This is a genomic window from Bacillus sp. KICET-3 (assembly GCF_033261025.1).
Lineage (GTDB): Bacteria > Bacillota > Bacilli > Bacillales > Bacillaceae > Bacillus > Bacillus sonorensis.
The window spans coordinates 3274474-3332144 of the sequence record NZ_CP137345.1 but is presented as its reverse complement, the minus strand read 5'-3'; the positions used below and the strand labels follow the sequence as shown (position 1 = coordinate 3332144).

The following is a 57671-nucleotide window of genomic DNA, read 5'->3' as shown; positions in this document are numbered from 1 at the left end:
TCGGAGCGTATTTTTATGCGGAAGATCTCAGTGATTCCAATATAACTAAGTACATACCTTAATAAAGAAAAGCCTCATCACATTCTATTAATCAGGAGATAAAATGACAGAGAAATAGCCCTTATAATGGTAAGAGCATGAAGTTCATTACGTCCTGCCCAGACGATACACGATTCCGTTTCAAATATTTACTGTGAATGGATCGAAGATAAGAATATCGTCAGTTTTATTGCGAAGAGCCGGGATGAATACAGGATATAGCCGCGAGCGAAAATGCTCCCTGGAACTCCGTGAACTGGTCCTCGAACTTCCTGCCAAAATCGCCGGGAACCCTTGAAAGTCAGGAGCTCCCGCTTTTTGGCGTATTCAGCTTTTCGACGCCAGCCGCTTCGCTTTCTGTGTATTCGCAAAGTGAAGTTTCGTGAAATGGCCGAGCGCTGCTTCGCCGTGTTTCCTGATCAGACTTGCCGCGGCTTCATCGACGAGCGGCCCTGCTCCTTTCGGAAGCGTCATGCCGGCTTCTTTTGAAAGCTTGTTCATTTCCATTAAAAATGAATAGCGCGCGATGATCGAAGCGGCGGCGACGGCCAGGTGGATGCCTTCCGCTTTAGTGCTGAAATATGTACGCTCTTTAACGGCATTTCTGCCGGCGAGGTGTTTAAAATAAACGGCCGGTTCTGCGAACTGGTCGATTAAAATCGCTTCAGGCCGGGTTCCGTCCAATTTTTTGAGCAGGTGTGTGATCGCCTGGTTGTGCAGGAGGGCTTTCATTTTTCCCTGGCTCATGCCTTTTTTTTGCAGTTCATTGTATTTGTCATTTTTTAAGACGAGCAGGCTGTAGGGCACCGTCTTGATCAGGTCGCGGGCGATTTGGACGATTTGCGGGTCCTTCAGGTGCTTGGAATCCTTGACGCCGAGCTCTTGCAAAAGCGGATGCTTCGCCTTGTCGGCGTAAACGCATGCGACGGTCATCGGGCCGAAATAATCGCCGGTGCCGACTTCATCGGAGCCGATGACAGACATGGAGCCGATACCTTCCGGCGGCTGATAGGCGGAAGGGGTGCGCGGCTTTGCGGCGGTTTTTTTGTCGGCCGGGGCTTCGGCCGATGCTGTCCAGCGTTCAGCTTCCTTTGCGGCGTTTTTTCCCTGGAACAAAACCTTTCCGGATTGATATGCTGTAATCGTGCAGCCTTCGGGCTTAGCCTGAAAAACCGCTCCCTGGACTGAAAGAGAGGTGATGTCGGACCGGTAATAGCTTTTCATGCGTTCAATAACAGATTGGGGAACTTTTAAAACGGAATGTGACACGGTTTAATCTCCTTTTTTAGCTGATAAAAACAGGCGTTTTCGATGTTTTTATAAGTGTATCATAACAGCCGAGGGCTCGTCTTTCCATTCAATCTCTAAACATGTTATGATAGAGTCTAGGATTCTCGCGGAAGGAATGGAGGAGAAACGTTGTCTGATGGTCGCAAAACGAAAACAACAGTTGACATCTACGGTCAGCAATTTACAATCGTCGGCGATGAAACGAAAAGCCATATGAGGCACGTTGCTTCAATTGTCGACGATAAGATGAGAGAAATCAATGAAAAAAATCCGTATCTTGACATAAATAAACTCGCCGTATTAACGGCGGTGAATGTGGTGCATGATTATTTGAAGCTGAAGGAAGAATTTGAAAGATTGAAAGGACAAATTAAAGAAAAGGATTGAACATCACGATGCTAGATATCATCATTATCATTTTGCTTTTGTCCGGTCTGTTCATCGGTCTGAAAAGAGGATTTATCCGCCAGTTTATCCGCTTGGTGACATTTATTGCGGCGATTGCTGTGGCGGGGGCCTATTGTCGCGACCTCGCGCCTAAGCTGAGCTGGATTCCGTCCCCTGACTTTACGGGCGGTCAGACGGCTCTGACATTTGTCAGCGGAAGCATTGAAAATGCCTATTATAATATGATTGCGTTTCTGATTCTATTTTTCCTGACGATTATCCTTTTGAGGATTGCAGCGTCATTTTTGGATGCTGTCGCACAAATCCCGATTTTGAAACAAATCAACCAAATTCTCGGAGCTGTGCTCGGTTTTGCGGAAATTTACCTGTTCGTGTTCATCGTCCTGTTCGTCGGGTCGCTTCTGCCGATCGACGTTCTGCAAAACATGATGGCCCACTCTGCACTGGCGGATGTCATTGTCAATAAAACCCCGTATTTATCAAACTTGTTAAACAATCTGCCGCTTCAGCACGGATCTTTTTAAAACTTCTCTGTTCTTGGAGAAGTTTTTTTTCCGGCTGAATGTGCCTCTCGCTTGTCGAAAGATTGTAGGATCAGCCAAAAATTTGTATGATGGAAACAGGGTGAACACGGGGAAACAAGAGGTGAAAAAGTTGCATAAAAAAGATATTATCAGATTGCTTGAAACGATTGCGATTTATATGGAACTAAAAGGGGACAACCCGTTTAAAATATCCGCTTTCAGAAAAGCCGCCGCGGCACTTGAACAAGATGACCGCAGCCTCTCCGAAATCGACGATATGATGTCTCTTTCCGGAATCGGCAAAGGGACGTACGCCGTCATTAAGGAATATATGGACCATGGTGCATCCAGCACGCTGGAGCGTTTAAAAGAGGAGGTTCCGGAAGGGCTTGTTCCGCTTCTGAAGCTGCCGGGGCTCGGCGGCAAAAAAATAGCCAAACTGTATCAGGAATTGGGTGTTACGGACGCGGAATCGTTAAAAGAAGCGTGTGAACAGCAAAAGGTTCAGGGGCTCGCCGGATTCGGCAAAAAAACGGAAGAAAAAATCCTCCAGGCTCTGGGGGAAGCCGGAAAGCGTCCTGAACGGTATCCGATCGCTGTGGCTCTTGCCGTCGCCGATGTCATTGAAGAACAGCTTGCGGGGCTGCCGGGCCTTATCAAGTTTTCACGCGCGGGAAGCCTCAGACGTGCCAAAGAAACAGTGAAAGATCTTGACTATATTATGGCTGTCACAGACCCTGCTCTTGTCCGCGAAGGGCTTCTGAAGCTTTCAAATATAAAAGAGGTCATTGCCAGCGGAGATACGAAAGTATCGCTGACATTTGCGTTTGAATACGAAATCAGCGCCGATTTCAGGCTTGTGACCGAAGAGCAGTTTCCGACGACGCTGCATCATTTTACCGGGTCAAAAGATCACAATATAAAGATGCGCCAGCTTGCGAAAGAAAGAGGCGAAAGAATCAGCGAGTACGGAGTCGAGACGATCGAAACAGGGGACATCCAAACCTTCTCAAGCGAGAAGGAGTTTTTCGCCCATTTTGGCCTTCCTTTTATCCCGCCCGAGCTGAGGGAAACGGGGAAAGAAGTCGAACAGTACAGCGACGATATCGGGCTGATTTCCGAGCAAGATATTAAAGGAGATCTCCATATGCACTCGACATGGAGCGACGGTGCGTTTTCGATCAGGGAAATGGCTGAGGCCTGCATGGCAAAAGGGTATCAGTATATGGCGATCACCGATCACTCGCAATATTTAAAAGTCGCAGGCGGCTTAACGCCGGAAAGGCTTCGTATGCAGGCGAAAGAAATTGATGAATTGAACAAGGAATTTACCGATTTTCACATATTTAAAGGCGTTGAGATGGATATACTGCCTGACGGCTCTCTCGACTATGACGATGAGCTGCTGGCGGAAATGGATCTTGTCATTGCATCTATCCATTCAAGCTTTTCACAGCCCGAGCACGTCATTATGAAGCGGCTCGAAAACGCGCTCAACAATCAGCACGTTGATATTATCGCCCACCCAACCGGCCGGCTCATCGGCAGAAGGTCTGGGTATGAAGTGGATATCGACCGGCTGATCGAGCTGGCGAAAAAAACGAATACAGCGTTGGAGCTGAATGCCAATCCTGCTCGGCTCGATCTCAGAATGGAGCATCTGCTCAAAGCAAATGCCGCCGGGGTCACGCTTGTCATTAATACGGACGCCCACAGCACCGCGATGCTTGAAGATATGAAAACGGGCGTGACGGCAGCGAGAAAAGGATGGACCGGAAAAGCGAACGTATTGAATGCCCGTTCTCTTGACGAAGTCCGTGCATTTTTGTCTCGCCGCCGATCTTAAGGAGGTTTAATTGATTTTGCAGCAAAAAGCGCTATCAGCACTTGAATTTCATAAAGTAAAAGAGCAGCTTGCAGAGCATGCGGCATCTTCATTAGGGAAGGAGATGCTCTTTGACCTTAAGCCTTCCCGTTCATTGGAGGAGGTCAAAAAGCTGCAGGAAGAAGTCGATGAGGCGGGGACTGTCCTGCGCCTAAAAGGCAGCGCCCCTTTTGGCGGCCTGTCAGACATCAGAAAAGCGTTAAAACGTGCCGAAATCGGCAGTCTGTTAAGCCCGGCTGAGTTTACGGAAATATCGGGCCTGTTATATGCTGCCAAACAGATGAAGCATTTTCTTGAGGGCCTGTTTGAAGACGGCGTTGAGATCCCGTTTCTCCATCAATATGCGGAAAAGCTGATTCCGCTGTCAGACTTGGAAAAAGACATTAACTCATGCATCGATGACCATGGAGAAGTGCTTGACCATGCATCAGAGAGCTTAAGGGGGATCAGGACGCAGCTGAGGACGCTTGAATCAAGAATCAGGGACAGGCTGGAAGCGATGCTGCGCTCCTCTTCCGCGCAGAAAATGCTTTCAGACACGATCATTACGATTCGAAACGACCGTTTCGTCATTCCTGTTAAACAGGAATACAGGTCAAGCTACGGGGGAATTGTGCATGATCAGTCATCTTCGGGGGCGACGCTGTTTATCGAGCCTCAGGTGATTGTGGATATGAACAATTCGCTTCGCCAGGCAAAAGTAAATGAAAAGCAGGAAATCGAACGGATTTTGCGCATGCTGACAGACAAGACGGCAGAGCATACAGATGAGCTTTTTCACAATGTCAAGGTCCTGCAGACCCTTGACTTTATATTCGCAAAAGCGAAATACGCGAAGGCGACAAAGGCGGTTAAGCCGATCGTCAATGCGGACGGCTATGTCCGCCTCATTCAAGCCCGCCATCCGCTTTTGCCCGCCGATCAGGTCGTTCCGAATGATATTGAGCTCGGCGGGGAATATACCACGATTGTCATCACCGGTCCGAATACGGGCGGAAAAACGGTTACGCTGAAAACACTCGGCCTGCTGACCCTGATGGCGCAGTCCGGACTTCACGTTCCGGCCGGGGAAGGTTCGGAAACCGCTGTATTTGACCAGGTTTTTGCAGATATCGGGGATGAACAGTCGATTGAACAAAGCTTGAGTACGTTCTCGTCACACATGGTGAATATCGTCGATATTTTAAAGGACATGACGGAAAACAGCCTTGTGCTGTTTGATGAGCTCGGGGCCGGTACTGATCCCCAGGAAGGAGCGGCCCTTGCCATCAGCATCCTTGACGAAGTGTACCAGACCGGCGCCCGCGTCATTGCGACGACCCATTATCCGGAGCTGAAAGCCTACGGCTACAACCGCGACAATGTCATCAATGCGAGCGTCGAATTTGACATCGAAACCTTATCTCCGACGTATAAGCTGTTAATCGGGGTGCCGGGGCGAAGCAATGCGTTTGAAATTTCAAAGCGCCTCGGTTTGCCTGATCATTTGATCGGCCGCGCGAAAGCTGAAATGACGGCCGAACACAATGAAGTCGACACGATGATCGCGTCGCTGGAAGACAGCAAGAAACGCGCGGAAACAGAGCTTGCCGAAACAGAAGCGATCCGGGCGGAAGCCGAAACCCTTCACCGCGACCTGAAAAGGCAAATCAGCGAGTGGCAGGAGAAAAAAGACAGGCTCTATGAAGAAGCCGAACAAAAAGCGGCCGAAAAAGTCAGGGAAGCCGTGAAAGAAGCAGATGAAATCATCCAGTCGCTGAGAATGATAAAAGAAGATCATAAAGCGTTTAAAGACCACGAATTGATTGACGCTAAGAAACGTCTTGAAGAAGCGGTGCCTTCGTTTGAAAAAACAAAAAAGCCCGTTCAGAAAAAAATGGACAAGCGCGCACTAAAACCGGGTGATGAAGTAAAGGTCCTGACCTTTGGCCAAAAAGGAACGCTGCTTGAAAAAACGGACGCAAATGAATGGAATGTGCAAATCGGCATCTTGAAGATGAAAGTGAAAGAAAAGGATCTTGAATTCTTGAAATCAGCGCCAGAACCCGAAAAACAACAATCGATCGCCAAAGTCAAAGGCAAGGATTATCACGTCTCACTGGAACTCGACCTCAGGGGAGAGCGCTATGAAAACGCGCTTCACCGGGTTGAAAAGTATTTGGATGACGCGGTGCTTGCAGGATATCCACGGGTATCGATCATTCACGGAAAAGGAACCGGCGCTCTTAGGAAGGGTGTTCAAGATCTCTTGAAATCCCACCGCAATGTGAAAAACTCCCGGTTCGGCGAAGCGGGAGAGGGAGGATCAGGAGTTACGATTGTCGAACTAAAATAAAAAGGGAGTCTGGAAACATGAAAGAGTTTTGGGAAAACGACCTTGTGGAGATCGCCGCCTATTACAGCGTTTCTATTCTTTGTCTGGTGATATTCTTGAGCATTTTTGAGCTCGTCACCTCGTACAAAAACTGGGAGGAAATTCAAAAAGGAAATGTGGCGGTGGCAATGGCCACAGGCGGAAAAATTTTAGGCATCGCCAACGTGCTCCAAAAATCGATCAGCCAGCATAATTCACTGCTGCAAATGATGGGCTGGGGACTATTCGGTTTCGCACTGCTGTTGATCGGCTATTTCATTTTTGAATTTCTGACGCCGCGGTTCAAAATCGACAAGGAAATTGAAAACGACAACCGCGCCGTCGGCTTCATTTCATTTGTGATCTCCGTCGGCCTGTCATTCGTCGTGGCCTCCGGAATCTAAAGGGGACAACCATGGAGAAATTAGCGAAAATCCTGTTCTGTGCTGCCGGAATATTTGTGATCATCGGACTTATTTATATTGTGTTTTACACTTAAGAAAGGAGGCGCCTGAAGGGGCGTCTTCTTTCTTTACATAAAAAATTATTACTTTCTGAATATTGTTTTGATATACTGAAATCGAGACTATTTTGTTAAGGGGGGGTCTTATGCCGACAGAAAAGCCGTGGCTGCGTCATTATCCCGAGCAAATTCCTCATGATCTTCACTTTGAAGACAAAACACTGCAATCCATCCTGCAACAATCCGCCCAACAGTTTTCTGAAAAACCAGCGATTTATTTTCTCGGAAAGAAACGAACATATCGGCAAGTATATGAAGAAGCTTTAAAAATGGCAGATTATTTATTGTCTCTCGGCATGAAAAAAGGAGACAGGGTTTCGATTATGCTGCCGAACTGCCCTCAGGCTGTCATTGCGTATTACGGCGTTCTTTTCTCCGGAGGAATCGTCGTGCAGACAAATCCTCTCTACACGGAAAGGGAGCTTGAACATTTGCTGAAAGACAGCGGAGCCGAAATCATCATCACCCTTGATATGCTATACCCGGCGGCTTTTAAAATGAAAGCGTTAACAAATGTAAGGCATATCATTGTTACGAGCATAAAAGAATACCTTCCTTTTCCTAAAAATCTGCTCTATCCGATTGTCCAAAAAAAACAGCAGCAGTTTTCCATTGAAATAACGGAAAATGAAACGACACATCTATTCCGGACGATCATGAAGCGGCCCGTCCCGGCTCAACCGCCGGAAATCGCCGCTGACCCCGCTCATGATATAGCGGTGCTGCAATATACCGGAGGCACGACAGGCACACCGAAAGGCGTCATGCTTTCCCATCGGAATATTTTGGCCAATATGGAAATGTGTGCGGCATGGTTTTACCGTTTGAAAAAAGGAAATGAAAAAGTGCTTGGAATCGTCCCGTTTTTTCATGTATACGGGATGACGTCCGTATTAAATTTTACGATCAGGCAGGGGTATGAAATGATCCTGCTGCCGAGGTTTGACGCGGGCATGGCTCTGAAAACGATCGATAAAGAAAAACCGACCATTTTTCCGGGCGCGCCCACCATCTATATCGGTCTGCTGAACCACCCTGATGTGCACCGCTATGACCTCTCATCCATCAAAAGCTGTCTAAGCGGATCGGCCGCACTGCCTGTCGAAGTCAAGCAGCAGTTCGAAAAGGCCACCGGCGGAAAGCTGGTCGAAGGATACGGACTGTCTGAGGCGTCACCGGTCACACATGCCAATTTTATTTGGGATCAAAATAAAGCGGGAAGCATCGGCTGTCCGTGGCCGGGAACAGACGCCGCCATCTATTCTGAAGAAACCGGCGGTTTTCTCGGACCTTATGAGCATGGAGAAATCATTGTGAAAGGTCCGCAGGTCATGAAGGGCTACTGGAACAATGATGAAGAAACCGCAGCCGTTCTCCGGGATGGCTGGCTTTTTACAGGAGATATCGGCTACATGGATAAGGACGGCTTCTTTTATATCGTCGACCGGAAGAAAGATCTGATCATCGCCGGCGGGTACAATATTTATCCCCGTGAAATCGAAGAGGTGCTCTATGAACATGAAGCTGTGCAGGAGGCTGTCGTAGCGGGAATTCCCGACGAATACAGAGGAGAAACTGTTAAGGCCTTTGTCGTTTTAAAGGATCATGTTACAATTACAGAAAAGGAATTGGACGAATATGCCAGATCGCGTCTGGCTTCATACAAAGTGCCGAAAGTATACGAGTTCAGGGATGAGCTTCCAAAAACGGCGGTGGGGAAGATTTTAAGAAGAGCGCTTGTCCACGGGGAAAAAGCGAACATATGAGATCCGACGTCTGCCGCCTGCAGTTGGCGGCGGATGAGGACGAAGTTCTTTATATCGCTTGACAAAGCGCATTTATTTATTTACGATTAACTTATGAATGAATACTCATTCATTAAGCGGAAAGGAACGAAGCCAATTGAAACAAAAGAGACCGAAGTATATGCAGATTATCGACGCAGCTGTTATTGTGATTGCAGAAAACGGATACCATCAGGCACAGGTTTCAAAGATTGCCAAGCAGGCCGGCGTGGCGGACGGAACCATCTATCTTTATTTTAAGAATAAAGAGGATATTCTTATTTCGCTGTTCAAAGTAAAAATGGGCCAATTTATTGAACAAATGAACGAGGAAATGAAAACAAAGCACTCGGCCACTGAGAAGCTCGCGTTGTTCATCAGAAAGCACTTTGAGCTGCTCAGCGGAGACAGGCATCTGGCGATTGTGACCCAGCTTGAATTAAGACAGTCGCATCGGGAGCTCCGCCTGAAAATCAACGAAATCCTGAAGGGCTATTTAACGATTTTAGAGGACATCATCACCGAAGGAATCGAGGCGGGGGAATTCAAAAGCACGCTCGATGTACGGCTGGCGAAACAGATGATTTTCGGAACCGTCGATGAGACCGTGACAACCTGGGTGATGAACGACCAAAAATATGATCTGCCGCAGCTGGCAGACAGCATTCACGAATTGCTGATCCACGGTTTCAGCCATGGGAACAAGGAGGAGAAATAATCATGGGTACATTATCATTGACAAAAGGCGGCCATGTTGCCGTCATAACGATTCAGCATCCGCCGGCAAATGCGCTTTCTACAAAAGTGCTCGACGACCTTTCAGCAAGTCTTGACCAGCTTGCCGAGGACCGGAATATAAGAAGCATCATCATACACGGAGAAGGAAGATTTTTCTCGGCGGGTGCCGATATTAAAGAATTTACTTCATTGATGGACGGATCTGATTATTCGGCTCTTGCCGATAAAGGACAGCAGATGTTTGAAAAGGTGGAGTCGTTTCCAAAGCCGATCATCGCCGCCATTCACGGGGCTGCTCTCGGCGGCGGTCTTGAGCTGGCGATGGCCTGCCACATCCGGATTGCCACAGAGGATGCAAAGCTCGGCCTTCCGGAATTGAACCTGGGAATTATTCCGGGATTTGCGGGGACACAGCGGCTTCCGAAGTATGTTGGCACGGCCAAGGCGCTTGAAATGATCGGAACATCTGAGCCGATTTCCGGAAAAGAAGCGTTTGCCTACGGACTCGTCACCATTTTGGCGAAAGACGAGGCAGAAGTCCTTCAGAAAGCGAAAGAGCTGGCCGGGAAATTTGCCGAAAAAAGCCCGCAGACGCTTGCTTATGTGATCGAGCTTCTCTATTCAAGCAAGGTTTATTCCTATGAAGGAAGCCTGAAGCTTGAAGGAAAGCACTTTGGCGAAGCGTTCCGTTCAGAAGACGCAAAAGAAGGGATTCAAGCCTTTCTGGAGAAGCGCAAGCCGCATTTCAAAGGGGAGTAACAAACGGAAAAACAAGGGGGATAAAGTGAATATGAACATTTACGTCTTAATGAAGCGCACGTTTGACACGGAAGAAAAAATTCAGATTGAACAAGGGGAAATCAGTCAGGACGGAGCGGAGTTCATCATCAACCCGTACGACGAATACGCGATTGAAGAAGCGCTCCAATTAAAGGAGAAGCACGGCGGCGAGATTACGGTCGTCACCGTCGGTGAAGAGGAAGCTGAAAAAGAGCTTAGAACAGCCCTTGCGATGGGGTGCGACAAAGCCGTTTTGATCAATATTGAAGACGACCTGGAAGACGCCGACCAATATACAGCATCAGTCATCCTTTATCATTATTTGAAAGACAGGGAATACGACATCATTCTCGGCGGAAATGTGGCGATTGACGGCGGATCGGGCCAGGTTGCGCCGCGGTTGGCCGAGCTGCTTGGCATTCCGTGCGTCACAACGATCACAAAGCTGACGGTAAACGGCAGCGATGTTGAAGCGGAACGCGATGCAGAGGGGGATCTTGAAGTGGTTCAGACGTCACTTCCGCTTGTCGCAACCGCCCAGCAGGGCTTAAATGAACCGCGCTATCCTTCGCTTCCGGGGATTATGAAAGCGAAGAAAAAGCCTCTTGATGAACTTGAGCTTGACGACCTCGATATTGACGAAGAAGATGTTGCCGCGAAAACAAAGACGATCGAACGCTTTCTGCCTCCGCAAAAAGAAGCCGGCAAAATCCTTGCGGGAGAACCGGAGCAGCAGGCGGCAGACCTTGTGTCGCTGCTGAGAAGCGAAGCCAAAGTGATTTGAGGCGAAAAAGGGAAAGCCAAAACACGGTCATCAAAATACAGGGGGAAATGGGTATGAGCAAAAAAGTTATCGTATTGGGAGAATGCCGGGACGGCTCATTAAGAAATGTCACCTTTGAAGCGATCGCCGCGGGGAAAACGATTGCCGAAGGAGGAGAGGTGATCGGGGTTCTGATCGGTGAAAGCGTTTCACAATATGCGTCCGAACTGATTCAGCACGGCGCTGATAAGGTGCTGACGGCCGAGGATCAGATGCTCAAGCATTACACATCGGACGGCTATGCGCAAGCATTTTTGCCGATCCTCGAAAAAGAAAACCCTGATGCCATCATCGCCGGACATACATCAATGGGAAAAGACTTTACTCCGAAGCTTGCGGCCCGCTTAGGGACGGGGCTGATCTCAGATGCCATCGACGTCAGCGTGGCTGGGGGGAATGTCGTCTTTACGAGGCCGATCTATTCAGGGAAAGCGTTTGAAAAGATCATTTCTGAAGACGAAACGATTTTCGCGACGATCAGGCCGAACAACATTGCACCGCTCGCTCAGGACGAAAGCCGGACGGGCGCGGTCGAAAGCATGCCGGTCAATATAACAGACATCAGAACGATCATTAAAGACGTGGTGAAAAAAACATCCGAAGGCGTCGATTTATCCGAAGCGAAAATCATCGTCGCCGGCGGACGCGGGGTGAAAAGCGCTGACGGCTTCAAGCCGCTGCAGGAACTGGCGGATGTGCTCGGGGGTGCAGTCGGGGCTTCAAGGGGGGCGTGTGATGCAGATTACTGCGATTATTCCCTGCAAATCGGCCAAACCGGGAAAGTCGTGACACCGGATCTTTATATCGCCTGCGGGATCTCGGGAGCGATTCAGCATCTCGCCGGGATGTCAAACAGCAAAATCATCGTCGCCATCAACAAAGATCCTGAAGCTGATATTTTCAAGATTGCAGACTACGGCATTGTCGGAGATTTGTTTGAAATCGTCCCTCTTTTGACTGAAGAATTTAAAAAGCTGAGCGTCAGCACTTGAAAAAACCGGCCGGCAAGGCCGGTTTTTTGTTAGGCACATTCACCATCAGCCGGAAATAAAATGGGGTATCCCGCATTTTTGCCAGCAGCTGAAAATCAGTATGTCTAAAACTCTGCGGATAGGGAAACGTATACTCAAGCATTATGTTAGCGTGAACCAAAGGGAGATGCTATACTAAAAAGCATAATTTCACAATTGGAGGAATGAAAGAATGGCTATCGTAAAAGCAACTGATCAAACATTTTCATCTGAAACAAGTGAAGGCGTCGTTCTCGCCGATTTTTGGGCTCCTTGGTGCGGACCATGCAAAATGATCGCTCCTGTACTTGAAGAGCTGGATCAGGAAATGGGCGACAAACTGAAAATCGTAAAAATCGATGTTGACGAAAACCAGGAAACAGCCGGCAAATACGGTGTGATGAGCATCCCGACTCTTCTCATATTCAAGGACGGCGAAGTTGTTGAAACATCCGTCGGCTTTAAGCCAAAAGAAGCGCTTGAAGAGCTTGTCAACAAACATTTGTAAGATATAAACGGAGAAAAAGGCGATTCCAGAGGGATCGCTTTTTTCATATGGATATGCCGATTTTCTCCCAGGTGAGGCCTCCAATTGTGGAGAACATGTGGTCGGTCATGATAAACTGAAAGTATGAAAAACGCCGAAACAAGGAAGGATTTTTGATGAATAAAACAATCAAAGAAAAGCTTGCCCTTCTTCCCGATCAGCCGGGCTGCTATCTAATGAAAGACAGGCAGCAGACCGTGATCTACGTGGGGAAAGCAAAAATATTAAAAAACAGGGTCCGCTCCTATTTCAGCGGCTCCCACGATGCGAAAACACAGAGGCTCGTCAGTGAAATCGAAGACTTTGAATACATTGTCACTTCATCAAATATCGAAGCGCTCATTCTCGAAATGAACTTAATCAAAAAATATGATCCGAAATATAATGTAATGCTCAAGGATGATAAAAGCTATCCTTTTATCAAAATAACGAATGAACGGCATCCAAAACTGATCGTCACGCGGAAGGTCAAAAAAGACAAAGGCCGCTATTTCGGCCCATACCCGAATGTGCAAGCCGCAAGGGAGACGAAAAAACTGCTCGACCGCCTTTACCCGCTGAGGAAATGCGCGAAGCTGCCTGACCGCGTCTGTCTGTACTATCATCTCGGCCAGTGTCTGGCGCCGTGTGTCTATGACGTGACTGAGGAGACGAACAGAGAGCTGACTGAAGACATTACCCGTTTTTTAAAGGGCGGCTATAAAGAGGTCAAAAAAGAACTTGAAGAGAAGATGCTCGAAGCCTCGGAAAACCTGCAGTTTGAAAGGGCGAAGGAATACCGCGATCAGATTGCCCATATCGAGTCAACGATGGAAAAACAAAAAATGATGCTGAATGATATGGTGGACCGCGATGTATTTGCCTACTCGTATGACAAAGGCTGGATGTGCGTTCAGGTCTTTTTCATCAGACAGGGAAAACTGATTGAAAGGGATGTCAGCATGTTCCCTTTATACAGGGAAGCGGATGAGGAATTTTTAACGTTCATCGGCCAGTTCTATTCCAAAAACAATCATTTTCTTCCGAAGGAAATTTTGGTGCCTGACAGCGTCGATAAAGACATGATTGAGGAGTTTTTGGATGTAAACGTCCGCCAGCCGAAAAGGGGGGCGAAGAAAGATCTGCTTCTCCTTGCCCATAAAAACGCGAAGCTCGCCTTGAAAGAGAAATTTTCGCTGATCGAACGAGATGAAGAGCGGACGATCGGCGCGATTGAAAAACTGGGCAAAGCGCTGGGCATCTATACGCCGTACAGAATTGAAGCGTTCGACAATTCCAATATTCAAGGAACAAACCCCGTTTCTGCCATGGTCGTATTTCTTGACGGAAAGCCAAACAAAAAAGAATACCGCAAATATAAAATTAAAACGGTCGAAGGACCTGACGACTACGGATCAATGCGTGAAGTGGTCAGAAGGAGATACACAAGGGTGCTGAAAGAAAACCTGCCGCTGCCCGATTTGATTTTGATTGACGGAGGGAAAGGCCAGGTTTCAGCTGCCGTCGACGTACTTGAAAATGAGCTCAACCTCGATATTCCGGTCGCCGGTCTGGTAAAAGACGACAAGCACAGAACATCGAACCTTCTGATCGGCGATCCGCTTGAAATCGTTCAGCTTGAACGGAACAGCCAGGAATTTTATTTGCTTCAGCGCATTCAGGATGAGGTGCACAGGTTTGCCATCAGCTTTCACAGGCAGCTGAGGGGAAAAAGCGCTTTCCAATCGGTGCTTGACGGAATTCCGGGTGTCGGCGAGCAGCGGAAAAAGCTGCTGCTAAAACAATTCGGCTCCGTCAAAAAAATGAAGGAAGCAAGCGTGGAAGACATTCAAAAAGCCGGCATTCCGCTGAAGACGGCGCAATTGATTTTCGAGGCGCTGAAAAAATAACATTGACTTTTTACAGGAATCTGATAGAATTTGTACTAATTTCATAATAAGATCGTGTTATATGGTGAAGATAGAGGTGCGAACTTCAAGAGTAAGCTTTCTGAGAAAGATGGATTTCGATGAAGAAAGCTGAAAGGGGAGCGTCGCCGAAGCGGGTAAAACTCCATTCGTTTTACATGCTGGCTTTACATTGAATAAATGTGAGGCTGTCAAGAAATTCGCTTTCTTGGAGAGCTATCTCGTTGTTTAGGATCATCGGCATTTTTGGTTGATTAAAAGCAATGAGGGAATTCTCTCATTGCTTTTTTGTTTTTTAACGCCGATCCAGCTTTCTTCTTCATACATAAGAAAACACGACTGAAAACAAAAAGGGTGGTAAATATGGGTCTCATCGTCCAAAAATTTGGCGGAACGTCAGTAGGATCAGTGGAAAAAATATTGAATGCCGCAAACCGCGCCATTGAAGAAAAAAAGCGGGGGCATAACGTCATTGTCGTTGTTTCCGCCATGGGAAAATCGACGGATTCCCTCGTCAGTCTTGCCAAAGAAATCACCGAGCAGCCGAGCCGCAGGGAAATGGACATGTTGCTTTCAACCGGAGAACAGGTGACGATTTCCCTCTTGACAATGGCTTTGCAGGAAAAAGGATATGATGCCGTTTCATATACCGGCTGGCAGGCGGGCATCCAAACCGAAAATATTCACAGCAACGCAAGGGTCGCCGATATCGAGACAACCAGGCTGAAAGAGCGGTTGAAAGAAGGGAAAATCGTCGTTGTCGCCGGGTTTCAGGGGATCACAGACGGCGGGGAAATCACCACGCTCGGAAGGGGAGGCTCCGATACGACGGCGGTTGCGCTTGCTGCCGCTTTAAAAGCTGATAAATGCGACATATACACAGACGTGCCAGGCGTTTTCACGACAGACCCCCGCTATGTCAAGACAGCGAGAAAGCTTGCCGGAATCTCCTACGACGAAATGCTTGAGCTCGCTAATCTTGGCGCGGGCGTGCTTCATCCGAGAGCCGTTGAATTCGCGAAAAACTATCAGGTCCCGTTAGAGGTCCGTTCAAGCACCGAAAAAGAAGCCGGAACATTAATCGAGGAGGAATCATCAATGGAAGAAAATTTAGTCGTAAGAGGGATTGCGTTTGAAGATCAAATTACCCGCGTCACGGTGTGCGGCCTCTCAAGCGGTCTGACAACGCTGTCGACGATTTTCACAACGCTCGCCAAACAAAATATCAATGTGGATATCATCATTCAATCCGTCACAAGCACGAGCAAAACGTCGATATCCTTCTCCGTGAAAACGGAAGACTTGTCAAGAACTGTGGAGGTTTTGGAAGAATACAAAGACGCGCTCGACTACGAACAGATTGAGACGGAAAACAGGCTTGCCAAAGTATCCATCGTTGGGTCCGGCATGATCTCCAACCCGGGCGTGGCCGCTGAAATGTTCGCCGTGCTTGCCGAAAAAAACATCCAGGTCAAAATGGTCAGCACGTCTGAGATCAAAGTCTCCACCGTGATCAATGAAAACGATATGGTGAAAGCGGTCGAAGCGTTGCATGATGCTTTTGAATTGTCGAAAGTCAGTATTCCCGCCAATTAAAACATCCTAGAGGGGCTCCTCTAGGATGTCTTTCTTTTATTAATAACAGGGAGTTCGGAATTTGTGCCATCATGACCATAGATTTGAATCTTATTTATGATAATATCGCTGAAATCCTATAGATCTATTGGCCCGTTCATGGGAATATCGGAATTTCGACAGTCGGCGGGGCGTGTTTTTATAAGAAAAAAATAAAGGCAGACCGGTTTATGAGGAGGTCGATTCACAAGCTTTTTGTCGGTGTCGGATAAAGCGGAAAAGCAGTATGACTATTGGCTGAAGGAATGAAGGGATGGGCTCCAAAAAGTGAAGGCGGATTCAAAGCCTTTTGACCTTATTGCAAAAGGGCTGCCGGTCATGTCATGCAGCCCTTTTTGATCAAGCCGGATCTTTGAAATCCCATTTCACCGTTAACACGACTTTTCCGGCTCTTTTTTTGACTTGTTCATACGATTCGGCAATATGCTCGTTCATCAGCTGGATTTGTTCGGCGATAAACCCGGCTTCAAGCTGAAAGCAGGGTTCTTTTTGAAATTTGAGACGATTGGAGACCAGCGGGCCTTCAAGTTCAAATTCAAGTTCCTGTTTTTTTGAATGAACCATCGTGAGCGTTCCCCATCCTGCATCATGAAAAAACGCAGGGATGTCTTCCCATGATTCCAGCGGAAACTTCCGGGCGAGGTTTTTCCCGGCCCAATACATCATGTCGGCATAGTCTTGTCCCAGCATATCCGGAAGAACCACTTCCCTGATTAATTCATAGGCATATGCGGAGACTTCCAGCTCTTTTAATTGCGCTAAGTTTGCTTCATATTTGTTCATATCCAATGTCTCCCCTCTTTCCTTCGTTTATTATAGCTTAAATGGGGGGGAAGATTACAGCGCGGACATGCAATTTCAAAAGAAAAAAATCTGATATATTTATATTTTAATAAAATAAAAATTTCTGAAATTTCGTGAGATGTTAGAAAATTTCAATTTATGTACGCGTTTTCTTGACGCTTTTTTCTCATAGGAGTAAAATGAAATTGTCATAAAAACTTAACAAAGTGCGATATTTGAAACAGGACGGGGGATAGGAGACCTTTCAATTTTACTGCACTTATCAACTAGGGGGTAAAGCAATGGCCGGGAACAGAGAGTTTGTGTATCGAAGACTGCATTCTTTGCTTGGCGTCATACCGGTGGGCATATTTCTCATCCAGCATTTGGTTGTCAATCACTTTGCGGCAAGCGGAGAAGAGGCGTTTAACAACGCCGCTCATTTTATGGAGAACCTGCCGTTCAGGTACGCGTTGGAAATCTTCGTGATTTTCCTTCCGCTGATTTATCATGCTGTTTATGGTGTATACATAGCGTTTACGGCGAAAAATAATGCGAACAGATTCGGCTACTTTAGAAACTGGATGTTTATTCTGCAGCGGGTTACAGGAATCATCACCTTAATTTTTGTCAGCTGGCATGTCTGGCAAACGCGGATTGCCGCCCAAATGGGGGCAGAGGTAAACTTTGACATGATGGCTGATATTCTGAGCTCCCCGATCATGCTCGGCTTTTACATTGTAGGTGTCCTCTCAACGATCTTCCACTTTTCAAACGGTTTATGGTCGTTTGCTGTCACTTGGGGAATTACGGTTTCTCCGCGTTCACAGCGAATTTCCACGTTTGTGACAATGGGAGTCTTTGTTGTGCTGTCCTATGTAGGGCTGAGAGCGATTTTGGCATTTGTGTAAAAGAACTAGATTACTAGAGGGAGTGGGGCTGGCATGAGCAACTCAAGCATTATCGTCGTCGGCGGAGGACTTGCGGGTCTGATGGCGACCATTAAAGCTGCGGAAGCAGGAACAAGTGTAAAACTATTTTCAATCGTTCCGGTGAAACGGTCGCATTCAGTATGTGCGCAGGGCGGAATCAACGGAGCGGTTAATACGAAAGGTGAAGGAGACTCCCCTTGGGAGCATTTTGACGATACGGTTTACGGCGGGGACTTTTTGGCAAACCAGCCGCCGGTAAAAGCGATGTGCGAGGCTGCGCCATCGATCATTCATCTGCTCGACCGCATGGGGGTCATGTTCAACAGGACACCGGAAGGGCTGCTCGATTTCCGCCGCTTCGGAGGAACGCAGCATCACAGAACGGCGTATGCCGGGGCAACGACAGGTCAGCAGCTTCTTTATGCGCTTGATGAGCAGGTCCGCCGCTTTGAAGTTGCGGGGCTTGTTTCCAAATATGAAGGCTGGGAATTTCTTGGCGCCGTACTTGATGATGATCGGAAGTGCCGCGGCATCGTCGCGCAAAATTTGACGACAATGGAAATTGAATCGTTCCGTTCGGACGCCGTCATCATGGCGACCGGCGGACCGGGAATCATCTTCGGAAAATCGACGAACTCCATGATCAATACAGGATCAGCGGCTTCAATCGTCTACCAGCAGGGCGCATATTATGCGAACGGTGAATTCATCCAAATCCACCCGACGGCCATCCCGGGTGATGACAAGCTGAGGCTGATGAGTGAATCGGCGCGTGGCGAAGGCGGCCGGGTCTGGACCTATAAAGACGGGAAACCTTGGTACTTTCTTGAGGAAAAATATCCGGCATACGGAAACCTTGTCCCGCGTGATATCGCGACTCGCGAAATTTTCGATGTCTGCGTCAGACAGAAGCTCGGAATCAACGGCGAAAACATGGTGTATCTCGATCTTTCTCATAAAGATCCGAAAGAGCTTGATATCAAGCTTGGCGGCATTATTGAAATCTATGAAAAATTCATGGGGGACGACCCCCGCAAGCTGCCGATGAAAATTTTCCCTGCGGTTCACTACTCAATGGGCGGACTTTGGGTCAACTACGACCAAATGACAAACATTCCGGGGCTGTTTGCCGCAGGCGAATGCGATTACTCCATGCACGGCGGAAACCGTCTTGGCGCGAATTCGCTCTTGTCCGCGATCTACGGCGGAATGGTGGCCGGGCCTAAAGCCGTTGAATACATTCAAGGGCTTGAAACATCCGCAGAGGACTTATCTTCGTCTCTCTATGATTCATACATCAGAAAAGAAGAAGAAAAATGGGCGGACGTTATGAAGATGGACGGCAATGAAAATGCTTATGTGCTTCATAAAGAGCTCGGCGAATGGATGACTGACAATGTGACGGTCGTCCGCTACAATGACAAGCTTCTGCAAACGGATGAAAAAATCCAGGAGCTCATGGAACGCTACAGCAGCATCAATATCAATGATACGGCGAAATGGAGCAACCAAGGAGCGGTATTCACGCGTCAGCTGCGGAACATGCTGCAGCTCGCAAGGGTGATCACACTCGGCGCATACAACCGGAACGAAAGCCGCGGCGCCCATTATAAACCGGATTTCCCTGAACGAAATGATGAGGAATGGCTGAAAACGACAATGGCGAAACATGCAGGCGATTTTGAAGCCCCGAAATTCCATTATGAGGATGTCGATGTTTCATTAATCGCACCGCGTAAACGGGATTACTCGAAGAAAAAGGTGGCGAAATCATGAGTGAAAATCAGACAATCAAGTTTATCATCACTCGTCAGGATACAGCGGAGTCCAGTCCTTACCAGGAAGAGTTTGAAATTGCTTACCGTCCAAACATGAACGTCATTTCTGCATTAATGGAAATCAGAAGAAATCCGGTCAATGCAAAAGGAGAAAAAACGACGCCGATTGCCTGGGATATGAACTGTCTGGAAGAAGTGTGCGGCGCATGTTCCATGGTCATTAACGGAAAACCGAGACAATCGTGCACAGCGCTGATCGACCAGCTCGAACAGCCGATCCGCCTTGAGCCGATGAAAACATTTCCGGTTGTTCGCGATCTTCAGGTAGACAGGAGCCGGATGTTTGATTCCTTAAAGAAAGTCAAAGCTTGGGTGCCGATCGATGGCACATATGATCTGGGGCCGGGGCCGAGAATGCCGGAAAAAAGACGGCAGTGGGCTTACGAGCTGTCAAAATGCATGACATGCGGCGTCTGTCTTGAAGCTTGTCCAAACGTCAATGACAAATCAAGCTTCATGGGACCTGCACCGCTTTCGCAAGTTCGCCTGTTCAACGCCCATCCGACCGGAGCGATGAACAAATCTGAACGGCTTGAAGCGATCATGGGTGACGGCGGCCTTGCCAATTGCGGAAATTCGCAAAACTGTGTGCAGGCATGTCCGAAAGGAATTCCTTTGACGACGTCAATCGCCGCACTAAACAGGGATACCACCGTACAGGCGTTTAAAAACTTCTTCGGAAGCGACAACACGGAATAATGAAACGCACCTCTTCAGTTTTGAAGAGGTGTTTTCATGAAAAAAAGGGGATGGAACCAATGAAATTGCCTGCATATATTGAGGGGTCATTCGCCGAATGGCGGCAGTCGTTTTCTTTTTTTGAGGAGGTGTCTGTCCGCTTTTCGGAAACGGATATGTTCGGGCACATGAATAATGTGACCCCGTTCATATATTTTGAAGAAGCGAGAATTTCTTATTTTAAACATCTTCAAACGATGGATCATCTGGCTGATTCAGAAAGCCGGACGATTCCGGTCGTGGCCAGCCAGCAGTGCGACTATCACATGCAAGTCATGCTCCATGAAAACTTAAAAATCGGCGTCAAAACGGCAGCTGTCGGAACATCCTCGCTTACGCTCCATTACTTGGCGGAAAACAAGGCGGGTACTCCCTGTTTTACAGGAACAGCCGTCATGGTCCAGATTGCGAAAAATACGGGGAAACCCGAAAGCTGGACGGAAGATCAAAGACTGAAATTATTAGGCACATTTCCTGAGAAATAATCATGAGGGGAGAAGAGACATGAAAAAAGCAATAGTGATCGGGGCGAGTTCCGGGATCGGGAGAGAGCTGGCCAAACAGCTGTCAGAGAACGGGGTTGTGCTGGGGCTTGCTGCCAGGCGTGAAGAGCTGCTCACCAAATTGCGGAATGAACTGCCTAACCTTTCACATATCAAAAAGATTGACGTAGCTGATGTTGAACAAGCGAATATGCTGTTAAAAGAACTGATTCGTGAGCTGGGGCAGGTGGATGCGGTTTTCATTTGTTCAGGCGTCGGATATACCGAAAGCGGGATCGACTGGCACAAACAAAAAGAAACGATTGATGTGAATGTGTCAGGGTTTGCCGCTTGTTCAAACGTTTTTCTGGAGCATTTCTTACACAATGGGCGCGGCCATTTGATCGCCCTCTCATCTGTTGCCGCATTAAGAGCAAGCGGATCAGCCGTCGCCTATAGCGCTTCAAAAGCTTTCGTATCACATTATGTAAAGGGACTGAGGCGAAAAGTGAAAAGCGCAGGAGCTGACATTGCGATCACTGAAATTCAGCCAGGCTTTGTCAACACGGCGCTTGCAAAAGCGGAAAACCTGTTTTGGGCAGCTTCTCCGGAGAAGGCCGCCGCCCAGATTCTCAAGGCTGTTCAAAAAAAGAAAAAACACGCTTATATTACAAAAAGATGGCGGATGATCGCATGGATCTTGAAATGCCTTCCTTAAAAGCCTGCCTGAAACGTCAGGGAGACGCGGTTTGCCGCCGAAGCACCCTTTTTCAAAACACAAAAAATAGGTGTTAGCGGTTACCCTTTTCTCCTTCAGAAACGTCACCGACCTCGGGTATGTTTCATATGATATCACGACTATATCGAAACCCATTCGTTTCAGATCAGCTCTCACCTTAGCAAGGAGGGTTACAATACTTGAAGGAGAAAGAGTTTCAATCAAAGCCGCTGCTAACAAAAAGAGAAAGAGAAGTGTTCGAATTGCTCGTTCAAGACAAGACAACAAAGGAAATCGCAAGCGAGCTCTTTATAAGTGAAAAAACTGTTCGTAATCACATTTCCAATGCCATGCAAAAATTGGGTGTGAAAGGCCGTTCGCAAGCTGTTGTTGAACTTCTTCGAATGGGTGAGCTAGAGCTCTAAATTGCGCCGGTATTCCTTCTTGGATAAAGAAGGGAACCGGTTGTTTTATTTTTCCTGGAACCTGTATATTATGTTGAAGCCTTGCAATTTTTGTAGAAAAGAAGGAAAATAGACTCGGGTGTTGTGTATGAAAAACAACGAGTTGAGCGAGGTTGAGCACATGAATTCGAATGCTTCTTTGAACCATATAGCGGATATTGAAAAATCACTCCGCCATATTGCGGGCATCATCAAACAAAAAGGAAGAGAAATTCTTACCCAATATACGATTACACCCCCGCAGTTCGTCGGCTTGCAGTGGCTGTATGAATACGGGGATATGACGATCGGCGAATTATCTCAGAAAATGTATCTGGCGTGCAGCACGACGACAGATTTGATTGACCGGATGGAGAAGAGCAGCCTTGTGGAACGGGTGAAAGACCCGTCAGACAGGCGGGTCGTCCGCATTCACCTTTTACCGGAAGGGGAGCGGATCATTCAAGAGGTCATCCAAAAAAGACAGGATTATCTGGAAAACATGTTAGAGGCGTTTTCTGAAGAAGAAACAGCCGCATTTGAAAAATTGTTAATTAAACTTCAGCAGGAAATGAATAGAAAATGAGGCGATTTTGTTGGATCAACCGATAGGAGTCATTGATTCGGGAGTCGGCGGTTTAACCGTGGCAAAAGAAATCATGAGGCAGCTGCCAAAAGAAAAAATCATTTATCTTGGGGATACAAAAAGGTGTCCCTACGGTCCGCGCGACAGAAAAGAAGTTCTTTCATTTACATGGGAAATGACAAACTACCTGTTATCCCGTCATCATATTAAAATGCTCGTGATCGCCTGCAATACGGCAACCGCCATCGCATTGGAAGACATCAGCCGGACAGTCGGCATACCCGTCATCGGAGTGGTGCAGCCGGGTGCGAGAACAGCCATCAAGGTGACGGAAAATCAGCGGATCGGCGTCATCGGGACGGAAAATACGATCAGAAGCGGAGCTTATGAAGAAGCGCTGCTCTCATTAAACAGCGATCTGACGGTGGAAAACCTGGCTTGTCCGATGTTTGTTCCGTTTGTGGAAAGCGGGAAATTTTTGGACGAAACGGCTGATGAGATTGTCAGATCTTCGCTTTATCCGCTGAGGGATTCCTCCATTGATACGCTGATTTTGGGATGTACGCATTATCCCATTTTAAAAGAGCCGATTCAGCGCTACATGGGCGAGCGCGTCAATATCATTTCTTCAGGGGATGAGACGGCCAGAGAGGTCAGCACGATTTTATCCTACAACGGTTTATTAAATAAAGCACAGCTGCCTCCTGAACATCAATTTTTAACAACAGGAGACCGCGACCGTTTTAAAAAAATCGCAAACGATTGGTTTGGCTATGAAGTGAACAATGTGGAAACCATTTCACTTCAAGAAACCCCTGTAAAGTAGCAGATGCAAGCCGGAATATACCGGCTGTCAGGCTGTCGAGATCATCTCGACAGCTTTTTTCAATATTGGATAGAACGCGGCAAGCGGAACATTCCCGGCGTTTACTGTTCTGGTTTACTATCTTTTGGGGTGTTTTTCCAACAATGGATAGATTATAATTGTGATAGCAATCTATTTTAAATAGAAAAGAGAGCTGAATATGAGAATATTGTATTTTATTGTTTCAATCGCTATTTTGGCTTCTGGTGTTATCGCTTTTGCTTATAATCAGACAGGAGCAAAAGAAGCAGAACAAGCAGAACAAGCAAACTGCTTATACGTTTCTCCAGATGGAAATGATCAAAATGACGGAACGAAAGAAAAGCCGTTTCGCACACTGGCACATGCCGCAAATCAGGCTGTTGCCGGCACAACCGTGCTGATTCGGGAAGGTACGTATAAAGAGACACTCGATGTGAAGCACAGCGGTACGGACAAAAAGCCGATCGTATTTCGAAACTATGAGAATGAAAAAGTCGTGATCAGCGGAGAATCAGTTGCGGACGCAGAATATGAAACACCGCTCATTCATATTCACAATAAACATGACATAACAATCAGCGGTTTAACAATTCAGGATCTGTCTGTTTCATCTGAAGAAGCAACCGCCATGGGAATTTATGTATCAGGCTCCAGCAGTCATATAACCATTAAGAACAATCACGTCCGGGATATAAAAACAACAGCGGATGACGGCAATGCCCACGGAATTGCCGTCTATGGAACGGGCAGCATGAAAGACATTAAGATCGAGGACAATACGGTTGAAAAACTGACACTCGGAGCGAGTGAAGCGGTTGTGCTAAACGGAAATATTGACGGTTTCACGATCAGCGGCAATGTGGTCCGTGACAATAACAACATCGGTATTGACCTTATCGGTTATGAAGGAACTGCGGATCAAAGCGATTTTGTGCGCAACGGTGCAGTAGAAAACAATACGGTTTATCATAACTCGACTTACGGAAATCCTGCATATGGAGATGATTACTCAGCAGGCGGAATATATGTCGATGGAGGACAAAATATTGACATTAAGAAAAACACAGTCTACGGCAACGATATCGGCATTGAAGCAACGTCTGAACATAAAGGGAAATATGCCGATGATATTCAGATAACCGGCAACACAGTGTATGAGAACGCTTATACCGGTATTTCAATCGGCGGATACGATAAAAAGCGGGGAGGCACCAGCCATTCTGTCATTGCTCACAACATTATGTTCCGCAATGATACAAAGGGACTGGATGGCGGACAGCTGCTGCTCCAGTATGATACAAAACATAACAACATCGAAAAGAACATATTGACGGCAAGTGATTCGCGAATATTTATCGCCAACGAATTTACCGAAAATGAAGGGAATATAGTGAATCATAACGTGTACCATAAGGAAGCCGGCAAAGATGGCTTATGGATTTGGAAAAAGGATGAATACGACGTGTTTTCATCATATCAAAAGGCAGCAAAACAAGATCAAGAGTCCATTTACGCCGATCCGATGTATCGTGACGAGAAGTCTTATGACTTTACATTAGATCCAAATTCACCAGCTCGATCTGTCATTGAGTGAAGCATTTTTGAAAAAAACAGCGTTTTATCCGTTAAAAGGGTAAAATGCTGTTTTTTTATCTTTCGCCAAACTTGCCGCAAGGAGTCTTTCCTCCTGAAATGAATTTTTAAAAAGCGGTCTAATTCAAAAACGGGCTCGTATACATAGTAGTACAAACAGTCTTAGGAGGGAAAAGTATGCCGAAAATAGGAATAAAAGGACTTGCGGTGTCTGTGACAGCCTCCGTGCTGCTTCTGTCCGGATGCGGTCTATTTCAGTCGGATCAAGCCTCAGAGGAAATCGATCCGCCGCAGGATATCAAATATGTGAAAGAGGAGAAGGAACAGGACCAGACAGATAAGACAGAAGAAAAAACGGACGACAAAGGCGGAAAAACCACCGGTGAACATAAAGCGGAGCAAAATGGGGATACGGTCATGAGAGAGCTTTATCTGATTGATAAAAACGGGTATGTAACCGCTCAGACGCTTCCGCTGCCAAAACAGGAAGGGACGGCCAAGCAAGCCCTTGAATATCTTGTTGAAGGAGGGCCTGTCTCAAACATCCTTCCAAATGGATTCAGAGCCGTGCTCCCGGCAGACACGACGGTAAATGTCGACATCAAAGAAGATGGCACGGCCATTGCCGATTTTTCAAATGAATTTAAAAATTATAAGGCTGAAGATGAACAAAAAATCGTCCAGGCCATCACATGGACTTTAACTCAATTTAACTCTATTGATAAAGTAAAAATCCGGATGAACGGTCACGATTTAAAAGAGATGCCTGTAAACGGCACACCGCTTTCAGAGAATCTGGGCCGCGAGGACGGCATTAATCTGGAAACATCCGGTGTGACGGATATAACGGCCACACAGCCTGTCACCGTCTATTATTTGGCCGAGGCTGATCAAGGCACCTATTATGTCCCTGTCACAAAGCGCTCATCAGACAAAAAATCGGATCAAGTGACGGCGGCGATTGAAGAACTGACGGAAGGGCCGAGCAAAAAAAGCGGACTGTTAACTGATTTTCAGGGAGACGTGAAGCTTGAAAGCAAACCGAAAATCGAGGACGGCCATGTCACGCTTGATTTCAATGAAGCCATCTACGGAAGCGCGGACGGGGAAAAGAAAGTGATTTCAGATGAAGTGTTAAACAGCATCGTCTTGACAGTAACCGAGCTGCCGGACATTAAAAGCGTATCGGTAACGGTAAACGGCAAAGCCGAACTAGTCAATGAAAAAGGCGAAAAGCTGTCAAAACCGGTTTCAAGACCGAGCCGGGTGAACACAGGTAGTTTTTAGACATAGGTTTTTGATATACTATAAAAAAAGAGGTGGGCGTTTAAAGCTGCCTCTTTCTTTATTCAGCTGTCCAAGCGCTTTTGTAAGCGGAATAATATGAAATGTTTATGTACATACAATCGGAGGTAAAACATGAGATACGATGGAAGACAAAATGATGAATTACGCCCTGTAGCAATGGAGCTTGACTTCATTACCCATCCGGAAGGGTCGGTTCTGATTACAGTCGGCTCGACAAAGGTGATTTGCAACGCGTCAATAGAAGACCGCGTCCCGCCTTTTTTGCGCGGGGAAGGGAAAGGCTGGATTACGGCAGAGTACAGCATGCTGCCCCGGGCGACGAATCAGAGGACGATCAGGGAATCGTCAAAAGGAAAAATTTCCGGACGTACGATGGAAATCCAGAGGCTGATCGGACGAGCCCTGCGGGCGGTTGTTGATTTGGAGAAGCTGGGTGAACGGACGGTCTGGATCGATTGCGACGTGATTCAGGCGGACGGCGGAACGAGAACCGCATCAATCACCGGGGCATTCACCGCGATGGCGCTTGCCGTCGGGCGTCTTGTCGAGAATGGCACGCTGAAAACGATGCCGATCACTGACTTTTTGGCGGCCACTTCAGTTGGAATTGACAAGGAGCAAGGACTCATCCTCGATTTAAACTATCAGGAAGACTCAAATGCAGAAGTAGATATGAATGTCGTCATGACTGGGAAAGGCCGCTTTGTCGAGCTTCAGGGAACCGGAGAGGAAGCGACGTTTTCCAAAAACGAACTGAACGGGCTGTTGGAGCTCGCCGAAAAAGGAATTTCTGAACTGATTGAAAAACAAAAAGAAGTGCTCGGCGATGCTGCTGCGGCCATTCATCAATAAAAATGTATAGAAAGGCTTGATCGGAATGAAAGAAGTCATCATTGCCACAAAAAACGAAGGAAAAGTCAAGGAATTCAAAGAAATGCTCGCCCCAAGAGGCTATGATGTCAAATCTTTGCTGGACATCGGCTATACGGCTGACATTGAAGAAACCGGACAGACCTTTGAAGAGAACGCGATCATTAAAGCGGAAACCATAGCAAAAGAGACCGGAAAAATGGTGATTGCCGATGATTCCGGGCTTTCCGTCGACTACCTCGGCGGCCGTCCCGGGGTATACTCCGCCCGCTATGCCGGAGAAGAAAAAAACGACCTCGCCAACTTGCAAAAGCTCTTACAAGAGCTTGAAGGCGTCGAAAAAGAAGACCGTACGGCAAGGTTCAGATGTGCGCTGGCTTTAAGCATTCCGGGGCAGGAAACGAAAACAGTCGAAGGCGCTGTAGAAGGATTTATCACGGAAGAACCGGCGGGCACGAACGGATTTGGCTATGATCCGGTTTTTCTCGTCAAAGACAAGGATAAAACAATGGCTCAGCTCTCAAGCAGCGAAAAAAATAAGATCAGCCACAGGGCGGATGCGCTGAAAAAACTGTCCGCATTATTGGATTGACACCGAGAGGAGGAGCCTGAATGAAGGTGCTGATTGTCAGCGACAGCCACGGTCTTGAAGATGAACTGCAAGCCATCGCAAAACGGCATGAGAAGGATACCGATCTCCACATCCACTGCGGAGATTCCGAGCTTGATCCTGCTCATCCGGCGCTCGCTTCCTACTTGACGGTAAAAGGAAACTGCGACTTCTACGGACAATTCAAAGATGAAATCGTCGTCCCGGTCGGCTCAAGAAAACTGTTTTTGACGCACGGACATTTACACGGCATTAAGCAGTCGCTGTTAAATGTGTATTACAGGGCGGAAGAACTCGGAGCCGATATCATCTGCTTCGGCCACTCCCACATCGCGGGAAGCGAGCTGATGGACGGAAAGCTGCTGATTAATCCCGGCAGCATCCGTCTTCCCCGGGTGCGGAGAGAAAAAACTTATGCTATACTAAACATTGACAATGACAACGCAGAAGTCCGTTTCTACGATACGTCAGGACAGGAAGTAGAAAGCTTAACAAATCATTACAAATTGCCATGATATTCATGAGGAAGAATTTTTTCTTCCTCGTGATGAAAAAAATTCTAAAAAAATGTTGACTTATAGGCGTAATACGCATATAATAAATCTTGTCGCTGATAGTTAAAGCGAACGAAACAACAACATCATGTCCCAGTAGCTCAGCTGGATAGAGCAACGGCCTTCTAAGCCGTCGGTCGGGAGTTCGAATCTCTCCTGGGACGTACCCATCATCACCCGTTATGAATTGCGGATTGTCTACGTTGAATCAACGACGACATATTCACTGGCATAGCGGGTTTTTCGTTGTACGTAGGTCTTACGCTAGACTGTACCTTGAATAAATGACGCCCGACCGAACGATATAAGGAGGCGTAATTTTATAATGGTGCGAAAATTTATTACGGAAAGGCGACCGACGGCTACTCGATCTGTCCCACGGACTGACGCAGCCCCACGGCCGCCTAAACGAACATATTCTTACGTCGCTTGTTCAACTCGTTAAAAAACGCTCAAGATGCCGACCAATATCATGCCGGCGGTCAGCTTCGTTTTAGGAATCGCATTCGGAGCGGTAGCCTATCCGTTTACAGACCTCGATCCAGTATTGCGGTTGTGGGCCGGCGGCTTTGCGGGTCTTGCTGCGACCGGTCTTTTCGAGATCGGCGCGAAACTCGAAGGAACGACTAAGTAAGCTGAACTTTTGGCGGGCGCCTACGTATAAGATCGAGGGTGCTCGGATACATAGATTAGATCGGTAAGGACTTCCGATAGAGTATAATTTTACTAACGATAAAGATTGGGGGATTTATTTTGGAGTTTAAAACCGTCACTGTAGCAAAAAAGCGTTTTGGACTTATGAGAATAACCAGTTTATTTATCGGTATTTTTCTTATGTTAATTTCGGCAATTTTAGTAATTACGATTATCGGGATACTGCCTGGATTCGGCCTTGCGCTATTTAGCCTCCCTTTTTTCGCGGTGGCATTAGGTGGCGCCAAGTATACCTGCCCTAATTGTGGTTTTGATAGAAATTTCGTTACGACTGTAAAAGTAAACGATAGTTGCAAACGTTGTAGACAAAATATCGCGGTTGATTGGGTGAAACCAAACAAAAAGAATAAGGCGAGTTAGTAAAACCCCGTCCTTAACCGGATGGGGCTTCTTTTACGTTTATTATTCTACTTTTGGCCGTAACTTTTCTATTGGCATTATTTTTTACAAAGACCTTTAATTGATACTGACCGGCCTCGTCAAAAGTGATAGTCGTTTTATTAGACGTGGTATACATGCGCTTTTCTATTGTTTTTCCGTCTTTGTATATGTACCACGCAAAGGTAGAGGCCGGATCTGAACTGTGCGCATGAAATTCATGTTGTTCGTTAACTTTGACCGTAGGGCTCGGTTCATGAAGAAGTTTTATATACGGAACTCCCGTTTCTTCCGAAATAGTTTGTTTTAAATACTCAGGGAAATATTTTGCAACGTCCGCATGATTGGCGTAGTCTCCTAAATCTAGGACATACTGTATTCCTTTTTTATTTAACTCTTCAATCAAAGGCTTTACATGGTGATTGTAGTGGTACTCACCTTTTCCGACATGTAGATAAATTTTGGATGAAGAATTCGAACTTCTTACGGCATCCTGTAATATTGCGTTCAAAAAGTCCTTATCTTGTGTGTCGCTGCCTCCGGAAATAAACCCCGAAACATCCGCTAAAGAACTTCCGTTAAAGAGATAATCTCCTAATAAATATTGTGGTGATCCCGCGATGATGCTATCAAATCCATATTTTATTCCGTAGTAGATGGCTGCGTAGCCGCCTTTACTTGAACCACACGAAATAACATGGTTGATATTATTATCACGGACAATTTGTTTTATTAACGAAATGACAGACCTTTCTATGTAAAAATCCCTGTTTTCGCAAAGATAATAACTTGCTCTACACCCGAAATCATCTAAAATGTACAGCTTATTGCAATCGTACCCTTCAAGCGCACGCAAATAGTTATAGGCGGGTGGTTTCCCTTCAGCCCCAAAAGCAGAAAAGACCACAACTAGACTCTGACTTGTGGCCGATTTTTGAAAGAGGTATTTAACTTCTGTCTCTCCTTTAAAAACGGCTTCCCCTTTAATCATCGCTATTCCCCCTCGCGAATCTCAATCACTTCGTTTATGTTCGTAATATTTAGTGTTTTCATTATCTTATATAGTGTCAATCGATTTATTGTCGTTCTAATATTGCTACACAACTCACTAAGAGCCGCCGGCCTAATACCCGCCTCTTTGGCTAACCTATTCCGCGACCATCCACGCTCTCTTAATATCTCGTCTATTCGGTCGGTTTTAACATAAATCAATTTACACACCTCCATATTACAACATTTTTATGTGGTTTTGTTTAGTATATCGCAATTTCGTAATATCGTAAAGAAAAATATGTTGACATTACGTAATATCATAATATAGAATGGCGTTACGATATTACGTAAAGGGGTAATGATTGTGCGTTATCTAGCGGAACACCAAACGTTCGACTCGACGGCCGAACTCAACGCGTCTGTCTACGAACACATCAAACGCAATACATACGAATTAAACGACACGGACCGGCTAGCGCTGAAAACGATCGCCCGTTATGCGGTTAAGGTCGCCGGGGCTGCGCATTTCAAAGCGGACACTCTTGCGCAGCTCATCGAAAAGTCCGTCAAGGCAGCGCGTCGTGTCGTCAACAAACCCGCTTCACTTTGGATCATTCAAAAGATCGCGACAACACGGAAAATAAACGGAGGTCACGGCGCCAATGTCATCGTCATTTTACCGATTGACCAGTCCGCGGCAGGAGGCCAAGAAGCCAACAGAAAAGCCCCAGTCCCTTTTTTAAAATAGGAGATTGAGGCTCTTTGCTCTGCAAGCTTATTGTGTCATCTTTCTATGATTGGGGGAAATGCTTCTGCTCATTCCCCGTCTTCGTCTTCCTCATCATGCACCGGATGCGCACCCGGATACTGTCTTGGCACATCTTCATGCAAATCTCTGTTTTCATATGTGAAATTGCTGTAGAATTGCTGGCCTTCCTGCCATGGCGTGTTTTTGTTCTCGACAGCCTCGTCTTTGCCTGCCGGAGATCCATACGCGCCTTCTGGAAATTCTTCCGCCGTTAAGAAGTTTCTTTGTGTTTGGACGTTTGACAATTCTTTGTCTTTTTTTTGTTGGTTCACATCAGCACCCCCACCATGTTTTAGTCATAGTGTGTCTGAAATGGCACGGTCTATCCGAAAATTTAGTAAAGATCAAAATATGCGTGGATTCCCGGCCTTGCGCACAACGTTCAGGCGTCTGTCAGGGGATGTGATGAAATTGCTGGGGAATGGACACGGGAGATGAATAAATTCTTATTCTTGCTTATCCGACCAATATGTACCTAATAGTCCTCGGATAATGAGAATGCCTGCTACGGCAATGCAGGTGCCTAAAAATCCAGGTAAAAGCCAATAGCCAATCAGTAAACAGCTGCCTGTTGCGACAAAATCTATAGTAAAAGCTATTTTTGGATGTTTTCTAAAATATTTTCTTATCTTTTTCAATACATGTTGAACCTCCTATAGCAGCATATCTTTTCAAAGATATCACGGAAATTCATGGTGCAGCAGGAAAAAACAGCTCTCAGAAACGGCATGATAATGCTGAGATGGAACCATTTTTTAGGGGATGTGTATTGTTTCTTATCTATGCTGAACGATTCATTTTTTTATGGCTTTAGATCGGGACTACAATAAAAGGGCGTCATTGGGCGGATAGGAAAGAAACCAGGAAACACCTTCATAGCTCAAGAAAAATCGCCTTTGTTTGCGAAACGGCGATAGTCCGTTCCACCTTATTTAACAGTCGTCTGCGGACTGCCAAATTGCCCGCATATTCTCACTTTTAGACATACATCTCATATCAGCAATGGTTTGATCTGTTTTCCAGATTGATGGAAAATCTCTCTGGGTGTAACATGTTCCTGATAGAAAATCTACCAAACATGACCGGTCATCCATCTTGAAAGGGGCTGAAGAAAGGTGAAAACACTTGAAAGAGTTAAACAAACCAATATGCAGGCGGCGAGAGATTATGTGACAATGACGTATGAAACGATACAGAAGCGAAATGTTCATGAAAGTGAATTTCTTCAAGCTGTAAAAGAAATTTTTGATTCACTTGTCCCTGTATTAGCTACATATCCGAAGTATATCGAGCACAATATTCTTGAGAGAATCGCTGAACCCGAGCGTATGATTGTGTTTAGAGTTCCGTGGGTCGATGATCAGGGGAAAGTCCGGGTCAACCGCGGGTTCCGCGTCCAGTTTAACAGTGCGATCGGCCCTTATAAAGGAGGCATCCGTTTCCATCCTTCCGTTAATGCAAGCATTATTAAATTTTTAGGCTTTGAACAAATTTTTAAAAACTCGCTGACAGGCCTTCCGATCGGAGGCGGAAAGGGGGGAGCCGACTTTGATCCGAAGGGCAAATCAGACAGGGAAATTATGAATTTTACGCAGAGCTTTATGAATGAACTGTGTAAATATATCGGACCCGACACTGATGTGCCGGCAGGCGATATCGGCGTCGGAGCCAGGGAAGTCGGGTTTATGTTCGGACAGTATAAAAAAATCCGCGGCGGTTATGAGGCAGGCGTTTTGACAGGGAAGGGCCTTGAATACGGGGGCAGTTTCATGCGTACGGAAGCCACCGGCTACGGGCTTGTTTATTTTGTAGAGGAAATGCTGAAGGATAAAGGGATGAGCTTCAAAGGAAGCACCGTCGTCGTATCGGGATCGGGAAATGTGGCGATCTATGCGATGGAAAAAGCCATTCAAACCGGGGCGAAAGTGGTGGCCTGCAGCGATTCCGACGGCTATGTATATGACAAAAACGGGATCAACCTTGAGACTGTGAAACGATTGAAAGAATCCGGAAACAAACGAATCGCTGAATATGTAAATGAACATCCTGAAGCGCATTACTTCACAGGATGTTCAGGGATCTGGTCTGTACCGTGCGACATTGCGCTTCCATGCGCGACCCAAAATGAAATTGATGAAAAAGCGGCTGAAGCTCTGATCGCGAATGGGGTCAAAGCCGTCGGAGAAGGGGCGAATATGCCGTCTGAACAGGAAGCGATCGAGCTGTTTTTGAAGTCGGGCATTTTGTTCGGCCCCGCTAAAGCGGCAAATGCCGGCGGTGTCGCCGTTTCCGCGTTGGAAATGGCGCAAAACAGCGCCCGATTGCGATGGACGGCCGAGGAAGCGGATAACAGACTGCGCGGAATCATGACAAGCATTTATCAAAACAGTGTGAAGGCCGCCGAGGGCTATGGGCGCCCGGGAGACTTATTGGCCGGGGCCAATATCGCCGGATTCATCAAGGTCGCCGATGCCATGATCGCTCAGGGGGTTGTTTAATGCCGAAACTCATAGGCCGCAAAATTGAGAGCAGTTCCCTTCATTTCTGAACCCGCCGACTGCTCCGGAAAATCCGTGACCGCCGGCAAATCCGTGAACTCCGGCCGCGGGGATTCCGGGGTGGCCGATAACGCCGGTGGGGCTGAGCGGTACGGCACCGTACGGATTGTAAATAATAGGGGTGCCATGGGTAAAAACGTACGTCATCTGATATCCGGGATATCCGAAATAACCCGGATATTGCCGGAGTTGGTTCTCAGATGCATATGGAACGGTTAAATATGTGTCATTCATAACATTCACCTATCTTTTGTTTTTTTACATTTTATGTGAATTTGTGCAGGGGGAGTCTGTACATGTTTGCTGGTAAGAAATCTGCCGGTGTAACAAGGAAGGCTCCCGTTTTTTTTGTCATCAAATGTGACAAAATTGTATAAAACGGTGCGGCGATTGTGTAATCTTGATAGATTAAAGAAAAAATTTTTTATTGTTTGTCAATTTCGAATTTCCTTTTATATCAATCATGTAAGCGTATACAAGTAGATTGATAAATCTAAATTGTCTAATAATTTTAAAAAATACGGTTGACACTGTCTGTAAAGCGGCGTAATATGGGTTCAAACAAAAGATCAAATCACTTGAGAACTTTTCAATTTTCCCGAAGAATAACGGCGGGAAAACGGGTTCCCGCATCATGAGTTTTTATTCGTTTAAAGCGTTCATTTACAACAGAAAGGTGTGCTAAAAGGATGGGGGACCAGAAAGACCAGTGGATCTTCCTAAACGACAAATTCGTTAAAAAAGAAGACGCTAAAATATCGGTCTATGATCACGGTTTTTTATACGGTGACGGAGTGTTTGAAGGCATCAGGGTGTATGACGGAAACATTTTCAGAATGAAAGAGCACATGGACCGGCTGTATGATTCAGCAAGATCCATCCTGCTTGAAATACCTTATGAGCAGGAAGAGCTGACGCATCACGTGTTGAAAACGGTGGAAAAAAACGGGCTGGAGGATGCTTATATCCGCCTTGTCGTTTCAAGGGGCGCCGGTGATCTCGGACTCGATCCCAACAATTGTTCGCAGCCGAGTGTCATCATAATTGTCGAACCATTGGCAATATTCCCGAAACATTTATATGAAACCGGAATTGATATCGTCACTGTGCCGACAAGACGAAATCGGCCGGATGTATTAAGCCCGAAAGTAAAATCCCTGAACTATTTAAATAACATTCTTGTCCGGATCGAGGCGCGGATGGCCGGGGTCAGCGAAGCGCTCATGCTCAATGATCAAGGCTATGTGGCCGAAGGTTCTGCGGATAATGTATTCATTTATAAAAACGGAAAGCTGTTGACGCCGCCGGGATACATCGGGGCGCTTGAAGGAATCACACGCAACGCGATTATTGAAATCGCCGAAGAGCTCGGCTATGAAGTGAAGGAAGAGCCGTTTACCCGTCATGATGTGTATACGGCAGAGGAAGTGTTTTTGACTGGAACCGCCGCAGAGGTCATTGCGGTTGTGAAAGTGGACGGCCGGCAGATCGGAAGCGGGAAACCGGGAGTCCACACAAACAGGATGCTGGAAAAGTTTCGCGAACGCGTTGTGCGCGAAGGGGAAAAAGTAAACTTTACAGATCAAAGTTTAAGTGTCAGCTAAATAAAGATAAGCGTAGAAGAGGATAAGTAGGAGCGGAAACGCCATCTGCAGAGAGCCGGGATTGCTGGGAACCGGTGATGGCCTCCGCTGTGAACTCCCCTCTGAGTGTCGGCCTGAACGATTCTTTTGATTTAGTAGGGGCGGCCGGGTGAACGAATCAAGTTCACTCGTTATAAAAACGGATAAGATTATCCATGAGGCGGCCGCAATGGCCGTAAACAAGGGTGGTACCGCGGAAAGAAAAGCCTTTTCGCCCCTTTGGCCTGCAAGGTAAGCAGCGCCAATTGTGGGCGGGAAGGCTTTTTTAGCTGTAAAGGCATATTGAATTCATGCTTTACGGCACATATAGATGATGAATGTTCAATCAATAGTGAATGTAAATGATGAGCATCACTTGATAGGAGGAAGAAAAATGAGGACGAATGTACAGTTGGATGCAGAAAATGCCCAATGTACACAAACGATGGCTGGGGCGTCAATGCTGATTGAGGCTTTAAAGCGGGAAAATGTTGAAGTGATCTACGGATATCCGGGCGGGGCAGTCCTGCCGATTTATGACAAGCTTTACGGGTCAGGAATGTTTCATGTCCTGACCAGGCATGAACAAGGCGCGATTCACGCGGCTGAAGGATATGCGAGAATTTCCGGAAAGCCCGGCGTCGTGATCGCCACCTCCGGTCCTGGTGCGACCAATCTTGTGACAGGTCTCGCCGATGCGATGATCGATTCATTGCCACTCGTTGTTTTCACAGGTCAGGTGGCCACGTCGGTGATCGGATCTGACGCTTTTCAGGAAGCGGATGTGATCGGGATTACGATGCCGATTACGAAGCACAGCTACCAGGTTCGGGATGCTGAAGACCTGCCGAGAATTATAAAAGAAGCGTTTCACATTGCGACTACCGGCAGACCGGGCCCAGTGTTGATCGATATCCCGAAAGATATCGCCAATATTGAAGGGGAATTCAGCTATGACCATGATATTCATCTCCCGGGCTATCAGCCGACGAAAGAACCGAATTATCTGCAAATCAGAAAGCTTGTGGAAGCGGTCAGCGGAGCGAAAAAGCCGGTCATTTTAGCGGGTGCAGGCGTTTTGCACGGAAAAGCGTCAGAAGAATTAAAAAATTATGTCGAACAGCAGCAAATTCCTGTGGCAAATACGCTGCTTGGGCTCGGAGGCTTTCCGGCAGACCACCCGCTTTTCTTGGGAATGGCCGGAATGCATGGCACATATGCCGCAAACATGGCGTTGTATGAATGCGACTTGCTGATCAGCATCGGCGCCAGATTCGACGACAGGGTCACAGGGAATTTGAAGTATTTCGCAAAGAACGCGACAGTCGCCCATATTGATATTGATCCGGCTGAAATCGGCAAGAACGTCCATACGCATATTCCGGTCGTCGGAGACAGCAAGCTTGTATTGGCGGAGCTGATCAAGCAAAACGGCAAACCGGGCGCTTCTGATGAGTGGAAACAGCGGCTTGCCGATTGGAAAAACGAATATCCTCTCTGGTATGAAGAAAATGAAGAGGAAGGCTTTAAGCCGCAAAAACTGATCGAATACATTCACAAATATACGAAAGGTGAAGCCATTTTGACCACGGACGTGGGGCAGCATCAAATGTGGGCGGCACAGTTTTATCCGTTCCAAAAGGCAGACAGATGGGTCACCTCAGGAGGCCTCGGCACAATGGGATTCGGACTTCCGGCAGCGATCGGGGCCCAGCTCGCGGAAAAAGATGCGACGGTCGTCGCCATCCTCGGTGATGGAGGATTTCAAATGACGCTGCAAGAGCTGGCTGTCATTCACGACCTCAATCTGCCGATCAAAGTCGTCGTGCTGAACAACCGCTGTCTCGGAATGGTCCGGCAATGGCAGGAAATCTTTTATGATGAGCGCTATTCGCATTCTAAATTTTCGTCGCAGCCGGATTTCATCAAGCTTTCTGAGGCCTACGGCATCAAAGGCGTCCGGATCACATCTGAAGCGGAAGCAAAAGAAAAGCTCGAAGCTGCTTTGACATCGAATGAACCGATGGTCATCGATGTTCAGGTCGCGCAAGCAGAAAAGGTATTTCCGATGGTTGCGCCAGGAAAAGGGCTTCATGAAATGGTGGGGGTGAAACCTTGAAAAGAATCATTACGCTCACGGTTTTAAATCAAACCGGCGTCTTAAACAGAATCACAGGGCTGTTTACAAAACGGCATTACAATATTGAAAGCATTACAGTAGGGCACACCGAAACAGAGGGCATCTCCAGAATCACGTTTGTCGTTCATGTGGAAAATGAAAAAGAAACAGAGCAGCTGACAAAACAGCTAAATAAACAGATTGATGTATTGAAAGTCACAGACATTACGAATCAATCAATCGTCCAAAGGGAACTGGCTTTAATCAGGGTCGTCTCCCCGCCTTCGAGCAGGGCGGAAATAAACGGCGTCATCGAGCCGTTCCGGGCAGCGGTGGTCGATGTCGCCAAAGACAGCGTCGTCGTTCAGGTGACAGGCGAATCAAACAAAATCGAAGCGCTCATTGAATTATTGAAACCATACGGGATTAAAGAGGTTGCCAGAACAGGCACCACGGCTTTTGCAAGAGGAACCCAGCAGAAGCCGGCCTCTATTAAAACAATATCTATTTTATAAATCAAACAGAAAAAGGGAGAGATTGAAATGGTAAAAGTTTATTACAACGGTGATATCAAAGAAAACGTACTGGCAGGAAAAAAAGTAGCAGTCATCGGATATGGTTCACAAGGCCATGCCCACGCGCTCAACTTGAAAGAAAGCGGAGTGGACGTTATTGTCGGCGTCAGAAAAGGGAAGTCCTTTACGAAAGCCGAAGAAGACGGCCATCAAGTATTTACGGTAAGAGAAGCTGCCGCGCAGGCCGACATCATCATGGTTTTGCTTCCTGATGAACAGCAGCAAAAAGTATATGAAGCCGAAATTAAAGATGAGCTTCAGGCCGGCAATTCACTTGTTTTCGCCCACGGCTTTAATGTTCATTTCCATCAAATCGTTCCTCCGGCAGATGTTGACGTATTCCTTGTCGCTCCTAAAGGGCCGGGGCATCTTGTCAGAAGAACGTTTGAACAAGGCGCAGGCGTTCCCGCACTGTTCGCGATTTATCAGGATGTAACGGGCGAAGCGAAAGACAAAGCGCTGGCGTATGCGAAAGCGATCGGCGGAGCGCGAGCCGGAGTTCTGGAAACGACATTTAAAGAAGAAACAGAAACAGATCTATTCGGAGAACAGGCGGTTCTGTGCGGAGGATTGACTTCCCTCGTCAAAGCCGGTTTTGAAACGCTGACAGAAGCGGGATATCAGCCGGAACTCGCATACTTCGAATGTTTGCACGAGCTGAAGCTGATCGTTGACTTGATGTATGAAGAAGGTCTGGCAGGCATGAGATACTCCATCTCAGACACGGCACAATGGGGAGATTTCGTATCAGGCCCTCGCGTTGTCGATGAGAATGTAAAAGCATCCATGAAAGCAGTATTGCAAGATATCCAAAACGGAACGTTCGCAAAAGAGTGGATCGTGGAAAACCAAGTAAACCGTCCGCGCTTCAACGCCATTAATGCAAGCGAAAATGAGCATGAAATTGAAGTGGTCGGCAGAAAGCTCCGTGAAATGATGCCGTTTGTCAAACAAGGTAAAAAGAAGGAAGCGGTGGTAGCCGGTGCGAAAAATTAACTTTTTTGATACGACACTCCGTGATGGCGAACAGTCACCAGGCGTCAATTTAAATACGCGGGAGAAACTGGCGATCGCCCATCAGCTGGAGAAGCTCGGGGTTAATATTATGGAAGCGGGTTTTCCCGCTTCATCCCCCGGGGATTTTCACGCTGTAAAGGAGATCGCGAAAACGATTAAAAACTGTTCGGTTACAGGGCTTGCCCGTTCTGTCAAAGGGGATATCGATTCGGCTTGGGAAGCATTGAAAGACGGGGCTGAACCGAGGCTGCACCTGTTTATCGCCACCTCTGATATCCACTTGAAATATAAGCTGAAAAAAACGCGGCAGCAAGTGCTGGAACAGGCGGTGGCAATGGTCAAATACGCGAAGCAGAAATTTCCGATTGTGCAATGGTCGGCAGAGGATGCGTGCCGGACAGATCTCCCGTTTTTAGCCGAGATCGTCAGCGAAGTGATCGCAGCCGGCGCGGATGTCATTAACCTTCCGGATACGGTGGGATACTTGGCCCCTGCCGAGTACGGCAACATTTTCCGCTATATAAAGGAAAATGCCCGCAATGTCGACAGGGTCAAGCTTTCAGCCCATTGCCACGATGATTTGGGAATGGCGGTCGCCAACTCCCTGGCGGCGATCGAAAACGGCGCTGACCAAGTGGAATCGGTGATTAACGGCATTGGTGAAAGAGCGGGGAATGCGTCTCTTGAAGAAATTGCCGTTGCCCTCCATATTCGCAAAGATTTTTATCAGGCGGAGTCAACGATTCAATTGAATGAGATTAAGCGGACAAGTGATTTGGTGAGCAAGCTGACCGGAATGGCTGTGCCGCGCAATAAAGCGGTCGTCGGCGATAATGCTTTCGCACATGAATCAGGCATTCATCAGGACGGTTTCCTGAAAGAAAAAACAACGTACGAAATCATTTCCCCAGAGCTTGTCGGCGTAAAGACAGACGCGCTGGTGCTTGGAAAGCACTCAGGACGCCATGCGTTTAAAGATAAGCTCGAAAACCTCGGATTCCAGTTCGGGGAAGAGGAGATCAATAAATTTTTCAGCATGTTTAAAGAGCTGACAGGAAAGAAAAAAGAATTTACAGATGAGGATCTGATTTCTCTCATTCTTGAAGAGAAAGCGACAGACCGGAAAATCGGCTATGAGTTGGAATCGCTTCAAGTTCATTACGGCACGTCACAAGTGCCGACAGCAACGGTTTCATTAAAGGATCAGCAAACAGACCGGGTCATTCAGGAAGCCGCTACTGGAGCGGGCAGCGTCGAAGCGGTCTACAATACGCTGAAGCGCTGTATGGATAAAGAAGTCCAGCTCCTCGACTATCGGATTCAATCCAACCGCAAAGGGCAGGACGCGTTTGCCCAGGTATATGTCAGAGTGACAATCAACGGGAAGGAATCAGGCGGCCGCGGAGTCGCCCAGGATGTGCTCGAAGCTTCGGCAAAGGCATATGTAAATGCGGTCAACCGCCTTCTTGTATTCGAATTGAATGCGGAAGGTTTGCCAAAGCAAGCCGCTGTAGGATCATGACAGTAAAAAAGGAAGGAGTTTGTTTAACGTGAAAAAACGAATCGCACTTTTGCCCGGTGACGGAATTGGCCCCGAGGTATTGGAAGCGGCTGTAGATGTGCTGAAAAGCGTTGCCGAACATTATCAGCATGAATTCGAGTTTGAATACGGTCTGATCGGCGGAGCGGCAATCGATAAGGCGGGTGCGCCGCTGCCTGAGGAAACAGTCGCCGTCTGCAAAGCTGCGGATGCCATCCTGCTCGGAGCGGTGGGCGGTCCGAAATGGGATCAAAATCCTTCTGAACTGAGACCTGAAAAAGGGCTGCTTGCCATTCGCAAACAGCTCGGCCTTTTCGCCAACTTGAGGCCTGTCAGAGTTTTTGAAAGTCTTGCTGATGCTTCTCCTTTAAAAAAGGAATATATAGAAGGCGTTGATTTTGTCATCGTCCGCGAGCTGACGGGCGGTTTATATTTTGGAGAGCCAAGCAGGCAGTATGTCAATGAAAACGGCGAACAGGAAGCCGTTGACACGCTGCTTTATAAAAAATCGGAAATCGAAAGAGTCATCAGGGAAGCCTTCCGAATGGCAAAGACGAGAAAAGGAAAGGTCACTTCTGTAGATAAAGCGAACGTCCTTGAATCAAGCAAACTGTGGAGAAAGACGGCGGAGGAAGTCGCTGCTGATTTTCCGGACGTCAAGCTTGAACATATGCTGGTGGACAATGCCGCAATGCAGCTCATCTACAATCCGGGCCAATTTGACATCGTCGTCACTGAAAACATGTTCGGCGATATTTTAAGCGATGAAGCGTCGATGCTGACGGGATCGCTCGGCATGCTTCCGTCGGCGAGCTTATCCAGCTCAGGACTTCATTTATATGAGCCGATCCACGGGTCTGCCCCTGACATTGCCGGACAAAACATCGCCAATCCGCTTGCGGCTATTTTGTCGGTGGCGATGATGCTCCGCACATCATTTGGCCTTGAAGCGGAAGCGCAAGCTGTGGAAAACGCCGTTAATCAAGTGCTGCGGTCAGGAAAGCGAACAAAGGATCTTGCCAAAGGAGCCGAGCATTGTACGACAAAGTCGATCACAGAAGAGGTAAAAGCCGCACTGGCAGATGACAATGCCATTTCAAACATCATGACCGCCTACGTTTAAGGAAAATGGATATTGGTAGAGGGAGGAAAACAGATGATGCCTCGAACGATCATCGAAAAAATTTGGGATCAGCATGTCATAAAAAAAGGAGAGGGGAAGCCTGACCTTTTGTATATCGATTTGCATCTCATACATGAGGTCACTTCGCCCCAAGCTTTTGAGGGGCTGAGACAAAAGAAAAGAAAAGTGAGAAGGCCTGAGAATACGTTTGCGACGATGGATCACAACATCCCGACCGTGAACCGGTTTGAGATTAAAGATGAAGTCGCCAAACGGCAGGTCAGTGCGCTAGAACGAAACTGCGAGGAATTCGGCATCCGCCTTGCCGACCTGTCGAGCCCTGATCAGGGAATCGTCCATGTCATCGGGCCTGAACTCGGCTTAACGCTTCCGGGAAAAACGATCGTCTGCGGCGACAGCCATACATCGACACACGGAGCATTCGGCGCGCTTGCTTTCGGGATCGGAACGAGCGAGGTGGAACATGTGCTGTCAACGCAGACGCTTTGGCAGCAAAAGCCGAAAACGCTTGAAATCCGCGTTGACGGCAAACTGCAAAAAGGAGTCACAGCAAAAGACGTCATCCTTGCCGTGATCGGAAAGTACGGCGTTAAATTCGGCGCCGGCTATGTCATTGAGTATACAGGCGAAGTGTTCCGGAACATGTCAATGGACGAACGCATGACCGTCTGCAACATGTCGATCGAAGCCGGGGCAAGGGCTGGACTCATCGCGCCTGATGAAACAACATTTGAATATGTAAAATCGAAAAAATATGCGCCAAAAGGCGAAGAATTTGAAAAGGCGGTCGAGGAATGGAAGAGTCTCCGGACCGATCCGGGCGCCGTCTACGACCGGACGATCGTCCTGGACGGCGATGACATTTCGCCGATGGTGACATGGGGCATCAATCCGGGAATGGTGCTGCCAGTTGATGAAGCGATCCCGGGACCGGAGGCATTCGAACAGGAAGACGATAAAAAAGAAGCGCTGCGGGCCTACGAATATATGGGTCTTGAACCTTATAAAAAAATTGAAGATATTACGATTGAACACGTCTTTATCGGCTCATGCACGAATTCGCGGATGACGGATCTCCGCCAGGCGGCCGAGATGATCAAGGGGCAGAAAGTCGCCGGCGGTGTGAGAGCGATCGTCGTTCCCGGCTCGCAAAGCGTTAAAATCCAGGCGGAAAAAGAAGGTCTTCATCACATATTTATCGAAGCCGGATTCGAATGGAGAGAATCGGGATGCAGCATGTGCCTCAGCATGAATAACGATGTTGTTCCAGAAGGAGAGCGGTGCGCTTCCACTTCAAACCGCAATTTTGAAGGCAGACAGGGCAAGGGCGCCAGAACGCATCTCGTCAGTCCTGCGATGGCGGCGATGGCGGCGATCCACGGTCGTTTTGTCGATGTCAGAAAACATTTTAAAGAAAAAACAGCCGTGTAAAGGAGTGAAAAGATGGAACCCTTAAAGACACATACCGGAAAAGCGGCGGTATTAAACAGAATTAATGTAGATACAGATCAAATCATACCGAAACAATTTTTAAAACGGATCGAAAGAACGGGCTACGGCCGCTTTGCTTTCTTCGACTGGAGATATTTGGCGGACGGCGCGCCAAATCCGGAGTTTGAGCTCAACCGTCCTGAATATGAGGGGGCATCGATTTTAATCGCTGGAGAAAACTTCGGCTGCGGCTCCTCCAGAGAGCATGCGCCGTGGGCCTTGGACGACTACGGTTTTAAAATCATCATCGCGCCGTCATTTGCCGATATTTTTCATCAAAACTGCTTCAAAAACGGGATGCTGCCGATCCGTCTTCCGTATGACACATGGAAAGAGCTTGCTGCACAGTACGAACATCAGTCACGGTCGATGACCGTGGATCTCGAACAGCAGACGATTACGGATCACGGCGGGAAGCAGGTTTCGTTTGACGTTGATCCGCACTGGAGAGAGATGCTGCTGAACGGCTATGATGAAATCTCATTGACGCTGCTTCTCGAGGATGAAATTGAACAATTTGAAAAACAGCGAAGCTCCTGGCTTCAAGTCTAAAAAAGCCGTCCGATGTTTTCGGACGCTTTTTTGCTGAAAGAGAGCCGGTTGTTTGTTCTTTCTTGTGTTTAGCGGGCCGTGTTGGTACACTTGTTAAAAATAAGTGCCTGAAAGGAACTTAGGAATGAAGCCTGACAAGAAAAATTCAAAGATCATCCCGTTTCCAAACGTAAAGGAGCGTTTAGTGCATAAAGGGATGTCCGCCTTAAAAGAAAAAAATTATCATGAAGCGCTGCGGTTATTTTCAGAAGCAAGGAATTACGATGAAGAGGAATCGGACATTTATCTCGGAATGGCCATCTGCTTTCTGGAAATCGGCGAGCTTGAGGAAGCAAAGGGCATTTGCGAAAAGATGCTGAAGGAAGGCCAGGGCCACTATTTTACGGTTTTACAGGTCTATATGACGATTTTAATTCAGCTCCGCCAGTATGATAAAGTAAAGGAAACGATTGAAGCCGTCCTTGAAGAAAACAAGCTGCCCCCGGAAAGCGCCGAACAGTTTTACAAACTGCTTGATTTCAGCCGCAGGATGACGGAGGAGCCGGAAACCGAGGATCTCATAGAAGATCTGTCAGACACGGAAGAATACGACCGCGAGCGGATTTTGAATGATACCGGTGAGCAGGTGAAGCTGATCCATTCGCTGAAAGACCGCAATCTGTCGAAATATATCGGTTTATTGAAAACGATTCTGCAAAACCCGAACGGACATCCCGTCGTGAAAACGATGATTTTGCAGCTGCTCGCCGAATCAGATTATGAAAAAACGACGCTCGTCACAAAGTTTGGCGAATCGATGACAATTAATCCGAAAGAAACGGTCAAGCCGGATGCCATGCCGATTTTAACATATGTCCTGAACGTCCTTGACGATACGCTCGGGAATGAAAATCCCTCGCTGTACCAGGCGGTTGAAGAATTGTGGCGGAGGCATCTGTACGTGTTATATCCGTTTCAGCCGAAATACGCAAACCGCGAGCTTTGGGCAGCCGCACTTCATAAAGTCGGGTATGAAATGCACGGCATCGACATTGATAAAAATGAGCTTCATATCCTCTACGAATTCAATGACAGGCAGCTCGAAGAAGCGTGCGCGATGATCAAAGACATAGAAGAAATTTCTTATTTGTAAATGTTGAAAGCAGCAGGCATTGTGTTATAATAAAGTGGTTGCATTTGTGAAAAACGGAAGGCGATTGTTCCGTTTGCCGCTAAAGATTCATTATTTATCTTTGTATACATAATGATGGCTAATCAGGAAGAACCAAGCTGCCGGCGGACTGCAGCTTTCTATGGACGTAGCCGTTTGCTTGTTTTAAAATGGAAAACCGACACAACCTGAATAGATTTTGGAGGGAAACACATGTCAGTAAAATGGGAAAAGCAAGAAGGAAACGAAGGCGTTTTAACGGTTGAGGTTGATGCCGATACCTTTAATAAAGCCCTTGATGATGCATTCAAAAAAGTAGTCAAACAAGTATCCATTCCAGGATTCCGCAAAGGAAAAGTGCCGCGTGCGCTGTTTGAAAAGCGTTTCGGCGTTGAGGCTCTTTATCAGGACGCTTTGGATATCCTGCTTCCTGTCGAGTATCCGAAAGCGGTTGAAGAAGCAGGCATCGAGCCTGTTGACCGTCCTGAAATCGACGTTGAAAAAATCGAAAAAGGCGAAAGCCTGATCTTCACTGCAAAAGTAACGGTTAAACCTGAAGTGAAGCTCGGTGAATACAAAGGCCTCGGCATTGAAAAAGACGATACCGCCGTAACTGATGAAGACGTGCAAAACGAACTGAAATCTCTTCAAGAGCGCCAAGCTGAGCTTGTTGTGAAAGAAGGCGGAAAAGTAGAAGAGGGAGACACTGTTGTCCTTGATTTCGAAGGATTCGTCGATGGCGAAGCATTCGAAGGCGGAAAAGCGGAAAACTATTCCCTTGAAGTCGGATCAGGCTCTTTCATCCCAGGCTTTGAAGATCAGCTTGTAGGACTTGAAGCCGACGCTGAAAAAGATGTTGAAGTTACATTCCCTGAAGAGTACCACGCTGAAGACTTGGCGGGCAAACCTGCTGTTTTCAAAGTGAAAATTCATGAAATCAAAGCGAAGGAGCTTCCTGAGCTTGATGACGAGTTCGCGAAAGATGTCGATGAAGAAGTCGAAACGCTTGCCGAGCTGACTGAAAAAACGAAAAAACGTCTTGAAGAAGCAAAAGAAAACGAAGCGGATGCAAAATTGCGCGAAGAGCTTGTCACAAAAGCGGCTGAAAATGCTGAGATCGACATTCCGCAAGCGATGATCGATACTGAGCTTAACCGCATGATGAAAGAATTCGAACAGCGTCTGCAAATGCAGGGCATGAACCTTGAGCTTTACTTCCAATTCTCAGGACAAGACGAAACCGCGCTGAAAGAGCAAATGAAAGAAGATGCCGAAAAACGCGTGAAATCAAACCTGACGCTTGAAGCCATCGCAAAAGCGGAAGATCTTCAAGTGACTGATGAGGAAGTCGAAGAAGAGCTTTCTAAAATGGCTGAAGCTTATAACATGCCTGTTGAAAACATCAAACAAGCAATCGGTTCTACAGAAGGTATGAAAGAGGACTTAAAAGTCCGCAAAGCGATTGATTTTCTTGTAGAAAACCGTTAATATGTTTCATAATAATAGTTCATATAAAACAGGGCGCGAGTGTTTCGTGCCTTGTTTTATACAATTTTGACTTATCGGCCTTTCTTTGGGAAAGGAAAGATAATGTCACGCGGATGAACATACATATTGAATATGCCGGGAAGGCAAACACAAAGTTATCGCCTTTTTGGAAAGTATGGTAAAATGCAATACATAATGGAACGAATGTTTACAGCGTATGTTTCTTTTAACGAAGAAACGGAAATGACAAGGATATAAGGGGTGAAAGAATGTTTAAATTCAACGAGGAAAAAGGACAATTGAAATGCTCGTTTTGCGGAAAGACTCAAGATCAGGTACGCAAGCTTGTCGCCGGACCAGGCGTGTATATATGTGATGAATGCATCGAACTTTGCACGGAAATCGTAGAAGAGGAACTCGGCTCTGAAGAAGAAGTGGAGTTTAAAGATGTTCCGAAGCCGCAGGAAATCCGCGAAATTCTTGATGAATATGTCATCGGCCAGGATCAGGCGAAAAAATCGCTTGCCGTGGCCGTTTACAATCACTATAAACGGATTAATTCCAACAGCAAAGTTGACGATGTCGAGCTGTCTAAGAGCAATATTTCCATGATCGGACCGACCGGAAGCGGTAAAACGCTTCTTGCCCAGACACTGGCCCGCATCTTAAATGTGCCGTTTGCCATTGCCGACGCTACATCTTTGACAGAAGCAGGCTATGTCGGCGAAGATGTGGAAAACATTTTGCTCAAGCTGATCCAGGCGGCTGACTATGATGTAGAAAAAGCCGAAAAAGGCATCATTTACATCGATGAAATTGACAAAGTCGCGAGAAAATCGGAGAACCCGTCAATCACGCGCGATGTATCGGGAGAAGGCGTACAGCAGGCGCTGCTCAAAATCCTTGAAGGCACGGTTGCCAGCGTTCCTCCTCAAGGAGGAAGAAAGCATCCTCACCAGGAGTTCATCCAAATTGACACCACGAACATCCTGTTCATTTGCGGAGGAGCCTTTGACGGAATCGAGCAGATCATCAAACGCCGTCTCGGACAAAAAGTCATCGGTTTCGGTTCAGACAACAAGCATGAAGATCTTGACAAAGAAGCGCTGCTATCCAAAGTGCTTCCTGAAGATTTGCTTCGTTTCGGACTGATCCCTGAATTCATCGGCCGGCTTCCGATTATCGCCAGCCTTGAACCGCTGGATGAAAAAGCATTGGTTGACATTTTGACAAAACCGAAAAATGCACTTGTCAAGCAATACTCGAAAATGCTTGAACTGGATAATGTGGAGCTTGTCTTCGAAGACGAAGCCCTCAAAGAAATCGCCAAAAAAGCAATTGAACGTAAAACAGGTGCGCGTGGACTTCGTTCCATTATCGAAGGAATCATGCTTGACGTCATGTTTGATCTGCCGTCACGCGATGATATCGAAAAGTGCGTGATTACAGCAGAAACCGTTACGGATGGCGAGCCGCCGCGTCTTATTCTGAAAGACGGCACGGTCGCCGACAAAGACAAAAAAACGTCAGCTTAATGTTTAAACCCCCTGAATCCCAGGGGGTTTTTGTTTGTGCAAAATTATCCCTTTAAAACGTTTATTCCCTCCCTGAACAGGAAATACTATCTGACATACTCAGATACGAAACCATTTCAGGAGGGACCATCAGTTGAGCTGGACGAGCATTGCACTTTTTGTACAATTATTTTTCGGGATTATCATCGGATTATATTTTTGGAATTTGCTTAAAAACCAAAGAACACAAAAGGTTACGATAGACAGAGAGTCCAAAAAAGAGATGGAACAGCTCCGGAAAATGAGATCCATTCATTTATCAGAGCCTTTATCGGAAAAGGTGCGGCCGACAAGCTTTCACGACATTGTCGGCCAGGAAGACGGAATCAAAGCGCTGAAAGCCGCTCTCTGCGGTCCAAATCCTCAGCACGTGATCATCTATGGTCCTCCGGGAGTCGGGAAAACGGCGGCCGCCCGGCTTGTTTTGGAAGAAGCGAAAAAAAATAAGCGTTCTCCTTTTCAAGAGTCTTCTGTTTTTGTCGAACTTGATGCGACAACGGCCCGTTTTGACGAAAGAGGAATTGCGGATCCCCTGATCGGTTCGGTGCATGACCCGATTTACCAGGGTGCTGGAGCGATGGGGCAGGCGGGGATCCCGCAGCCGAAGCAGGGAGCTGTCACACATGCTCACGGAGGCGTTTTATTTATCGACGAAATCGGAGAGCTTCATCCTATTCAAATGAATAAAATGCTGAAGGTGCTGGAAGACCGGAAAGTGTTTTTGGAAAGTGCCTACTACAGCGAAGAAAATACGCAGATTCCGAAGCATATTCATGATATTTTTCAAAACGGACTGCCGGCGGATTTCAGGCTGATTGGCGCAACAACGAGAATGCCTGAGGAAATCCCGCCTGCGATCAGGTCGCGATGCCTTGAAGTATTTTTCCGCGACCTCGAAAAGCACGAATTAAAAACGGTCGCGAAGAAAGCGGCTGAAAAAATCAACAAGCAAGTGACAAATGAAGGGCTTGACCTTTTGACAAGCTATGCGAGAAACGGCCGTGAAGTGGTCAATATGATGCAGATCGCGGCCGGAATGGCGCTGACCGAAGATCGCGATCATGTTACACTCGAGGACATCGAATGGGTGATCCATTCGAGCCAGCTGACCCCGAAATATGAACAAAAAATCGCCGACAAGCCCCAGATCGGCATTGTAAACGGTCTTGCGGTGCACGGCCCAAACAGCGGTTCACTGCTTGAAATTGAAGTCACCGTGAATCAGGCGGCTGATAAAGGCTCGATCAATATTACCGGCATTGCCGAAGAAGAAAATATCGGCAATCAGTCAAAATCGATCCGCCGAAAAAGCATGGCCAAGGGTTCGGTGGAAAATGTCATGACGGTGCTTAGGACAATGGGTGTAAAAGCTTCAGATTATGATATTCATATCAACTTTCCCGGCGGGATCCCGGTTGACGGACCTTCGGCCGGAATCGCGATGGCGGCCGGCATTTTTTCGGCCATTCATAAAATACCGATTGATCATACGATCGCAATGACGGGTGAAATCAGCCTGCACGGCCGGGTCAAGCCGATCGGCGGCGTGATTCCGAAAATTAAAGCAGCCAAACATGCGGGCGCGAAAACCGTGATTATCCCGCATGAAAATGTTCAGTCCATACTAAAGCAAATTGACGGTATTCGGATTATTCCCGTCAAAACGCTGCAGGAAGTGCTGGACCTCTCATTGGTCAATCCGCCTTCGGAAATGCCGGGCGGCGCACAGGTCAAAAGAGAATCCGTTTAATCCTCATCACTTTCAGGTGGGGATTTTTTAGCGGCGCCCGCACGGCAAGTTTTCTTTTTGTAGGTCATCTTTTCCTTTTTCAGAAGAGAAAGAAAGGGTATACTACAGGAGACCCTTTTATTTCATGGGGCTTCCTATTGTACATGGATAAAAAAAGTGTATTATAATGTTTCTTACTAAAGTTACGGAGGTGTCAGTCAAAATGGCAGATGAAACGAAACGAAGCATCCCGCTCCTCCCTTTAAGAGGTTTACTCGTCTACCCGACAATGGTTTTGCATCTTGATGTAGGACGCGAAAAATCGGTGCAGGCGCTTGAACAGTCTATGATGAATGACCATATGATCTTTTTGGCAACGCAACGGGACATATCAATAGACGAACCGGATGAAGAAGAAATTTTTCCATTCGGAACCTATACAAAAATCAAGCAGATGCTGAAGCTGCCGAACGGAACGATCCGCGTACTGGTGGAAGGCATTCAGCGCGCCCGGATCATCGAGTACAACGATATGGATGATTATACATCTGTTACAATCGAGCGAATAGATGAAGACACAGAAAAAGATGTTGAAGATGAAGCTCTCATGCGCACCTTGCTCGACCATTTTGATCAATACATAAAGATTTCTAAAAAAATATCGGCTGAAACATTTGCGGCTGTGACAGACATAGAAGAGCCGGGCAGAATGGCCGATATCGTCGCTTCCCACCTTCCGCTGAAACTGAAGGACAAGCAGGAAGTGCTGGAAACCATCGATGTGAAAGCCAGATTAAACAAAGTGATCGATCTGATTCACAATGAAAAAGAAGTCCTGGAGATTGAGAAAAAAATCGGGCAGCGCGTCAAGCGTTCAATGGAAAGAACGCAAAAGGAATACTACCTGCGCGAGCAGATGAAAGCCATTCAAAAAGAGCTTGGGGATAAGGAAGGGAAGACGGGAGAGGTTCAAAAGCTGACGGATAAAATCGAAGAAGCCGGAATGCCCGATCATGTAAAAGAAACGGCATTCAGAGAACTGAACCGCTACGAAAAAATACCGTCAAGCTCTGCCGAAAGCTCGGTTATCCGCAATTACATCGAGTGGCTCATTTCACTTCCTTGGAATGACGCGACAGAGGACAGGCTTGATATAAACCTTGCCAGCAAAATTCTTGATGAAGAACACCACGGCCTTGAAAAAGTGAAGGAGCGGGTTCTTGAATACCTCGCTGTCCAAAAGCTGACACATTCGTTAAAAGGCCCGATTTTGTGCCTCGCCGGACCGCCTGGCGTTGGAAAAACGTCGCTTGCGAAATCGATCGCCAAATCGCTCGGACGGAAATTTGTCCGCATTTCACTCGGCGGCGTCAGAGACGAATCTGAAATCCGCGGACACCGCCGGACATATGTCGGCGCCATGCCGGGCCGGATCATTCAGGGGATGAAAAAAGCCGGCAAAATCAATCCTGTTTTTCTGCTGGATGAAATTGATAAAATGGCTTCGGATTTCAGGGGGGACCCGGCTTCCGCGATGCTTGAAGTGCTCGATCCTGAGCAAAACCATACGTTCAGCGATCATTATATAGAAGAAACGTTTGACTTATCTAAGGTTCTTTTCATCGCAACGGCGAATAATCTGGCGACGATTCCCGGCCCGCTCAGAGACAGAATGGAAATCATCACGATCGCGGGCTATACGGAAGTGGAAAAGGTTGAAATCGTCAAAGACCATCTCCTGCCTAAGCAGCTTAAGGAGCATGGACTGAAAAAATCCAATCTGCAAATTCGCGACCAGGCCGTTCTTGATGTGATCCGTTATTATACGAGGGAAGCCGGCGTCCGGAGTCTTGAACGCCAGATTGCCGCGATCTGCAGAAAGGCGGCAAAGCTGATTGTCTCTGGTGAAAGAAAAAGAATCACGGTAACAGAGAAAAATTTGGAGGACTACCTCGGCAAACGAATCTTCAGATACGGACAGGCAGAGCTTGATGACCAAATCGGCGTCGTTACAGGACTTGCTTATACAGCGGCGGGCGGGGATACGCTTTCAATTGAAGTATCGCTTTCGCCTGGGAAAGGGAAGCTGATCTTGACCGGAAAACTCGGCGATGTCATGAGGGAGTCGGCACAGGCCGCATTCAGCTATGTCCGTTCAAAAGCGGAAGAGCTGAAGATCAGTCCGGATTTTCATGAAAAACATGACATTCACATTCATGTTCCGGAAGGCGCGGTTCCAAAAGACGGCCCATCCGCAGGCATTACGATGGCGACAGCTCTCGTTTCCGCGTTGACGGGCCGTCCCGTGTCCCGCGATGTCGGCATGACCGGGGAAATTACGCTGAGAGGGAGGGTGCTTCCGATCGGCGGTCTGAAAGAAAAAACGCTGGCCGCTCACCGTGCCGGACTGAAAACTGTCATTATGCCAAAGGACAATGAAAAAGATATTGAGGACATTCCAAAAAGCGTGCGGGAAGGCTTGACTTTCGTCCCTGTCGTTCATTTGGATGAAGTCCTTCAGCATGCACTAGTGGGAGAAGAGAAATGAAAGTTACAAAATCAGAAATCGTCATCAGCGCGGTAAAACCCGAGCAGTATCCTGAAGGGGGGCTGCCGGAAATCGCGCTTGCCGGAAGATCAAATGTCGGGAAATCATCATTTATTAATACAATGATCAACCGGAAAAATTTAGCGAGAACGTCTTCAAAGCCCGGCAAAACACAGACGCTTAACTTTTATATCATCAATGATGTGCTCCATTTTGTCGATGTTCCCGGATATGGATTTGCGAAAGTGTCCAAGTCGGAGCGCGAAGCATGGGGGCGGATGATCGAAACATATTTGACATTGCGCGAAGAATTGAAAGCCGTTGTTCAAATCGTCGATCTGAGGCATGCCCCTTCAGAGGATGACGTCATGATGTATGACTTTTTAAAGCATTACGGCATCCCGGTGATCGTGATTGCGACAAAGGCGGATAAAATCCCTAAAGGAAAATGGGAAAAGCACGCCAAAGTCGTCAGACAGACATTGAATATCGAACAGGGCGACCAGCTCATTTTGTTTTCTTCGGAAACGAAAAAAGGCAAGCAGGAAGCCTGGGCTGCGATCGAACAAATGATCAACAGCTGAAGAAAAAGCACTTGCGTCCCGGATGCAAGTGCTTTTTTATGGAATAAACTATTTTCTTTTTAAGAATAATAAGAGCAGACTGACGGCAATCACGGCGGCCGGCCAGTATGCTTCAACATAGGCTGTTTCGATTTTCATCGATTGAAGCCAGGCGATGATCTGCTTGAAAAAATAGAGATATAAAGCAAAGGCGATCATCAAAAAACTTTCATATTGATATTCTTTCGTGCGAAATGATTTGACGAGAAGGGCGGCTCCGGCAATCAGGACGATCATGGCAAAATCATCGGCATGTCCGAAAAGCTCCTGTTTAAAGGAGAAATAAATCCCGATTGCGGCAAGCAGCAGGCCGGCGAAAAAATGGACGTTATCCGCTTCTTTATGTCCCTGGTACAAAAACGCCAGCCCGATGAGAGCCGCCAAAACGGACCATTCCTTTTGCCCGTCAAACAGGCTGATCTGTCCGGAGCCTAAAAGCGCGTAAATCGACACGGCGAGCAATAAACACGGAAGCAAAACAGATTTCTTTTTCAAAGTATCACCTTCTTGTTGTAGATAAACTAGAAAAGCAATTTCTACTATATCACAACATATTTTTAAAATCTGTTCACATTTTGTGAAGAGAAAATAGTGAATATATGTTATAATCGTTGTGAATAATAAATTCTATATTATAATTATTCTAATTTAGATAGGTGTTGGGGGTGCAAGCAAGAGTTATGCATATACTTGTCGTGGGATTGGATTACAAATCAGCCCCTGTTCATATACGCGAAAAATTAACCTTTCAGCCAGGCGATCTGGGGCAAGCCATGTCGCAGCTTAAAGAAGAAAAAAGCATACTTGAAAACATCATCGTGTCGACATGCAACCGTACAGAGCTATATGCAGTCGTAGATCAGCTGCACACCGGACGCTATTATATGAAAATGTTTTTGGCGAATTGGTTCGGAATGGATAAAGAAGATATTTCGCCTTACTTAAAGTTTTATGAAAATGACGGAGCCGTTGAACATCTGTTCCGCGTATCGTGCGGTCTTGATTCAATGATCATCGGCGAAACGCAGATTTTGGGCCAGGTTCGTACAAGTTTCAAGCTGGCCCAGGAAGAGAAGACGATCGGCACCGTTTTCAACTATTTGTTTAAGCAGGCTGTCACAGTCGCAAAACGCTGCCACGCCGAAACGGACATCGCTTCCAATGCCGTATCTGTCAGCTATGCCGCCGTTGAGCTTGCGAAAAAAATCTTCGGCAGCCTTTCAGATAAGCACGTGCTGATTCTCGGTGCGGGCAAAATGGGGGAGCTTGCCGTGCAAAATCTTCACGGTCAAGGAATCGGACAGGTTACGGTCATCAACAGAACGTTTTCAAAGGCAAAGGAACTGGCAGACCGCTTTTCAGGCGAGGCGAAAAGCTTAAATGAGCTGCAATGCGCCTTAACGGAAGCGGATATTCTCATCAGTTCGACGGGTGCAAACGGCTATGTCATCACGAAAGACATGATCGAACAGGTCAACAAGCTTCGGAAAGGCTGTCCGCTTTTCATGGTGGACATCGCCGTGCCGCGCGATCTTGATCCCGCTCTTCACGAAGTGGAAGGCGTGTTTTTGTATGACATTGATGATCTCGAAGGCATCGTCGAGGAAAACTTGAAAGAGCGCCAGGCCGTGGCTGAAGAGGTCGAGCTGATCATTGAGGCGGAAATCGTCGCCTTTAAGCAATGGCTGAACACGCTCGGCGTCGTTCCGGTCATATCCGCATTGAGGGAAAAAGCACTCTCGATCCAGTCAGAAACCATGCAGAGCATTGAACGGAAGCTTCCTCATTTGAGCACAAGGGAGAAAAAACTGTTAAACAAGCATACGAAAAGCATCATCAACCAGCTTTTGCGCGATCCGATTTTAAAAGTGAAAGAATTTGCTTCAGAATCGGATGCTGAGGAAAAGCTCAGCCTGTTCATGCAGATTTTCGATATTGAAGAAGCGGCTTTCCCTGATGAAAAGAAACAAGATGAGCGCCAGCTGGTTCATGGCTTTGCAAAACAAAATCAGCATGGCTTCACTTCTATCGCAAGTGAGTGACGATCATGACGGATACACTGTTAGCCAGGGTTAATGAAGCTACGATCGTCTTATATGCGCTCAGCGTTCTCTTTTATTTTATAGATTTTCTACAGCACAACCGGAAGGCAGGGAAAGCGGCCTTCTGGTTGCTTTCTATTGTCTGGATTCTTCAGACGGTCTATCTTTGCGATTTTATGTGGTATACCAAGGCGTTTCCTGTGTTGAATAATGTGCAGGGGCTTTATTTTTATGCCTGGGTGCTTGTGACGCTTTCCCTTGTATTAACAAAACTGCTGAAGGTGGATTTTCTTGTTTTTTTCACAAATGTGATCGGATTTTCCATGGTGGCGATCCATACGTTTACACCGACGGCGCAGCAGTCGGCCGAGCTTTCCGGCAGATTGGTGTCAGAGCTTCTGATCATTCACATTACGATGGCGATTCTCTCATACGGCGCTTTCTCATTGTCATTTGTCTTTTCGTTGCTTTATCTTTTTCAGTACAACTTATTGAAAAAGAAAAAGTGGGGAAAGTGGCTGTTGAGAATTGAGGATTTGTCAAAGCTTGACTACATGGCTTACGTCCTCAATATCATCGGTGTACCCATGCTCCTTTTGAGCCTGATACTCGGGATTATCTGGTCGTATGTGTCGCTGGAAACCCTGTACTGGACGGACCCGAAAGTGCTTGGTTCGATTGTGCTGCTCTTTTTATATGGATATTATTTATTTATCAGGATCGTCAAAGAGCTGCAAGGGAGGATCGCGGCCATGTGGAATACCGCGTCTTTTCTTGTTCTCTTAATCAATTTCTTTTTACTCGGCAGCTTTTCACAATTTCATTGGTTTAGTTAAATGGTTGCCCGTACGGAAGTGGGAGGAAGAACATATGAGAAACATCATCGTAGGCTCAAGAAGAAGCAAATTGGCGATGACCCAGACAAAATGGGTCATCAAAAAACTTGAGGAACTGCATCCGGATGTTACCTTTGAAATAAAGGAAATCGTTACGAAAGGCGACCGGATTTTAGACGTCACCTTGTCAAAGGTCGGCGGGAAAGGCCTTTTTGTCAAAGAAATCGAGCAGGCCATGCTCTCGGGAGAAATCGATATGGCGGTTCACAGCATGAAGGACATGCCGTCAGCGCTTCCTGAAGGCCTTGTGATCGGCTGTATTCCGAAACGGGAAGATGTCCGCGACGCGCTCATTTCGAAAGAACGCCAAAAACTGGCTGAGCTCAGGAACGGAGCGGTTGTCGGCACTAGCAGCCTGAGAAGAAGCGCACAGCTTTTGCAAATCCGTCCGGATCTTGAGATTAAATGGATCAGAGGGAATATTGATACAAGGCTGAAAAAGCTTGAAACAGACGAGTATGACGCCATTATATTGGCGGCAGCCGGCCTGTCGAGAATGGGATGGAAAGACGATGTCGTGACAGAATTTCTTGATCCGGAGAGCTGTCTTCCCGCGGTCGGGCAAGGCGCTTTGGCGATTGAATGCAGAGCTGCGGACAAAGAGCTGCTCGACCTGTTTTCCCGCCTGAATGACCGCTATACACAGCAGACTGTCATGGCTGAGCGCGCTTTTCTCCATGCGATGGAAGGCGGCTGTCAAATCCCGATTGCGGGATTTGCGACGATGACTGAAGACGATGTCATTGAACTGACAGGTCTTGTCGCTTCTCCGGACGGCAAAACGGTATTCCGCGAAAAAACGGTCGGGACTGATCCCGAGGCTGTGGGCAAAGAATGTGCCGAAAGCATGTCAAGCAAAGGAGCAAAGGCTTTGATCGACAGGGTCAAACAGGAGCTGAACGAGCATGACGCATGATCTTCCATTGCTGGGAAAGAAGGTGCTCGTCACCCGCAACAAAGCCCAGGCCCGGTCTTTTGGACAAAAGGTGAACGAATTGGGGGGAGAAGCGGTTCTCACCTCATTGATTTCGTTCCGCCCGGCTCTTTCTTCCGAACGGGCAAAGCTCTTTCAAACGGAGCTTGAGCAGGCGGACTGGCTTGTGTTTACAAGTGTAAATGGCGCTAAATTCTTTTTTTCTTACATGGAAGATCACGAAATCAGCAGGGCGGCCGCATCCCGGGCAAAAGTGGCAGCTGTCGGCGAAAAGACCGCCCGGTATTTGGAAGACAGGAATGTGCAGGTTGATCTCATCCCTAAGCTTTATGTCGCTGAACAGCTAGCAGAGGCATTGAAGCAGCAAGTCGGCCCGAACGATAAAGTCGCCGTTTTAAAAGGGAATTTATCGCGCGATGTCATAAAAGAATCCCTTTCACCGCTTGGCGTTGATATTTCTGAATGGATTTTATATGAAACCGTCCCTGACTGTGAAGGAATTCGCGAACTGAGGGAGGCAGCGGCCCGGGAATCATTTGATTTCGTAACGTTTACAAGTTCTTCTACCGTGCATACATTTATGGGCATTTTGAAAGAGGAAAGCAAAATATGGGCTGAAAACAAAACG

The 57671-nt window shown here is 47.1% G+C and carries 55 protein-coding genes, 1 tRNA gene, 1 pseudogene, 1 riboswitch and 1 other annotated feature (1 of these 59 running past the window's edge); of the genes and pseudogenes, 49 read left to right on the top strand and 8 right to left on the bottom strand.

Going from position 1 to position 57671, the window contains the following annotated elements; genetic code table 11:
• Positions 1-366: 366 nt before the first annotated feature.
• Positions 367-1308, bottom strand: coding sequence for a ribonuclease HIII (rnhC, locus tag R5H20_RS17000; protein ID WP_006637921.1), 942 nt, complete (start codon positions 1306-1308; stop codon positions 367-369).
• Between the two features lie 150 nt (positions 1309-1458).
• Between rnhC and zapA the strand changes: the two genes are divergently transcribed.
• From zapA to R5H20_RS16935, 13 genes are all read left to right on the top strand, one after another.
• Entirely contained in the window at positions 1459-1716 is a 258-nt protein-coding gene (gene zapA / locus R5H20_RS16995; protein ID WP_006637920.1) for a cell division protein ZapA, read from the top strand.
• Between the two features lie 8 nt (positions 1717-1724).
• Positions 1725-2261: a CvpA family protein gene (locus R5H20_RS16990; protein ID WP_006637919.1), complete on the top strand. Its 537-nt coding sequence runs from the start codon at positions 1725-1727 to the stop codon at positions 2259-2261.
• 130 nt (positions 2262-2391) lie between these two features.
• Positions 2392-4107 (top strand): DNA polymerase/3'-5' exonuclease PolX, encoded by a 1716-nt coding sequence (gene polX / locus R5H20_RS16985; RefSeq protein ID WP_006637918.1) that lies wholly within the window; start codon positions 2392-2394, stop codon positions 4105-4107.
• A 16-nt stretch (positions 4108-4123) separates the two neighbouring features.
• Positions 4124-6481, top strand: coding sequence for an endonuclease MutS2 (locus R5H20_RS16980; RefSeq protein ID WP_006637917.1), 2358 nt, complete (start codon positions 4124-4126; stop codon positions 6479-6481).
• Positions 6482-6498: 17 nt separating this feature from the next.
• Positions 6499-6903 carry a DUF350 domain-containing protein gene (locus R5H20_RS16975; RefSeq protein WP_006637916.1) on the top strand — a complete coding sequence of 135 codons (405 nt, stop codon included), beginning with the start codon at positions 6499-6501 and terminating at the stop codon, positions 6901-6903.
• 205 nt (positions 6904-7108) lie between these two features.
• Positions 7109-8788 carry a long-chain-fatty-acid--CoA ligase gene (locus R5H20_RS16970; protein WP_006637915.1) on the top strand — a complete coding sequence of 560 codons (1680 nt, stop codon included), beginning with the start codon at positions 7109-7111 and terminating at the stop codon, positions 8786-8788.
• A 136-nt stretch (positions 8789-8924) separates the two neighbouring features.
• Positions 8925-9524 (top strand): fatty acid metabolism transcriptional regulator FadR, encoded by a 600-nt coding sequence (locus R5H20_RS16965; protein ID WP_029419141.1) that lies wholly within the window; start codon positions 8925-8927, stop codon positions 9522-9524.
• Between the two features lie 2 nt (positions 9525-9526).
• Positions 9527-10303: an enoyl-CoA hydratase gene (locus R5H20_RS16960; protein ID WP_006637913.1), complete on the top strand. Its 777-nt coding sequence runs from the start codon at positions 9527-9529 to the stop codon at positions 10301-10303.
• Between the two features lie 31 nt (positions 10304-10334).
• The gene (locus tag R5H20_RS16955) at positions 10335-11108 is read left to right on the top strand and encodes an electron transfer flavoprotein subunit beta/FixA family protein (protein WP_006637912.1); all 774 of its coding nucleotides are present in this window, start codon (positions 10335-10337) and stop codon (positions 11106-11108) included.
• A gap of 53 nt (positions 11109-11161) precedes the next feature.
• Positions 11162-12139, top strand: coding sequence for an electron transfer flavoprotein subunit alpha/FixB family protein (locus tag R5H20_RS16950; protein WP_006637911.1), 978 nt, complete (start codon positions 11162-11164; stop codon positions 12137-12139).
• Between the two features lie 211 nt (positions 12140-12350).
• Entirely contained in the window at positions 12351-12665 is a 315-nt protein-coding gene (trxA, locus tag R5H20_RS16945; RefSeq protein ID WP_006637910.1) for a thioredoxin, read from the top strand.
• Positions 12666-12820: 155 nt separating this feature from the next.
• Positions 12821-14593 carry an excinuclease ABC subunit UvrC gene (gene uvrC, locus R5H20_RS16940; protein ID WP_006637909.1) on the top strand — a complete coding sequence of 591 codons (1773 nt, stop codon included), beginning with the start codon at positions 12821-12823 and terminating at the stop codon, positions 14591-14593.
• Positions 14594-14656: 63 nt separating this feature from the next.
• Positions 14657-14838: riboswitch (Lysine riboswitch) on the top strand.
• Positions 14839-14974: 136 nt separating this feature from the next.
• Positions 14975-16207 carry an aspartate kinase gene (locus tag R5H20_RS16935; RefSeq protein WP_006637908.1) on the top strand — a complete coding sequence of 411 codons (1233 nt, stop codon included), beginning with the start codon at positions 14975-14977 and terminating at the stop codon, positions 16205-16207.
• Positions 16208-16585: 378 nt separating this feature from the next.
• Here the strand turns inward: R5H20_RS16935 and R5H20_RS16930 are convergent, their stop codons facing one another.
• Positions 16586-17029, bottom strand: a complete 444-nt coding sequence (locus R5H20_RS16930; RefSeq protein WP_006637907.1) for a YslB family protein — start codon at positions 17027-17029, stop codon at positions 16586-16588.
• A gap of 302 nt (positions 17030-17331) precedes the next feature.
• Between R5H20_RS16930 and R5H20_RS16925 the strand changes: the two genes are divergently transcribed.
• From R5H20_RS16925 to R5H20_RS16850, 16 genes and pseudogenes are all read left to right on the top strand, one after another.
• Positions 17332-17940 (top strand): succinate dehydrogenase cytochrome b558 subunit, encoded by a 609-nt coding sequence (locus R5H20_RS16925; protein ID WP_006637906.1) that lies wholly within the window; start codon positions 17332-17334, stop codon positions 17938-17940.
• Positions 17941-17973: 33 nt separating this feature from the next.
• A complete protein-coding gene (sdhA, locus tag R5H20_RS16920) occupies positions 17974-19737 on the top strand; it encodes a succinate dehydrogenase flavoprotein subunit (RefSeq protein ID WP_006637905.1) in 1764 nt (587 codons plus the stop codon).
• Entirely contained in the window at positions 19734-20498 is a 765-nt protein-coding gene (gene sdhB / locus R5H20_RS16915; RefSeq protein WP_006637904.1) for a succinate dehydrogenase iron-sulfur subunit, read from the top strand. The genes sdhA and sdhB overlap by 4 nt, the downstream gene beginning before the upstream one ends.
• 59 nt (positions 20499-20557) lie before the next feature.
• Positions 20558-21022 carry an acyl-CoA thioesterase gene (locus R5H20_RS16910; protein ID WP_006637903.1) on the top strand — a complete coding sequence of 155 codons (465 nt, stop codon included), beginning with the start codon at positions 20558-20560 and terminating at the stop codon, positions 21020-21022.
• A 19-nt stretch (positions 21023-21041) separates the two neighbouring features.
• Entirely contained in the window at positions 21042-21737 is a 696-nt protein-coding gene (locus tag R5H20_RS16905; protein WP_006637902.1) for an SDR family NAD(P)-dependent oxidoreductase, read from the top strand.
• 200 nt (positions 21738-21937) lie between these two features.
• Positions 21938-22162: a spore germination transcription factor GerE gene (gene gerE / locus R5H20_RS16900; RefSeq protein ID WP_003184172.1), complete on the top strand. Its 225-nt coding sequence runs from the start codon at positions 21938-21940 to the stop codon at positions 22160-22162.
• Positions 22163-22322: 160 nt separating this feature from the next.
• Complete coding sequence (locus tag R5H20_RS16895) at positions 22323-22766, top strand: MarR family winged helix-turn-helix transcriptional regulator (RefSeq protein WP_006637901.1); 444 nt, start codon at positions 22323-22325, stop codon at positions 22764-22766.
• Between the two features lie 7 nt (positions 22767-22773).
• Positions 22774-23592 (top strand): glutamate racemase, encoded by an 819-nt coding sequence (racE, locus tag R5H20_RS16890; RefSeq protein WP_087962508.1) that lies wholly within the window; start codon positions 22774-22776, stop codon positions 23590-23592.
• A gap of 199 nt (positions 23593-23791) precedes the next feature.
• The gene (locus R5H20_RS16885; RefSeq protein ID WP_006637899.1) at positions 23792-25207 is read left to right on the top strand and encodes a right-handed parallel beta-helix repeat-containing protein; all 1416 of its coding nucleotides are present in this window, start codon (positions 23792-23794) and stop codon (positions 25205-25207) included.
• Between the two features lie 176 nt (positions 25208-25383).
• Positions 25384-26493, top strand: coding sequence for a GerMN domain-containing protein (locus tag R5H20_RS16880; RefSeq protein ID WP_006637898.1), 1110 nt, complete (start codon positions 25384-25386; stop codon positions 26491-26493).
• 132 nt (positions 26494-26625) lie between these two features.
• A complete protein-coding gene (gene rph, locus R5H20_RS16875; RefSeq protein WP_006637897.1) occupies positions 26626-27366 on the top strand; it encodes a ribonuclease PH in 741 nt (246 codons plus the stop codon).
• A gap of 16 nt (positions 27367-27382) precedes the next feature.
• Positions 27383-27976, top strand: coding sequence for an XTP/dITP diphosphatase (locus R5H20_RS16870; protein WP_167373790.1), 594 nt, complete (start codon positions 27383-27385; stop codon positions 27974-27976).
• 20 nt (positions 27977-27996) lie between these two features.
• On the top strand, positions 27997-28509 hold the full coding sequence (locus tag R5H20_RS16865; protein ID WP_006637895.1) for a YfcE family phosphodiesterase: 513 nt from the start codon (positions 27997-27999) through the stop codon (positions 28507-28509).
• A 129-nt stretch (positions 28510-28638) separates the two neighbouring features.
• Positions 28639-28712: transfer RNA gene (locus R5H20_RS16860), tRNA-Arg, on the top strand.
• A gap of 219 nt (positions 28713-28931) precedes the next feature.
• Positions 28932-29182: pseudogene (locus tag R5H20_RS16855) on the top strand (holin).
• 119 nt (positions 29183-29301) lie between these two features.
• Positions 29302-29622, top strand: a complete 321-nt coding sequence (locus R5H20_RS16850) for a hypothetical protein (protein ID WP_006637893.1) — start codon at positions 29302-29304, stop codon at positions 29620-29622.
• Between the two features lie 13 nt (positions 29623-29635).
• Here R5H20_RS16850 and R5H20_RS16845 read toward each other — a convergent pair whose 3' ends face one another.
• A complete protein-coding gene (locus R5H20_RS16845) occupies positions 29636-30631 on the bottom strand; it encodes a hypothetical protein (protein WP_006637892.1) in 996 nt (331 codons plus the stop codon).
• 2 nt (positions 30632-30633) lie between these two features.
• Positions 30634-30867 (bottom strand): helix-turn-helix domain-containing protein, encoded by a 234-nt coding sequence (locus tag R5H20_RS16840; RefSeq protein WP_040348215.1) that lies wholly within the window; start codon positions 30865-30867, stop codon positions 30634-30636.
• A 130-nt stretch (positions 30868-30997) separates the two neighbouring features.
• Between R5H20_RS16840 and R5H20_RS16835 the strand changes: the two genes are divergently transcribed.
• Entirely contained in the window at positions 30998-31381 is a 384-nt protein-coding gene (locus R5H20_RS16835) for a helix-turn-helix domain-containing protein (protein ID WP_006637890.1), read from the top strand.
• 68 nt (positions 31382-31449) lie between these two features.
• On the opposite strand, the gene R5H20_RS16830 is transcribed toward R5H20_RS16835, so the two are convergent.
• Entirely contained in the window at positions 31450-31713 is a 264-nt protein-coding gene (locus R5H20_RS16830; protein WP_006637889.1) for a hypothetical protein, read from the bottom strand.
• A gap of 174 nt (positions 31714-31887) precedes the next feature.
• Entirely contained in the window at positions 31888-32079 is a 192-nt protein-coding gene (locus R5H20_RS16825) for a hypothetical protein (RefSeq protein ID WP_006637888.1), read from the bottom strand.
• A 477-nt stretch (positions 32080-32556) separates the two neighbouring features.
• Between R5H20_RS16825 and gdhA the strand changes: the two genes are divergently transcribed.
• Complete coding sequence (gene gdhA / locus R5H20_RS16820) at positions 32557-33939, top strand: NADP-specific glutamate dehydrogenase (protein WP_176463741.1); 1383 nt, start codon at positions 32557-32559, stop codon at positions 33937-33939.
• A 9-nt stretch (positions 33940-33948) separates the two neighbouring features.
• Here the strand turns inward: gdhA and R5H20_RS16815 are convergent, their stop codons facing one another.
• The gene (locus tag R5H20_RS16815) at positions 33949-34233 is read right to left on the bottom strand and encodes a hypothetical protein (protein WP_006637886.1); all 285 of its coding nucleotides are present in this window, start codon (positions 34231-34233) and stop codon (positions 33949-33951) included.
• A gap of 455 nt (positions 34234-34688) precedes the next feature.
• Between R5H20_RS16815 and ilvE the strand changes: the two genes are divergently transcribed.
• The 14 genes from ilvE to yihA all read left to right on the top strand — a co-directional run bounded on the left by ilvE (position 34689) and on the right by yihA (position 53132).
• A complete protein-coding gene (gene ilvE, locus R5H20_RS16810) occupies positions 34689-35603 on the top strand; it encodes a branched-chain-amino-acid transaminase (RefSeq protein ID WP_006637885.1) in 915 nt (304 codons plus the stop codon).
• Positions 35604-35607: 4 nt separating this feature from the next.
• Positions 35608-35864: a binding site (T-box leader), on the top strand.
• A gap of 151 nt (positions 35865-36015) precedes the next feature.
• The gene (ilvB, locus tag R5H20_RS16805; RefSeq protein WP_006637884.1) at positions 36016-37740 is read left to right on the top strand and encodes an acetolactate synthase large subunit; all 1725 of its coding nucleotides are present in this window, start codon (positions 36016-36018) and stop codon (positions 37738-37740) included.
• Positions 37737-38255 (top strand): acetolactate synthase small subunit, encoded by a 519-nt coding sequence (ilvN, locus tag R5H20_RS16800; protein ID WP_006637883.1) that lies wholly within the window; start codon positions 37737-37739, stop codon positions 38253-38255. Before ilvB ends, ilvN begins: the two co-directional genes overlap by 4 nt.
• A 27-nt stretch (positions 38256-38282) precedes the next feature.
• Positions 38283-39311 carry a ketol-acid reductoisomerase gene (gene ilvC, locus R5H20_RS16795; protein ID WP_006637882.1) on the top strand — a complete coding sequence of 343 codons (1029 nt, stop codon included), beginning with the start codon at positions 38283-38285 and terminating at the stop codon, positions 39309-39311.
• The gene (locus R5H20_RS16790; RefSeq protein ID WP_006637881.1) at positions 39298-40854 is read left to right on the top strand and encodes a 2-isopropylmalate synthase; all 1557 of its coding nucleotides are present in this window, start codon (positions 39298-39300) and stop codon (positions 40852-40854) included. Before ilvC ends, R5H20_RS16790 begins: the two co-directional genes overlap by 14 nt.
• A gap of 28 nt (positions 40855-40882) precedes the next feature.
• Positions 40883-41995 (top strand): 3-isopropylmalate dehydrogenase, encoded by a 1113-nt coding sequence (gene leuB, locus R5H20_RS16785; RefSeq protein ID WP_006637880.1) that lies wholly within the window; start codon positions 40883-40885, stop codon positions 41993-41995.
• 33 nt (positions 41996-42028) lie between these two features.
• Positions 42029-43447, top strand: a complete 1419-nt coding sequence (leuC, locus tag R5H20_RS16780) for a 3-isopropylmalate dehydratase large subunit (protein ID WP_006637879.1) — start codon at positions 42029-42031, stop codon at positions 43445-43447.
• 12 nt (positions 43448-43459) lie between these two features.
• Entirely contained in the window at positions 43460-44059 is a 600-nt protein-coding gene (leuD, locus tag R5H20_RS16775; RefSeq protein WP_006637878.1) for a 3-isopropylmalate dehydratase small subunit, read from the top strand.
• 124 nt (positions 44060-44183) lie between these two features.
• Positions 44184-45191: a DNA damage checkpoint antagonist DdcA gene (gene ddcA / locus R5H20_RS16770; RefSeq protein WP_006637877.1), complete on the top strand. Its 1008-nt coding sequence runs from the start codon at positions 44184-44186 to the stop codon at positions 45189-45191.
• Positions 45192-45422: 231 nt separating this feature from the next.
• Positions 45423-46697 (top strand): trigger factor, encoded by a 1275-nt coding sequence (tig, locus tag R5H20_RS16765; RefSeq protein WP_006637876.1) that lies wholly within the window; start codon positions 45423-45425, stop codon positions 46695-46697.
• A 269-nt stretch (positions 46698-46966) separates the two neighbouring features.
• Positions 46967-48232: an ATP-dependent protease ATP-binding subunit ClpX gene (gene clpX, locus R5H20_RS16760; protein WP_006637875.1), complete on the top strand. Its 1266-nt coding sequence runs from the start codon at positions 46967-46969 to the stop codon at positions 48230-48232.
• Positions 48233-48365: 133 nt separating this feature from the next.
• The gene (lonB, locus tag R5H20_RS16755) at positions 48366-50021 is read left to right on the top strand and encodes an ATP-dependent protease LonB (protein WP_006637874.1); all 1656 of its coding nucleotides are present in this window, start codon (positions 48366-48368) and stop codon (positions 50019-50021) included.
• Positions 50022-50223: 202 nt separating this feature from the next.
• Positions 50224-52548 (top strand): endopeptidase La, encoded by a 2325-nt coding sequence (gene lon / locus R5H20_RS16750; protein ID WP_006637873.1) that lies wholly within the window; start codon positions 50224-50226, stop codon positions 52546-52548.
• On the top strand, positions 52545-53132 hold the full coding sequence (gene yihA / locus R5H20_RS16745) for a ribosome biogenesis GTP-binding protein YihA/YsxC (RefSeq protein WP_006637872.1): 588 nt from the start codon (positions 52545-52547) through the stop codon (positions 53130-53132). Before lon ends, yihA begins: the two co-directional genes overlap by 4 nt.
• Before the next feature lie 48 nt (positions 53133-53180).
• Here yihA and R5H20_RS16740 read toward each other — a convergent pair whose 3' ends face one another.
• Positions 53181-53666 carry a hypothetical protein gene (locus R5H20_RS16740; RefSeq protein WP_006637871.1) on the bottom strand — a complete coding sequence of 162 codons (486 nt, stop codon included), beginning with the start codon at positions 53664-53666 and terminating at the stop codon, positions 53181-53183.
• A gap of 185 nt (positions 53667-53851) precedes the next feature.
• Between R5H20_RS16740 and hemA the strand changes: the two genes are divergently transcribed.
• The 4 genes in view from hemA to R5H20_RS16720 are tightly spaced (at most 34 nt apart) and all read left to right on the top strand, a layout consistent with a single transcriptional unit that may run on beyond the window.
• Positions 53852-55213 carry a glutamyl-tRNA reductase gene (gene hemA, locus R5H20_RS16735; RefSeq protein WP_006637870.1) on the top strand — a complete coding sequence of 454 codons (1362 nt, stop codon included), beginning with the start codon at positions 53852-53854 and terminating at the stop codon, positions 55211-55213.
• A 5-nt stretch (positions 55214-55218) separates the two neighbouring features.
• Entirely contained in the window at positions 55219-56049 is an 831-nt protein-coding gene (locus R5H20_RS16730; RefSeq protein ID WP_006637869.1) for a cytochrome c biogenesis protein, read from the top strand.
• Between the two features lie 34 nt (positions 56050-56083).
• Positions 56084-57025, top strand: coding sequence for a hydroxymethylbilane synthase (hemC, locus tag R5H20_RS16725; protein WP_006637868.1), 942 nt, complete (start codon positions 56084-56086; stop codon positions 57023-57025).
• On the top strand, positions 57015-57671 hold the 5' portion of the coding sequence (locus R5H20_RS16720; RefSeq protein ID WP_006637867.1) for a uroporphyrinogen-III synthase. The gene runs 132 nt beyond the window's last position; the window shows 657 of its 789 coding nt (coding positions 1-657); it begins with the start codon at positions 57015-57017; the stop codon falls past the right edge of the window. Before hemC ends, R5H20_RS16720 begins: the two co-directional genes overlap by 11 nt.

Excerpts from the sequence above, each read along its gene's own strand:
- R5H20_RS16990 (WP_006637919.1), top strand. The coding sequence starts at position 1,725 with ATGCTAGATATCATCATTATCATTTTGCTTTTGTCCGGTCTGTTCATC.
- R5H20_RS16975 (WP_006637916.1), top strand. The coding sequence starts at position 6,499 with ATGAAAGAGTTTTGGGAAAACGACCTTGTGGAGATCGCCGCCTATTAC.
- R5H20_RS16970 (WP_006637915.1), top strand. The coding sequence starts at position 7,109 with ATGCCGACAGAAAAGCCGTGGCTGCGTCATTATCCCGAGCAAATTCCT.
- R5H20_RS16960 (WP_006637913.1), top strand. The coding sequence starts at position 9,527 with ATGGGTACATTATCATTGACAAAAGGCGGCCATGTTGCCGTCATAACG.
- R5H20_RS16955 (WP_006637912.1), top strand. The coding sequence starts at position 10,335 with ATGAACATTTACGTCTTAATGAAGCGCACGTTTGACACGGAAGAAAAA.
- R5H20_RS16950 (WP_006637911.1), top strand. The coding sequence starts at position 11,162 with ATGAGCAAAAAAGTTATCGTATTGGGAGAATGCCGGGACGGCTCATTA.
- trxA (WP_006637910.1), top strand. The coding sequence starts at position 12,351 with ATGGCTATCGTAAAAGCAACTGATCAAACATTTTCATCTGAAACAAGT.
- uvrC (WP_006637909.1), top strand. The coding sequence starts at position 12,821 with ATGAATAAAACAATCAAAGAAAAGCTTGCCCTTCTTCCCGATCAGCCG.
- R5H20_RS16935 (WP_006637908.1), top strand. The coding sequence starts at position 14,975 with ATGGGTCTCATCGTCCAAAAATTTGGCGGAACGTCAGTAGGATCAGTG.
- R5H20_RS16930 (WP_006637907.1), bottom strand. The coding sequence starts at position 17,029 with ATGAACAAATATGAAGCAAACTTAGCGCAATTAAAAGAGCTGGAAGTC.
- R5H20_RS16925 (WP_006637906.1), top strand. The coding sequence starts at position 17,332 with ATGGCCGGGAACAGAGAGTTTGTGTATCGAAGACTGCATTCTTTGCTT.
- sdhA (WP_006637905.1), top strand. The coding sequence starts at position 17,974 with ATGAGCAACTCAAGCATTATCGTCGTCGGCGGAGGACTTGCGGGTCTG.
- sdhB (WP_006637904.1), top strand. The coding sequence starts at position 19,734 with ATGAGTGAAAATCAGACAATCAAGTTTATCATCACTCGTCAGGATACA.
- R5H20_RS16910 (WP_006637903.1), top strand. The coding sequence starts at position 20,558 with ATGAAATTGCCTGCATATATTGAGGGGTCATTCGCCGAATGGCGGCAG.
- R5H20_RS16905 (WP_006637902.1), top strand. The coding sequence starts at position 21,042 with ATGAAAAAAGCAATAGTGATCGGGGCGAGTTCCGGGATCGGGAGAGAG.
- R5H20_RS16895 (WP_006637901.1), top strand. The coding sequence starts at position 22,323 with ATGAATTCGAATGCTTCTTTGAACCATATAGCGGATATTGAAAAATCA.
- R5H20_RS16885 (WP_006637899.1), top strand. The coding sequence starts at position 23,792 with ATGAGAATATTGTATTTTATTGTTTCAATCGCTATTTTGGCTTCTGGT.
- R5H20_RS16880 (WP_006637898.1), top strand. The coding sequence starts at position 25,384 with ATGCCGAAAATAGGAATAAAAGGACTTGCGGTGTCTGTGACAGCCTCC.
- rph (WP_006637897.1), top strand. The coding sequence starts at position 26,626 with ATGAGATACGATGGAAGACAAAATGATGAATTACGCCCTGTAGCAATG.
- R5H20_RS16865 (WP_006637895.1), top strand. The coding sequence starts at position 27,997 with ATGAAGGTGCTGATTGTCAGCGACAGCCACGGTCTTGAAGATGAACTG.
- R5H20_RS16845 (WP_006637892.1), bottom strand. The coding sequence starts at position 30,631 with ATGATTAAAGGGGAAGCCGTTTTTAAAGGAGAGACAGAAGTTAAATAC.
- R5H20_RS16840 (WP_040348215.1), bottom strand. The coding sequence starts at position 30,867 with ATGGAGGTGTGTAAATTGATTTATGTTAAAACCGACCGAATAGACGAG.
- R5H20_RS16815 (WP_006637886.1), bottom strand. The coding sequence starts at position 34,233 with ATGAATGACACATATTTAACCGTTCCATATGCATCTGAGAACCAACTC.
- ilvE (WP_006637885.1), top strand. The coding sequence starts at position 34,689 with ATGGGGGACCAGAAAGACCAGTGGATCTTCCTAAACGACAAATTCGTT.
- ilvB (WP_006637884.1), top strand. The coding sequence starts at position 36,016 with ATGAGGACGAATGTACAGTTGGATGCAGAAAATGCCCAATGTACACAA.
- ilvC (WP_006637882.1), top strand. The coding sequence starts at position 38,283 with ATGGTAAAAGTTTATTACAACGGTGATATCAAAGAAAACGTACTGGCA.
- leuC (WP_006637879.1), top strand. The coding sequence starts at position 42,029 with ATGATGCCTCGAACGATCATCGAAAAAATTTGGGATCAGCATGTCATA.
- leuD (WP_006637878.1), top strand. The coding sequence starts at position 43,460 with ATGGAACCCTTAAAGACACATACCGGAAAAGCGGCGGTATTAAACAGA.
- ddcA (WP_006637877.1), top strand. The coding sequence starts at position 44,184 with ATGAAGCCTGACAAGAAAAATTCAAAGATCATCCCGTTTCCAAACGTA.
- tig (WP_006637876.1), top strand. The coding sequence starts at position 45,423 with ATGTCAGTAAAATGGGAAAAGCAAGAAGGAAACGAAGGCGTTTTAACG.
- clpX (WP_006637875.1), top strand. The coding sequence starts at position 46,967 with ATGTTTAAATTCAACGAGGAAAAAGGACAATTGAAATGCTCGTTTTGC.
- lon (WP_006637873.1), top strand. The coding sequence starts at position 50,224 with ATGGCAGATGAAACGAAACGAAGCATCCCGCTCCTCCCTTTAAGAGGT.
- yihA (WP_006637872.1), top strand. The coding sequence starts at position 52,545 with ATGAAAGTTACAAAATCAGAAATCGTCATCAGCGCGGTAAAACCCGAG.
- hemA (WP_006637870.1), top strand. The coding sequence starts at position 53,852 with ATGCATATACTTGTCGTGGGATTGGATTACAAATCAGCCCCTGTTCAT.
- R5H20_RS16730 (WP_006637869.1), top strand. The coding sequence starts at position 55,219 with ATGACGGATACACTGTTAGCCAGGGTTAATGAAGCTACGATCGTCTTA.
- hemC (WP_006637868.1), top strand. The coding sequence starts at position 56,084 with ATGAGAAACATCATCGTAGGCTCAAGAAGAAGCAAATTGGCGATGACC.